65 protein-coding genes (2 of these 65 cut by a window edge) are annotated in these 57,671 nt (G+C 33.2%); 60 read left to right on the forward strand and 5 right to left on the reverse strand.

Annotation, left to right across the window (positions count from 1 at the left end; translation table 11 throughout):
* The 4 genes from OIU83_RS06845 to OIU83_RS06860 form a co-directional block, all read right to left on the reverse strand.
* Positions 1-508: the start of a hypothetical protein gene (locus tag OIU83_RS06845; protein ID WP_264205525.1), read on the reverse strand. Its footprint begins 728 nt before the window's first position; only the first 508 of its 1,236 coding nucleotides appear in the window; its start codon is at positions 506-508; its stop codon lies beyond the left edge, outside the window.
* An 18-nt stretch (positions 509-526) separates the two neighbouring features.
* The gene (locus OIU83_RS06850) at positions 527-1,999 is read right to left on the reverse strand and encodes a SusD/RagB family nutrient-binding outer membrane lipoprotein (protein WP_264205526.1); all 1,473 of its coding nucleotides are present in this window, start codon (positions 1,997-1,999) and stop codon (positions 527-529) included.
* 3 nt (positions 2,000-2,002) lie between these two features.
* On the reverse strand, positions 2,003-5,260 hold the full coding sequence (locus OIU83_RS06855) for a SusC/RagA family TonB-linked outer membrane protein (protein ID WP_264205527.1): 3,258 nt from the start codon (positions 5,258-5,260) through the stop codon (positions 2,003-2,005).
* An 84-nt stretch (positions 5,261-5,344) separates the two neighbouring features.
* Positions 5,345-7,057: a ShlB/FhaC/HecB family hemolysin secretion/activation protein gene (locus OIU83_RS06860; protein WP_264205528.1), complete on the reverse strand. Its 1,713-nt coding sequence runs from the start codon at positions 7,055-7,057 to the stop codon at positions 5,345-5,347.
* A 181-nt stretch (positions 7,058-7,238) separates the two neighbouring features.
* On the opposite strand from OIU83_RS06860, the gene rpsL reads away from it, so the two are divergent.
* The 37 genes from rpsL to ctlX all read left to right on the forward strand — a co-directional run bounded on the left by rpsL (position 7,239) and on the right by ctlX (position 30,462).
* Positions 7,239-7,622 carry a 30S ribosomal protein S12 gene (gene rpsL, locus OIU83_RS06865; RefSeq protein WP_007136570.1) on the forward strand — a complete coding sequence of 128 codons (384 nt, stop codon included), beginning with the start codon at positions 7,239-7,241 and terminating at the stop codon, positions 7,620-7,622.
* A 22-nt stretch (positions 7,623-7,644) separates the two neighbouring features.
* Entirely contained in the window at positions 7,645-8,121 is a 477-nt protein-coding gene (rpsG, locus tag OIU83_RS06870) for a 30S ribosomal protein S7 (RefSeq protein WP_007803600.1), read from the forward strand.
* A 10-nt stretch (positions 8,122-8,131) separates the two neighbouring features.
* Positions 8,132-10,288, forward strand: coding sequence for an elongation factor G (fusA, locus tag OIU83_RS06875; protein ID WP_264205529.1), 2,157 nt, complete (start codon positions 8,132-8,134; stop codon positions 10,286-10,288).
* 11 nt (positions 10,289-10,299) lie between these two features.
* Positions 10,300-10,605 (forward strand): 30S ribosomal protein S10, encoded by a 306-nt coding sequence (rpsJ, locus tag OIU83_RS06880; protein WP_011963470.1) that lies wholly within the window; start codon positions 10,300-10,302, stop codon positions 10,603-10,605.
* A gap of 155 nt (positions 10,606-10,760) precedes the next feature.
* Positions 10,761-11,378, forward strand: coding sequence for a 50S ribosomal protein L3 (rplC, locus tag OIU83_RS06885; protein WP_035619642.1), 618 nt, complete (start codon positions 10,761-10,763; stop codon positions 11,376-11,378).
* The gene (gene rplD, locus OIU83_RS06890; RefSeq protein ID WP_264205530.1) at positions 11,378-12,007 is read left to right on the forward strand and encodes a 50S ribosomal protein L4; all 630 of its coding nucleotides are present in this window, start codon (positions 11,378-11,380) and stop codon (positions 12,005-12,007) included. The genes rplC and rplD overlap by 1 nt, the downstream gene beginning before the upstream one ends.
* 7 nt (positions 12,008-12,014) lie before the next feature.
* Positions 12,015-12,305: a 50S ribosomal protein L23 gene (gene rplW / locus OIU83_RS06895; protein ID WP_264205531.1), complete on the forward strand. Its 291-nt coding sequence runs from the start codon at positions 12,015-12,017 to the stop codon at positions 12,303-12,305.
* Positions 12,306-12,314: 9 nt separating this feature from the next.
* Complete coding sequence (gene rplB, locus OIU83_RS06900; protein WP_059114053.1) at positions 12,315-13,139, forward strand: 50S ribosomal protein L2; 825 nt, start codon at positions 12,315-12,317, stop codon at positions 13,137-13,139.
* A gap of 6 nt (positions 13,140-13,145) precedes the next feature.
* On the forward strand, positions 13,146-13,424 hold the full coding sequence (gene rpsS / locus OIU83_RS06905) for a 30S ribosomal protein S19 (protein WP_007803626.1): 279 nt from the start codon (positions 13,146-13,148) through the stop codon (positions 13,422-13,424).
* Positions 13,425-13,430: 6 nt separating this feature from the next.
* Positions 13,431-13,844, forward strand: a complete 414-nt coding sequence (rplV, locus tag OIU83_RS06910; protein WP_007803631.1) for a 50S ribosomal protein L22 — start codon at positions 13,431-13,433, stop codon at positions 13,842-13,844.
* Between the two features lie 5 nt (positions 13,845-13,849).
* Entirely contained in the window at positions 13,850-14,602 is a 753-nt protein-coding gene (rpsC, locus tag OIU83_RS06915) for a 30S ribosomal protein S3 (protein WP_035619639.1), read from the forward strand.
* Between the two features lie 19 nt (positions 14,603-14,621).
* The gene (gene rplP / locus OIU83_RS06920) at positions 14,622-15,047 is read left to right on the forward strand and encodes a 50S ribosomal protein L16 (protein ID WP_039111738.1); all 426 of its coding nucleotides are present in this window, start codon (positions 14,622-14,624) and stop codon (positions 15,045-15,047) included.
* A 13-nt stretch (positions 15,048-15,060) separates the two neighbouring features.
* The gene (gene rpmC / locus OIU83_RS06925) at positions 15,061-15,252 is read left to right on the forward strand and encodes a 50S ribosomal protein L29 (RefSeq protein WP_007803639.1); all 192 of its coding nucleotides are present in this window, start codon (positions 15,061-15,063) and stop codon (positions 15,250-15,252) included.
* Positions 15,253-15,269: 17 nt separating this feature from the next.
* Positions 15,270-15,530 (forward strand): 30S ribosomal protein S17, encoded by a 261-nt coding sequence (rpsQ, locus tag OIU83_RS06930; RefSeq protein WP_035619637.1) that lies wholly within the window; start codon positions 15,270-15,272, stop codon positions 15,528-15,530.
* Positions 15,531-15,532: 2 nt separating this feature from the next.
* Positions 15,533-15,901, forward strand: coding sequence for a 50S ribosomal protein L14 (gene rplN / locus OIU83_RS06935; RefSeq protein WP_007803649.1), 369 nt, complete (start codon positions 15,533-15,535; stop codon positions 15,899-15,901).
* 11 nt (positions 15,902-15,912) lie between these two features.
* A complete protein-coding gene (gene rplX, locus OIU83_RS06940) occupies positions 15,913-16,227 on the forward strand; it encodes a 50S ribosomal protein L24 (RefSeq protein ID WP_035619636.1) in 315 nt (104 codons plus the stop codon).
* Positions 16,228-16,229: 2 nt separating this feature from the next.
* A complete protein-coding gene (gene rplE / locus OIU83_RS06945) occupies positions 16,230-16,781 on the forward strand; it encodes a 50S ribosomal protein L5 (protein ID WP_083694052.1) in 552 nt (183 codons plus the stop codon).
* Positions 16,782-16,784: 3 nt separating this feature from the next.
* Positions 16,785-17,054 carry a 30S ribosomal protein S14 gene (rpsN, locus tag OIU83_RS06950; RefSeq protein ID WP_007803655.1) on the forward strand — a complete coding sequence of 90 codons (270 nt, stop codon included), beginning with the start codon at positions 16,785-16,787 and terminating at the stop codon, positions 17,052-17,054.
* A 104-nt stretch (positions 17,055-17,158) separates the two neighbouring features.
* Positions 17,159-17,557: a 30S ribosomal protein S8 gene (rpsH, locus tag OIU83_RS06955; RefSeq protein WP_035619634.1), complete on the forward strand. Its 399-nt coding sequence runs from the start codon at positions 17,159-17,161 to the stop codon at positions 17,555-17,557.
* 18 nt (positions 17,558-17,575) lie between these two features.
* Positions 17,576-18,118, forward strand: coding sequence for a 50S ribosomal protein L6 (rplF, locus tag OIU83_RS06960; RefSeq protein ID WP_264205532.1), 543 nt, complete (start codon positions 17,576-17,578; stop codon positions 18,116-18,118).
* A gap of 11 nt (positions 18,119-18,129) precedes the next feature.
* Positions 18,130-18,480 carry a 50S ribosomal protein L18 gene (gene rplR, locus OIU83_RS06965; RefSeq protein WP_264205533.1) on the forward strand — a complete coding sequence of 117 codons (351 nt, stop codon included), beginning with the start codon at positions 18,130-18,132 and terminating at the stop codon, positions 18,478-18,480.
* A gap of 3 nt (positions 18,481-18,483) precedes the next feature.
* Positions 18,484-19,008, forward strand: a complete 525-nt coding sequence (gene rpsE, locus OIU83_RS06970; protein ID WP_085950271.1) for a 30S ribosomal protein S5 — start codon at positions 18,484-18,486, stop codon at positions 19,006-19,008.
* A 12-nt stretch (positions 19,009-19,020) separates the two neighbouring features.
* Complete coding sequence (gene rpmD / locus OIU83_RS06975) at positions 19,021-19,203, forward strand: 50S ribosomal protein L30 (protein ID WP_017495010.1); 183 nt, start codon at positions 19,021-19,023, stop codon at positions 19,201-19,203.
* A gap of 11 nt (positions 19,204-19,214) precedes the next feature.
* The gene (rplO, locus tag OIU83_RS06980; RefSeq protein ID WP_039111735.1) at positions 19,215-19,667 is read left to right on the forward strand and encodes a 50S ribosomal protein L15; all 453 of its coding nucleotides are present in this window, start codon (positions 19,215-19,217) and stop codon (positions 19,665-19,667) included.
* Positions 19,668-19,679: 12 nt separating this feature from the next.
* On the forward strand, positions 19,680-21,026 hold the full coding sequence (gene secY / locus OIU83_RS06985) for a preprotein translocase subunit SecY (protein WP_264205534.1): 1,347 nt from the start codon (positions 19,680-19,682) through the stop codon (positions 21,024-21,026).
* Positions 21,027-21,033: 7 nt separating this feature from the next.
* Complete coding sequence (gene infA, locus OIU83_RS06990) at positions 21,034-21,249, forward strand: translation initiation factor IF-1 (protein ID WP_007136545.1); 216 nt, start codon at positions 21,034-21,036, stop codon at positions 21,247-21,249.
* A 12-nt stretch (positions 21,250-21,261) separates the two neighbouring features.
* Positions 21,262-21,378 carry a type B 50S ribosomal protein L36 gene (gene ykgO / locus OIU83_RS06995; RefSeq protein WP_072945378.1) on the forward strand — a complete coding sequence of 39 codons (117 nt, stop codon included), beginning with the start codon at positions 21,262-21,264 and terminating at the stop codon, positions 21,376-21,378.
* Positions 21,379-21,380: 2 nt separating this feature from the next.
* Positions 21,381-21,755 carry a 30S ribosomal protein S13 gene (gene rpsM / locus OIU83_RS07000; RefSeq protein WP_039111734.1) on the forward strand — a complete coding sequence of 125 codons (375 nt, stop codon included), beginning with the start codon at positions 21,381-21,383 and terminating at the stop codon, positions 21,753-21,755.
* A gap of 8 nt (positions 21,756-21,763) precedes the next feature.
* Complete coding sequence (gene rpsK / locus OIU83_RS07005; RefSeq protein ID WP_007803677.1) at positions 21,764-22,147, forward strand: 30S ribosomal protein S11; 384 nt, start codon at positions 21,764-21,766, stop codon at positions 22,145-22,147.
* A 94-nt stretch (positions 22,148-22,241) separates the two neighbouring features.
* Entirely contained in the window at positions 22,242-22,847 is a 606-nt protein-coding gene (gene rpsD / locus OIU83_RS07010; protein WP_026982953.1) for a 30S ribosomal protein S4, read from the forward strand.
* 21 nt (positions 22,848-22,868) lie between these two features.
* Positions 22,869-23,861 (forward strand): DNA-directed RNA polymerase subunit alpha, encoded by a 993-nt coding sequence (locus tag OIU83_RS07015; protein ID WP_026109818.1) that lies wholly within the window; start codon positions 22,869-22,871, stop codon positions 23,859-23,861.
* Between the two features lie 36 nt (positions 23,862-23,897).
* Positions 23,898-24,386 carry a 50S ribosomal protein L17 gene (gene rplQ, locus OIU83_RS07020; RefSeq protein ID WP_264205535.1) on the forward strand — a complete coding sequence of 163 codons (489 nt, stop codon included), beginning with the start codon at positions 23,898-23,900 and terminating at the stop codon, positions 24,384-24,386.
* Between the two features lie 196 nt (positions 24,387-24,582).
* A complete protein-coding gene (gene carA, locus OIU83_RS07025; protein WP_264205536.1) occupies positions 24,583-25,686 on the forward strand; it encodes a glutamine-hydrolyzing carbamoyl-phosphate synthase small subunit in 1,104 nt (367 codons plus the stop codon).
* A gap of 116 nt (positions 25,687-25,802) precedes the next feature.
* Positions 25,803-27,095 carry a phosphopyruvate hydratase gene (eno, locus tag OIU83_RS07030; protein WP_264205537.1) on the forward strand — a complete coding sequence of 431 codons (1,293 nt, stop codon included), beginning with the start codon at positions 25,803-25,805 and terminating at the stop codon, positions 27,093-27,095.
* Between the two features lie 155 nt (positions 27,096-27,250).
* Positions 27,251-28,528, forward strand: a complete 1,278-nt coding sequence (locus OIU83_RS07035; protein ID WP_264205538.1) for a citrate synthase — start codon at positions 27,251-27,253, stop codon at positions 28,526-28,528.
* 68 nt (positions 28,529-28,596) lie between these two features.
* On the forward strand, positions 28,597-29,511 hold the full coding sequence (locus tag OIU83_RS07040; RefSeq protein WP_264205539.1) for a dimethylarginine dimethylaminohydrolase family protein: 915 nt from the start codon (positions 28,597-28,599) through the stop codon (positions 29,509-29,511).
* 15 nt (positions 29,512-29,526) lie between these two features.
* Positions 29,527-30,462, forward strand: coding sequence for a citrulline utilization hydrolase CtlX (gene ctlX, locus OIU83_RS07045; protein ID WP_264205540.1), 936 nt, complete (start codon positions 29,527-29,529; stop codon positions 30,460-30,462).
* A 75-nt stretch (positions 30,463-30,537) separates the two neighbouring features.
* On the opposite strand, the gene OIU83_RS07050 is transcribed toward ctlX, so the two are convergent.
* A complete protein-coding gene (locus OIU83_RS07050; RefSeq protein WP_264205541.1) occupies positions 30,538-31,167 on the reverse strand; it encodes a MarC family NAAT transporter in 630 nt (209 codons plus the stop codon).
* Positions 31,168-31,321: 154 nt separating this feature from the next.
* Here OIU83_RS07050 and OIU83_RS07055 point away from each other — a divergent pair, with 154 nt between their 5' ends.
* The 23 genes from OIU83_RS07055 to OIU83_RS07165 form a co-directional block, all read left to right on the forward strand.
* Positions 31,322-31,687 carry a CoA-binding protein gene (locus tag OIU83_RS07055; RefSeq protein WP_039111727.1) on the forward strand — a complete coding sequence of 122 codons (366 nt, stop codon included), beginning with the start codon at positions 31,322-31,324 and terminating at the stop codon, positions 31,685-31,687.
* Positions 31,688-31,923: 236 nt separating this feature from the next.
* Positions 31,924-32,544: a recombination mediator RecR gene (gene recR / locus OIU83_RS07060; protein WP_264205542.1), complete on the forward strand. Its 621-nt coding sequence runs from the start codon at positions 31,924-31,926 to the stop codon at positions 32,542-32,544.
* A 73-nt stretch (positions 32,545-32,617) separates the two neighbouring features.
* A complete protein-coding gene (locus OIU83_RS07065; RefSeq protein WP_264205543.1) occupies positions 32,618-33,409 on the forward strand; it encodes a polysaccharide biosynthesis/export family protein in 792 nt (263 codons plus the stop codon).
* A 15-nt stretch (positions 33,410-33,424) separates the two neighbouring features.
* On the forward strand, positions 33,425-35,872 hold the full coding sequence (locus OIU83_RS07070) for a polysaccharide biosynthesis tyrosine autokinase (protein WP_264205544.1): 2,448 nt from the start codon (positions 33,425-33,427) through the stop codon (positions 35,870-35,872).
* A 27-nt stretch (positions 35,873-35,899) separates the two neighbouring features.
* Entirely contained in the window at positions 35,900-36,877 is a 978-nt protein-coding gene (locus OIU83_RS07075; protein WP_264205545.1) for an SDR family oxidoreductase, read from the forward strand.
* 50 nt (positions 36,878-36,927) lie between these two features.
* A complete protein-coding gene (locus OIU83_RS07080; protein ID WP_264205546.1) occupies positions 36,928-38,319 on the forward strand; it encodes a UDP-glucose 6-dehydrogenase in 1,392 nt (463 codons plus the stop codon).
* Between the two features lie 62 nt (positions 38,320-38,381).
* The gene (locus tag OIU83_RS07085) at positions 38,382-38,846 is read left to right on the forward strand and encodes a UpxY family transcription antiterminator (RefSeq protein WP_264205547.1); all 465 of its coding nucleotides are present in this window, start codon (positions 38,382-38,384) and stop codon (positions 38,844-38,846) included.
* Positions 38,847-39,155: 309 nt separating this feature from the next.
* Positions 39,156-40,439, forward strand: coding sequence for a nucleotide sugar dehydrogenase (locus tag OIU83_RS07090; RefSeq protein WP_264205548.1), 1,284 nt, complete (start codon positions 39,156-39,158; stop codon positions 40,437-40,439).
* A 21-nt stretch (positions 40,440-40,460) separates the two neighbouring features.
* Entirely contained in the window at positions 40,461-40,883 is a 423-nt protein-coding gene (locus OIU83_RS07095) for an adenylyltransferase/cytidyltransferase family protein (RefSeq protein ID WP_264205549.1), read from the forward strand.
* 6 nt (positions 40,884-40,889) lie between these two features.
* On the forward strand, positions 40,890-41,885 hold the full coding sequence (locus tag OIU83_RS07100; protein WP_264205550.1) for a mannose-1-phosphate guanylyltransferase: 996 nt from the start codon (positions 40,890-40,892) through the stop codon (positions 41,883-41,885).
* A gap of 9 nt (positions 41,886-41,894) precedes the next feature.
* The gene (gene rfbB / locus OIU83_RS07105) at positions 41,895-42,941 is read left to right on the forward strand and encodes a dTDP-glucose 4,6-dehydratase (RefSeq protein ID WP_264205551.1); all 1,047 of its coding nucleotides are present in this window, start codon (positions 41,895-41,897) and stop codon (positions 42,939-42,941) included.
* Between the two features lie 70 nt (positions 42,942-43,011).
* A complete protein-coding gene (locus OIU83_RS07110) occupies positions 43,012-45,501 on the forward strand; it encodes an SLBB domain-containing protein (protein ID WP_264205552.1) in 2,490 nt (829 codons plus the stop codon).
* 15 nt (positions 45,502-45,516) lie between these two features.
* Positions 45,517-46,590: a Wzz/FepE/Etk N-terminal domain-containing protein gene (locus tag OIU83_RS07115; RefSeq protein WP_264205553.1), complete on the forward strand. Its 1,074-nt coding sequence runs from the start codon at positions 45,517-45,519 to the stop codon at positions 46,588-46,590.
* 33 nt (positions 46,591-46,623) lie between these two features.
* Complete coding sequence (locus OIU83_RS07120) at positions 46,624-47,652, forward strand: ferredoxin--NADP reductase (RefSeq protein WP_264205554.1); 1,029 nt, start codon at positions 46,624-46,626, stop codon at positions 47,650-47,652.
* 22 nt (positions 47,653-47,674) lie between these two features.
* Complete coding sequence (rfbF, locus tag OIU83_RS07125) at positions 47,675-48,451, forward strand: glucose-1-phosphate cytidylyltransferase (protein ID WP_264205555.1); 777 nt, start codon at positions 47,675-47,677, stop codon at positions 48,449-48,451.
* Positions 48,436-49,536, forward strand: coding sequence for a CDP-glucose 4,6-dehydratase (gene rfbG / locus OIU83_RS07130; protein WP_264205556.1), 1,101 nt, complete (start codon positions 48,436-48,438; stop codon positions 49,534-49,536). Before rfbF ends, rfbG begins: the two co-directional genes overlap by 16 nt.
* Positions 49,537-49,547: 11 nt before the next feature.
* Positions 49,548-50,585, forward strand: a complete 1,038-nt coding sequence (locus tag OIU83_RS07135; RefSeq protein WP_264205557.1) for an NAD-dependent epimerase/dehydratase family protein — start codon at positions 49,548-49,550, stop codon at positions 50,583-50,585.
* 11 nt (positions 50,586-50,596) lie between these two features.
* Positions 50,597-52,432, forward strand: a complete 1,836-nt coding sequence (locus OIU83_RS07140; RefSeq protein WP_264205558.1) for a thiamine pyrophosphate-binding protein — start codon at positions 50,597-50,599, stop codon at positions 52,430-52,432.
* A 12-nt stretch (positions 52,433-52,444) separates the two neighbouring features.
* Positions 52,445-53,320 (forward strand): acetaldehyde dehydrogenase (acetylating), encoded by an 876-nt coding sequence (locus tag OIU83_RS07145; RefSeq protein ID WP_264205559.1) that lies wholly within the window; start codon positions 52,445-52,447, stop codon positions 53,318-53,320.
* A gap of 6 nt (positions 53,321-53,326) precedes the next feature.
* On the forward strand, positions 53,327-54,337 hold the full coding sequence (gene dmpG, locus OIU83_RS07150) for a 4-hydroxy-2-oxovalerate aldolase (RefSeq protein ID WP_264205560.1): 1,011 nt from the start codon (positions 53,327-53,329) through the stop codon (positions 54,335-54,337).
* Positions 54,337-55,395: an NAD-dependent epimerase/dehydratase family protein gene (locus OIU83_RS07155; protein ID WP_264205561.1), complete on the forward strand. Its 1,059-nt coding sequence runs from the start codon at positions 54,337-54,339 to the stop codon at positions 55,393-55,395. The genes dmpG and OIU83_RS07155 overlap by 1 nt, the downstream gene beginning before the upstream one ends.
* A gap of 36 nt (positions 55,396-55,431) precedes the next feature.
* Entirely contained in the window at positions 55,432-56,736 is a 1,305-nt protein-coding gene (gene rfbH / locus OIU83_RS07160; protein WP_264205562.1) for a lipopolysaccharide biosynthesis protein RfbH, read from the forward strand.
* A 134-nt stretch (positions 56,737-56,870) separates the two neighbouring features.
* Positions 56,871-57,671, forward strand: the 5' portion of a protein-coding gene (locus OIU83_RS07165) for a polysaccharide biosynthesis protein (protein WP_264205563.1). 435 nt of this gene lie beyond the right edge of the window; only the first 801 of its 1,236 coding nucleotides appear in the window; it begins with the start codon at positions 56,871-56,873; its stop codon lies beyond the right edge, outside the window.

Consider the following 57,671-nt stretch of genomic DNA (forward strand, 5'->3'; position numbering starts at 1 on the left):
CTCCACTTCCTGAAGTTGTCGAAGTACTACCATCTTCATTGTACTGTTTCCAAACAATTCCTTTCGCTACAGTAAGCGTATAAGGTTGTGTGGTAGTTGTACCATCTGAATAAGTAGAAAGAATCAATAATGAAAAACTTCCTGTCTTACCGGTTAAGGTTGATGGAGTAGCTGTAGTTGGGAAGGTGTCAAAACTGCCTAATGTAGATGTGTTAAATGTCACATCACTTCCAGTTATTGTACCGTCAGATACCTTAGCTCCAAGTTTAAAAAGTTCACCAGATCCTGCAGTGTTCAGGTAAATTTCAACTTTGGTAGCGGTTACGCCTTCTTTAGAGTAAACTTTTAACGGTAAATTATAGTTGTTATCTAAACGACTAATACTCGTTGTTTGTGGTGCTACATTACCACCCACTGATGTTACCATCTCTACATCATCGTCTGCAGAACAAGATGCGAAAGCCACAATTAATGCGAGAGTAGCAATTTGTTTTATATATTTTTTCATACTTAATATTATTAATTATTAGAATTTATCCCAGAATACATGAGTAGTTGCTTTGTCATTACCTAGCTTAGCAACTGCAGCTTGGTAATTAGTTCTGTTTAACGTTTGCTCAATTCCTGGATAAGAATAACGTTTTGGAACTTCTGTGATGTCATTAAATGTAAATGAAGGTGCTGCAAGAACAGGGAAATCTAGTCTTCTGTATGAAGTCCAAGCTTCAAATCCTCTATTGTAAAAAGCAATCCAAGATTGTTCTCCAATTTTTTGTTTCCAATTTCCGGTAGCTGTAGCATAAGCAACTTCTGTTTTTGCTAAATAGGCTGCGATAGTAACGTTAGCTACACCCCAGTCTTCCAAAGAAGCAGTAACAGCATTGTTGTAATGTCCTGCGGCAGTACCACCTACAGCAATACCTCTTTCTATAGCTTCAGCCAATAGGAATTCAGTTTCAGAGTAAGTTAATAAAACTCCAGGATATGTAGGCGTTTGGATAGTAGGAGTAATATGTGAAAAATTACCATATACGTTTACTGTTCCATATACACCACCAACATACTGTCCTGATCCTGCTGCTGGATATTCAGTGAAGTATTTAGATCTTCTTGGATCTTGAAGTGCGTTTAATTTATTTACAAAAGTATTTGCAGGTATAAAGTCATTACGTCCACTTGCAACTAAATCAACATATAATGGATTTGCATTTGGTTGTGTAGTAGCATAAGTCATATAAGCACCCTGTGAACTTTGTGTGAAAATTCCATCAGTGATTGCAGCTAAAACTTGTGTGCTTGCGTATCCATGATCTGTATCATCCATGTTGATTGCCATTCTCAAACGAAGTGTATTTGCAAATTTAGCCCATTTTGCAGTGTTTCCACCGTAAATAAGGTCAGCAGCTCCGTAACTTTCTGCGTTTTGATCTAATGATTCAGATGCAGTAGTTAACTTAGCAATAAGATCTCTGTAAATTGTTTGAGCATCATCATACTGAGGTAGTGGATAGTCAATAATGTTCAATGCTTGTGTGTAAGGAATGTCACCAAAAGTATCAACTAGAATACCATAAGAATAAGCAGATGCGATATCAATAATAGCAATTTTATTGTCTAATATTTTTGCTTCTAGTGCAGTTCCTGAAAAACCAGCTTTTTGACCAACTAAAATATCTCTAGCTTCTTTGTAATCTCTTAATACATTACGATAATAAACTAGCCAGTGATTATCAGGAATTTTACGTCCTGTAAGATCATATTGTGATTCTTGTGGATATTGTACTTCAGCCCAGTATTGAGCATATAATCTAAAAACATTAAAATTAACAGATGTACTTGTTACTTGGTCTACCATTGCATGTTCTGCATTAGTGAACAAAAATTCAGCTTCGGTTTTTGTCGGACGTTTAACGTCCGTATTTAATCCTGTAATGTCGTCAGTACATGATGATACGAACAGGGATATGATCGGGATTAATATGAGCAGTCTACTTTTCATAGCTTAAAATTTTAATGTTAGGTTACAACCGATGTTTCTAGTTGATGGTAAAGATCCGATAGATAGTCCCATAGAACCTGCATTAGATCCTAGTCCACTTTCTGGATCAGCATCAGGAAGGTTTTTTTGGATTATCCATAAGTTAGATCCGATAAGAGATACTCTCAAGTCAGTTAATTTCAATCTAGATACTAATGAGCTTGGTAGTGAATAAGTAATGTTTACTTCTCTTAATTTGATGAAACCTGCGTCATAAATAGCTACTTTTCTTGGACCATTAGTATAAGAATTAGTTATAGCTCCTCCAGTTGAATATTCTGTTCTTGTAGTATTCGGAGTTCCGTCCGCATAAACACCAGGAAGAATTATACCTCCTCCGTTTGGAATAGTGTTTCTTAATGGAAGACCCAAGTCGTTATTGCCACCTGTTTCATCTGTTAAACCAGTTCCTACACCATACCATTGGTCAGTAGAGAATACATCACCACCATGTTTTGCATCAATTAAGAAGCTAAAAGATAGGTTTTTGTATGTGAATTTATTACGAATACCACCAATCCAATCTGGATTTACATTACCAATAATGTTGTCTGTAGAAGTGTTAATTACATATCTACCAGTTGTAGGGTTCACAACTCTTTGACCATCTGCAGTATAAGTGTAATCAGTACCTTTTAATACTCCAAAAGGTTGTCCAACTACAGCGTTCAATGTAACTGTACCAGGGAAAGAGCTAATTTGTAAGTTTTCGATACCAGGAGCTAACGCAGTTACCTCATTTTGGTTTTTAGACCAGTTAATCATAACATCCCAAGCAAAATCATTTGTTTTGATAGGTGTTGCGTTAAATTGAACCTCGATACCTTTATTTTGAATATTTGCAGCGTTTATATAACGGCTAGAATATCCTGTAGCAGTAGAGTAAGGAACGTTGATTGCCTCACCGTTATTTACGTTTTTGTATGCACTCACATCAAAACCTAATCTTCTGTTTAAGAATTGCATCTCAAGACCAATTTCTTGAGTTTTAGTTTTGATAGGTTGTAAGTCTGGATTGTTTTTAATACTGTTAACAGAATATTGTTGTTGTCCGTTAAAAGAATCGATTTTAGCATAAGTATCAACTAAAGCTTGTCCTGGAGTTCCAAGTGGGCTTTCAGAATAACCTCCTCTTAATTTACCAAAAGATAACCAACTTGCATCTATATGTTTAGAGAAAACCCAACTTCCTGATACGGAATAACTTTCTAATGCATTATTACCTACTGGTAAGTTAGAGAAAGCATCTCTACGTGCTGTAGCATCTATAAAAAAAGCATCTATATAACCTACTGAACCAGAAATATAATAACTATTTACACCGCTTTTAGCATCTCTTTCATAAGGAAATGGGCTTGTGTCAATAGAGTTTGATAAACTGTAAAGGCCTGGAATGATAAGACCTCCTTGTGTAGAAGCTGTAATTGTATTGAAAACATTCCTTTTTATAGTTCCTCCAGCTACTCCGCTTACACTAAAGTCTTGCCCGAAGTTTTTCTTAAATGTAAGTAAGAAATCGTAATTTTGCTCTGAGAAATTACCATTATAACGTTGGTATCCTGATTTTTCATCTAAAGCATTGATGCCGAAAGTTTTTGCAACTGAACCAACAGCTACTCTTTCTTCACGTATCTCATCATAAGTATCTGTAGATATTTTTGCAGTTGCAGATAACCATTCTGTGATTTTGTATGTGAAATTTGCATATCCTACAAAACGATTTCTAGAGTCATTTTGGTAGTTTTGGTAACGATCAAAATAAGGATTATTCCAATAAGCTGGACTTCCGTCTTCTATTGATTTTCTGTTCCAAGTAATGTTTTGACCTCCAGAGTTGTTGTATGCTTGTTCTAATTCTTTTATATCAACATTTGTTTGCCACCATTGACGGAAACCAGAAATCATGTTATCACTGTATCCAGTCATGTTTCTACCTACTGCAGCTTGATTAGAGAAATTAGCATAAGTACTAAGGGATAATCTATCAGTAAATTGGTGATTCAACTTTAAGCTGAAGTTGTTTTTGTTTATTTCACTATTTGGTAAAATACCAGTTTGTTTAGTGTTAGTGTAATTAAAAACTAAATTAGTTTTGTCATTAGCATCTTCAAAAGAGATACTGTTTACTAAAGAAAGTGAGTTTTTAAAGAAAGAAGTAGGGTCATTTGCTCCAGCTTTCCATGGAGTTGCTTTTCCGTAATTAGCGTTCCCAGGATAGTTTGAGAAAGCATCCCATTGGTATGCAGTAATTGATGGATCAAATCTACTTCCTACAGAAGCATCATCTCCAAAACCTACAACTCTGTCTACGATACCGTCTCCATTAATGTCAGTTGAGTTTGTAAATGAACTCGTACCGTAACCAGCTCCGTAATTTTTTTGGTATTTTGTAAAAGTGCTTTTGTCAATAGTACCAGTTACAACTTCAGATGAAACTGTGATTCCAAGTCCTTTTTTAGTTTTTCCTTTTTTAGTAGTAATCATCAAAACTCCATTTCCAGCTAAGTATCCGTATAACGCAGATGCAGCTGCACCTTTTAATACGTTAATGCTTTCAATGTCTTCTGGATTAATGTCCATACCATTATTACCATAGTCATAACCTTGTCTACCTGTTGTTTGAGATGTTAAACCATCTGTAGCAGTGTTTGAGTTGTTAATTGGCATACCGTCAATTACAATAAGCATTTCGTTAGTTTGACCAAGGGCTTTTACTCCACGAGATATAGCGCTTGTAGAACCTCCAAAGTTGGCGTTTCTTGTAATGTTAACCCCTGCTACTTTACCAGAAAGTTCATTTAAGAAGTTTCCACTTGAAGTACCGTTTCTTAAATCAGCACCTTTAACTTCTTGTGTAGCGTAACCAAGAGATTTTTTCTCTCTTTTGATACCTAAAGCTGTTGTTACTACAACACCTTCAAGTTCTAGTGCGTCTCCAGTTAATTTTACATTAACTACAGATGAGCTAGCTGCTATCTCTTGGGTTTTCATCCCGATGTAGCTAAATACCAAGGTTTGACTTGATGATGCTTTGATAGTGTATTTACCATCAAAATCTGTTTGTGTCCCGCTTTTTGTTCCTTTAACCAATACACTCACGCCTGGTAATGGCATTCCTGTGTTGTCAGAAACAATACCCGAAACAGCTCTTTCTTGCGCAAAAGTTAGTTGCGCCACAAGTACTAGTAGTAGTACTAAGAATCCATTGAACTTTAGTCTCATTTTTAAATATTTTGAATTAGTTCGTCAAAAATCTTAATAATTTGTTAACTTTCCTAATAAATAAAACCTTTTTTTTTGTCTAGATTAAAATTTAACATTATAACAGATGTTTAAGATGCTGTTATAAAAATTTATTTTATCATCTTTTGTGCTTCCGTTTGCAAGGGTTATTTTTAGTAATCCATTTTTAGTAATTACGCCTAAACCGGCTCCGATACCTATTAGGTTATTCAGTTTTTTGTTATTGTCTAAAGATGTTTGATCTTGGTAAATTCCATAGTCTACAATGGTGTGGAGGTATAAATTTTGGGTTGCTTGATAGCGATATTCAGTTATGAGTAAGTTTGCATTATTGCCTTGTAGGCTGTTTTCGGCAAATCCGCGAATTGAGTTTATGCCGCCGAATCTGTACAATTCATTTGTTAGGTAAGTGTTACTCCAGAGGTAGTAATTTTTGCTTCTTATATAAAAACTATTTTTGGTATTTATATAAAAAATGTTAATTAAGTCAATATTGGCATAATGTTGTTTGTCTTCGTTTGAGTCTTCGGTTGTGCTGTTTGTGTTTGTTCTTTTTCCGAGACCTGTTGTTATTAGGATACTTGTTTTGTCTGGGAACATGAAATTCTGAGGGTCAACTTTTTTGTATTCAAAGGTGAGAGTTGTGAATTGATTTTTATAATCTTGTATTGATTGGTTATTGGTGTTTTGGATATCGCTAGATTCTGTGGATTGATATCCTATATATAGGTGTGTATTATATTTTGTATAATAACCTAGTGCTAGGCTGGTTTTTGTGTTTTGGAAAATGCTGTCTTGTTTGAAGATTTCTAAATCTGCTTTTAAACTTAATGGAGTTCTAAATAGGTAGGGTATTTCTATTTTAGTTTTAAAGGTTGTTTGTTTGTTTCCGTCGCTCTTCCAGTATAGTGAGAATTGTTCACCGCTATGTAGTGTGTTTTCGAGATTAATATCTAGATAGCCGTTGAAGATTAATTTTTTGTTGTCGTCGTTAGAGAATCCGATGTAGCCGTCGAATGTGTTGGATTTTCTTTTTTCAAGATAGATGTATATTTTGGTTGAATCATTTGTGAATAAGATTTCGGGGTATTTGCTCTGTTTTATAAATGTGAATTTTTCGAAATCATTGTAAATATCAGCTGAAGTTTCTTGGTTGAAAGTTTGTCCTATGTATTTTTTTTGAATTTGTTTTAGGTGTCCTTTTGGGAAAATGTTTGATTGATTGTTTTGTGTGTAGTTTAGTACAATGGAATTTATTTCTCTTTTCTTTTCGTTTTTAAAGTCTAGGTTTGCGTAAAGTGTGTTTTTCTTTCGTTGAATGTTTGTGAGTTTTAGTTTTGTAAATGCGTATCCTAAATGTTCAAGTTGATTTAGTTTTTGGTTTAAGATTGATTCGATTTCTTCATATGGAATTACTACAGTATCATTTTTTGTGTTTGAAAATAGAGTCTTAAGAATGGGGTCTTTTTTGTTTATATATATATGTATTGAATTTATTTTTTCTTTTAAGCTGAGTTTTATGCTAAATACACTGTCATTTATTTGGTTATTTGTAGTTATTTTGTTTTCAATATATCCCTTTTTTGATAATTTATCAGAGAATAATTGTATTTCGTCGCTGATGGATTTTGTTGTTTTGTGTTTTTTTAAATAGGGTATAGAGTCTATTGTTTTGTTTTCGAAATTGTTTTCTCCAGTTATTTTTAATTCAAAATGCTGTGCGTAACATTGCAAACTTAAAGTGGTTATTAGGAAAAAAGACAGTAGTGTTTTCAATTTTAAAAGTGTTTTATTAAAAGTAATGCAAATATCTAATCTTTGAGATAAAAAACATAAGGTTAAATAATGTTATTGAAAATTAATGCATTAACGTTTGTATAGTGAAAAATATTTTATACATTTGCAACCCCGTAAAAAGCGGGAATTTAATATACATAATAAATTTTTAGTATTAATTATGCCAACAATTCAACAATTAGTAAGAACAGGAAGAACTCAGATAACTAAGAAGAGTAAATCGGTTGCTTTAGATTCTTGTCCTCAAAGAAGAGGGGTTTGTACGCGTGTTTACACTACTACACCAAAAAAACCAAACTCTGCAATGCGTAAAGTAGCGCGTGTACGTTTGACAAATGGTAATGAAGTAAATGCTTACATCCCTGGAGAAGGACACAATTTACAAGAGCACTCGATAGTATTAGTTAGAGGCGGAAGGGTAAAAGATTTACCAGGTGTTAGATATCATATCGTTCGTGGAGCGCTTGACACGTCAGGAGTTGCAGGAAGAACGCAAAGAAGATCTAAGTACGGTGCTAAACGCCCAAAAGAAGCAAAAAAGTAATTTAAACTTTTAAAAAAAAGACATGAGAAAAAGAGCGGCAAAGAAAAGACCACTTTTACCAGATCCGAGGTTTAATGACCAATTGGTAACGCGTTTTGTGAATAACTTAATGTGGGACGGTAAGAAATCTACAGCTTTTAAAGTATTTTATGATGCAATTGACATCATTGAATCTAAAAAGCAAGATTCAGAAAAATCATCATTAGAAATCTGGAAAGATGCTTTAACTAATGTTATGCCTCACGTAGAAGTGCGTAGTCGTAGAGTTGGTGGAGCTACATTCCAAATTCCAATGCAAATTAGACCAGATCGTAAGATTTCTATGGCAATGAAGTGGTTAATACTTTATTCTAGAAGAAGAAACGAGAAATCTATGGCTCAGCGTTTAGCGTCAGAATGTTTAGCTGCGGCTAAAGAAGAAGGTGCTGCTGTTAAGAAAAGAATGGATACTCACAAGATGGCAGAAGCTAATAAAGCTTTCTCTCACTTTAGATTTTAATTCGTAAGAAATGGCTAGAGATTTAAAATATACAAGAAATATTGGGATTGCTGCTCATATTGATGCTGGTAAAACAACAACAACTGAGCGTATTCTTTTTTATACTGGAAAATCGCATAAAATTGGTGAAGTGCACGATGGTGCTGCAACAATGGACTGGATGGCGCAAGAGCAAGAAAGAGGTATTACTATTACTTCTGCTGCTACAACTTGTGAATGGAATTTTCCTACTAAGCAAGGTAAAATTTTGCCTGAATCATTACCATATCATTTTAATATTATTGATACCCCAGGTCACGTTGATTTTACTGTAGAGGTGAATCGTTCTTTGCGTGTACTTGATGGGTTGGTTTTCTTGTTTAGTGCTGTTGATGGTGTTGAGCCACAATCTGAGACTAACTGGAGACTTGCAGATCAGTATAGAGTTCCTCGTATGGGATTTGTTAATAAAATGGATAGACAAGGTTCTAACTTTTTGAATGTATGTCAGCAGGTTAGGGATATGTTGAAATCGAATGCTGTTGCAATCACTTTGCCAATTGGTGAAGAGAATGATTTCAAAGGTGTAGTTGATTTAGTGAAGAATCAGGCTATTATATGGCATGATGAGACTCAAGGTGCTACTTTTGATATTGTGCCTATCCCTGAGGATATGATTGCAGAAGTGAAAGAATACAGATCGATTCTTATTGAGGCAGTTGCTGATTATGATGAGAATTTGTTGGAGAAATTCATGGAAGATGAAGATTCAATTACTGAGGAGGAAATAAACAAGGCTTTAAGAGCGGCTACTATGGATATGGCTATCATTCCTATGATTGCTGGTTCTTCTTTTAAGAATAAAGGAGTTCAGTTCATGTTAGATGCTGTGTGTAAGTACTTGCCGTCTCCAATGGATAAAGAAGGTATTGAGGGTATTCATCCTGATGATGCTGATTTATTGGAAGAGGATCAAACGAAAATATTACGTAAACCAGATGTGAAAGAGCCGTTTGCTGCTTTGGCTTTTAAAATTGCTACTGACCCGTTCGTAGGGCGTTTAGCTTTTTTTCGTGCTTATTCAGGGCGTCTTGATGCTGGATCGTATGTATTGAATACTCGTTCTGGAAACAAGGAAAGAATTTCTCGTATCTATCAAATGCATGCTAATAAACAAAATCCAATCGAATATATCGAAGCTGGGGATATTGGAGCGGCAGTTGGGTTTAAGGATATTAAAACTGGAGATACATTGTGTGATGAAAAGCATCCAATTATTCTTGAGTCAATGAAATTTCCTGCGCCGGTAATTGGTATTGCAATTGAGCCTAAAACTAAGGCTGACGTAGATAAGATGGGTATGGCTTTGGCTAAATTAGCTGAAGAGGATCCAACGTTTACAGTTAGAACGGATGAGGCTTCAGGGCAGACGATTATATCGGGTATGGGTGAGCTTCACTTGGATATCTTGGTGGATCGTATGAGACGTGAATTTAAAGTTGAAGTAAACCAAGGTGAGCCTCAAGTTGAATATAAAGAAGCGTTTACAAGAAGTGCTACACATAGAGAAACTTATAAAAAACAATCAGGAGGTCGTGGTAAATTCGGTGATATCGTATTTACGCTTGAGCCAGCTGACGAAGTTGATGGTAAAGTTCCAGTAGGATTGCAATTTGTTAATGCTGTAAAAGGTGGTAACGTTCCTAAAGAGTATATACCATCTGTTGAGAAAGGTTTCCGTGAGGCTATGAAAACTGGTCCTTTAGCAGGATACCAAGTTGATAGTTTAAAAGTAACTTTAACCGATGGATCTTTCCACCCTGTAGATTCAGATGCGCTTTCTTTTGAGTTAGCTGCTAGAATGGGGTATAGAGAAGTGGCTAAGGCTGCTGGAGCTATCATTCTTGAGCCAATCATGAAAATGGAGGTTATTACACCAGAAGAAAACATGGGAGATATCGTAGGTGATATAAACCGTCGTAGAGGTCAGGTTAATGACATGGGTGATAGAAATGGTGCTAAAACTATCAAGGCTGATGTGCCCTTGTCGGAGATGTTTGGTTATGTAACAACATTAAGAACACTTTCGTCTGGTAGAGCAACATCTACAATGGAATTTTCACACTACGCTGAAACGCCTTCTAATATTTCAGAAGCAGTTATCAAAAAAGCAAAAGGAAACGCTTAATCTTTAAGAAAATGAGTCAAAAAATCAGAATAAAACTAAAATCTTACGATCACATGTTGGTGGATAAATCTGCTGAAAAGATTGTAAAAACAGTTAAGAGTACCGGTGCTGTTGTAACAGGTCCAATTCCGTTGCCAACACATAAAAAACTTTTCACTGTACTACGTTCTCCGCACGTTAACAAAAAAGCGAGAGAGCAATTTGAAGTAATGTCATATAAGAGATTAATTGATATTTATTCATCTTCATCTAAAACTATTGATGCTTTAATGAAACTTGAATTGCCAAGTGGAGTAGAAGTAGAGATCAAAGTTTAAGTAGTTCAAGAGTAAAAAAGGACGCTGCTTTTAGACGAAAAATATTTTTTTTGGTTTGTGTGTAAATAAGTTATACTTTTGCACCTCTTAAAAAATAGGTTTCGGTTTAAAAGCTGCGTTCTATATTTATATTTAATAATTAATAATTAATATTTATGTCTGGGTTAATTGGTAGAAAAATCGGCATGACTAGTATTTTTGATGAAAACGGGAAAAATATTCCTTGTACAGTAATCGAGGCTGGTCCATGTGTTGTTACCCAAGTCAGAACCAAAGGTGTTGACGGGTATGAAGCGTTGCAACTTGGTTTCGATGACAAAAACGAGAAACATTCCACAAAAGCGGCTTTAGGTCACTTTAAGAAAGCGGGAACTGTAGCTAAGAAAAAAGTCGTTGAATTCCAAGATTTCGCAACAGAGCAAAAATTAGGAGATCTTATTGATGTTTCTATTTTTTCTGAAGGAGAATTTGTAGATGTACAAGGTGTGTCTAAGGGTAAGGGTTTTCAAGGGGTTGTAAAACGTCACGGTTTTGGTGGTGTTGGTCAAGCAACTCACGGTCAACACAACCGTTTAAGAGCGCCAGGTTCTGTGGGAGCTTCTTCTTATCCATCTAGAGTATTCAAAGGAATGCGTATGGCTGGAAGAATGGGAGGAGACAATGTAAAAGTTCAAAACCTTAGAGTTTTAAAAGTAGTTGCTGAAAAGAACCTACTAGTTATTAAAGGATGTGTTCCTGGTCATAACAACTCTTATGTAATCATTCAGAAGTAATGGAAGTAAAAGTATTAGATTTCAACGGAAAAGATACTGGAAGAAAAGTTCAGCTTTCTGATTCAGTATTCGCAATTGAACCAAATAATCACGCTGTATATCTTGATGTTAAGCAATATTTAGCAAATCAAAGACAAGGTACTCATAAAGCTAAGGAAAGAGCTGAAGTAACTGGAAGTACGCGTAAGATTAAAAAACAAAAAGGAACAGGTACTGCTCGTGCGGGTAGTATTAAAAACCCTTTGTTTAAAGGTGGTGGAACAGTTTTTGGGCCAAGACCAAGAAGTTATTCATTTAAATTGAATAAAAGCTTGAAGAGATTGGCAAGAAAATCTGCTTTCTCAATTAAAGCAAAAGAAGCAAGTATTGTTGTTTTGGAAGACTTTAATTTTGAAACTCCAAACACTAAAAATTTCATTAATGTTTTGAAAGCTTTAGGGTTAGAAAATAAAAAATCTTTATTTGTGTTGGGAGAGTCGAATAAAAATGTATATTTGTCCTCACGCAATTTAAAGGCTTCTAGTGTTGTAAGTAGTTATGAATTAAGTACTTACGCTATTCTAAACGCTAATAATTTAGTGCTTTTAGAGAGTTCTTTAGAGGTAATTGAAGAAAATTTAAGCAAATAATAGGAATATGAGTATCATAATTAGACCTATAGTAACTGAAAAAGTAACCAAGGAAAGTGAAGTTTTAAATCGCTTCGGTTTTGTTGTTAATAAAAAAGCAAATAAAGTTCAGATTAAGAAAGCTGTTGAAGCTGCTTATGGAGTAACTATTTTGAGTGTTAACACGATGAATGTAAGACCGGATAGAACTACAAAATACACAAAAAGTGGTTTGATCAGTGGAAAGACAAATGCAATCAAAAAAGCAATTGTTCAAGTACAAGAAGGAGAAACAATTGATTTTTACAACAATATCTAAGATAGAAAAATGTCAGTAAGAAAATTAAAACCTATTACCCCAGGTCAGCGATTTAGAGTTGTGAATGGTTATGACGCCATTACAACTGATAAGCCGGAACGCTCTTTGATAGCGCCGATAAAAAACTCTGGAGGTAGAAATAGTCAAGGAAAGATGACCATGCGTTATACGGGTGGTGGTCACAAGCAGAGATATCGTATTATTGATTTCAAACGTACAAAAGAAGGAATTCCAGCTACAGTGAAATCAATCGAATATGATCCAAATCGTACTGCGTTTATCGCTTTGTTAGCTTATGCTGATGGAGAGAAAACATATGTTATTGCTCAAAACGGATTGAAAGTTGGTCAGAAATTAGTTTCTGGACCAGAATCTCAACCTGAAATTGGTAATACATTGCCTTTAAGTAGAATTCCTTTAGGAACTGTTATTTCTTGTATCGAATTGAGACCAGGTCAAGGAGCGGTAATTGCTCGTTCAGCTGGAACATTTGCTCAATTAATGGCAAGAGATGGAAAATATGCTACAATTAAAATGCCATCTGGTGAGACGAGATTAATCTTGTTAACTTGTTCGGCTACAATTGGAGCAGTTTCTAATTCAGACCACCAATTAGTTGTATCTGGTAAAGCAGGTAGAACAAGATGGTTAGGAAGAAGACCTAGAACAAGACCTGTTGCAATGAACCCTGTTGATCACCCAATGGGTGGTGGAGAAGGACGTTCTTCTGGTGGACATCCACGTTCAAGAAATGGAATACCAGCAAAAGGTTATAGAACTCGTTCTAAGAAAAACCCGAGTAACAAGTATATCGTAGAACGTAGAAAGAAATAATAAGATATGGCACGTTCATTAAAAAAAGGACCTTTCGTTCATTATAAGTTAGACAAGAAAGTTCAAGAAAACATTGAAAATGGGAATAAAGGAGTGGTAAAGACTTGGTCTAGAGCTTCTATGATTACTCCAGACTTTGTTGGGCAAACTATCGCAGTTCATAACGGTCGTCAATTTGTACCAGTTTACGTAACAGAAAACATGGTAGGTCACAAATTAGGAGAATTTTCACCAACTAGATCTTTTAGAGGTCATGCTGGAGCAAAAAATAAAGGTAAAAAATAAGAAGCAATGGGAGTTCGTAAAAGAGAAACAGCAGATGCGAGAAAAGAGGCTAATAAGTCTATTGCTTTCGCAAAATTGAATAACTGCCCTACTTCACCTAGAAAAATGCGCTTAGTAGCGGACTTGGTAAGAGGTCAGAAGGTAGAAAGAGCACTTAACATCTTAAGATTTAGTTCTAAAGAAGCTTCAAGAAAATTAGAAAAACTATTATTATCTGCAATCAATAACTGGGAGCAAAAAAATAGCGAAGGTAATTTAGAAGAAGCTGGGTTATTCGTTAAAGAGATCAGAGTAGATGGAGGAATGATGTTGAAAAGACTTCGTCCAGCACCTCAAGGTCGTGCACACAGAATAAGAAAACGTTCTAATCACGTAACAATCGTGCTTGGGGCTATCAATAACACACAAAGCAATTCTTAAACAGCATGGGACAAAAGACAAATCCAATTGGAAATAGACTTGGTATCATCAGAGGGTGGGACTCAAACTGGTATGGTGGAAATGATTACGGTGATAAACTTGCCGAAGATCACAAAATCAGAAAGTATATCCACGCTCGTTTATCAAAAGCTAGTGTATCAAAAGTAATCATCGAGAGAACTTTGAAACTTGTAACCGTTACTATCACTACTGCTAGACCTGGTATTATTATCGGAAAAGGTGGTCAAGAGGTAGACAAGTTAAAAGAAGAACTTAAGAAAATTACAGACAAAGAGGTTCAAATTAACATCTTTGAGATCAAAAGACCTGAATTAGATGCTTATCTTGTGGCGACAAGCATCGCTCGTCAAATAGAAAGTCGTATTTCTTACAGACGTGCAATCAAAATGGCTATTGCTGCTTCTATGCGTATGAACGCGGAAGGTATCAAAGTTTTGATTTCTGGTCGTTTGAATGGAGCTGAAATGGCACGTTCAGAAGGTTTCAAAGAAGGTAGAATTCCTCTATCAACTTTCAGAGCTGATATTGATTATGCACTTGCAGAAGCTCATACTACTTATGGTAGAATGGGAATCAAAGTGTGGATCATGAAAGGTGAAGTTTATGGAAAGAGAGATCTTTCTCCACTTGCTGGAATGGATAAAAAACAAGCTGGTGGTGGTAAAGGTGGAGATGCTCCTCGTGGCAAATCTAACTTTAATAAAGGTTCAAAACCAGACGCTCGTAAAAGAAAGTAAATTTTTAAACTAAAGAAAAATGTTACAGCCTAAAAGAACAAAATACCGTAAGGTACAAAAAGGTAAAATGAAAGGAAATTCTCAAAGAGGATTTGAACTTTCTAATGGAATGTTTGGTATTAAATCTGTACATGAAGATGGAATGTTCTTAACCTCTCGTCAAATCGAAGCTGCACGTATTGCTGCAACTAGATTTATGAAAAGAGAAGGACAATTATGGATCAAAATATTTCCAGACAAACCAATTACTAAGAAACCTCTTGAAGTACGTATGGGTAAAGGTAAAGGTGCAGTAGAATATTGGGCTGCAGTTGTTAAACCCGGAAGAATAATGTTTGAAGTTGGAGGAGTTCCTTTATCAGTTGCAAAAGAGGCGTTACGTCTTGCAGCTCAAAAGCTTCCAGTAAAAACTAAGTTCGTTGTTGCTAGAGATTTCGAAGCATAATTTATAGTATATTATGAAACAATCAGAAATAAAAGATCTTTCTGCAGCGGAGTTGCAAGAAAAACTTAGTCAAACTAAGAAGATATATGCTGACCTAAAAATGGCCCACGCTATTTCTCCAATTGAGAATCCACTTCAAATTAGAAGTGTAAGAAGAACAGTTGCAAGATTGGCTACAGAGCTAACTAAAAGAGAGTTACAATAATTGTATTCTGCTGAAAGATGGAAGAAAAAAGAAATTTAAGAAAAGAAAGAATTGGTGTTGTTACTTCTAACAAAATGGAGAAATCTATCGTTGTTGCTGAAGTAAGAAAAGTAAAACACCCATTATACGGTAAGTTCGTGTTGAAAACAAAGAAATACGTTGCACACGACGAAACAAACGACTGTAACATTGGAGATACTGTAAGAATTAGCGAAACGCGTCCTTTGAGTAAATCAAAATGTTGGAGATTAGTTGAAATCATTGAAAGAGCTAAATAATTATGGTACAACAAGAATCAAGACTAAAAGTAGCAGATAACACAGGAGCTAAAGAAGTTTTAACTATCCGTGTTTTAGGAGGTACCAAAAGAAGGTATGCCTCTGTTGGTGACAAGATTGTAGTTTCTATCAAAGATGCAACTCCAAACGGAAACGTGAAAAAAGGAGCTGTTTCAACTGCAGTTGTTGTACGTACCAAAAAAGAAGTGAGAAGAGCTGATGGTTCTTATATCCGTTTCGATGACAATGCATGTGTTCTTTTGAACGCTGCAGGGGAAATGAGAGGAACTCGTGTTTTTGGTCCGGTAGCAAGAGAACTTCGTGAAAAACAATTCATGAAAATTGTATCATTAGCACCAGAAGTGCTTTAATTCGTTTTAAGATGATAAAGCTAAAAATAAAATCAGGTGACATCGTAAGAGTAATTGCTGGTGACCATAAAGGATCAGAAGGTAAAGTTTTACGTGTATACCGTGAAAAAAATAAAGCGATAGTTGAAGGTGTAAACATGGTTTCAAAACATACAAAACCAAGTGCTAAAAACCCTCAAGGTGGTATCGTTAAGAAAGAAGCTTCTATACAAATATCTAACATTTCTCTTATTGATCCTAAAACTAAGGAAGCAACTAGAGTTGGTATTAGAGTAGAAGGAGATAAGAAAGTAAGATTTTCAAAAAAATCTAATCAAGTACTATAGTAATGGCATATACACCTAGACTAAAAGAAGAATATAAGAGTAGAGTAATCTCTGCTCTTAAAGAAGAATTCGGATATACAAACGTAATGCAAGTTCCTAAACTTGAAAAAATCGTTTTGAGCCGTGGAGTTGGTGCAGCTGTATCTGATAAAAAACTTATTGACTATGCAGTTGATGAGTTAACAAAGATCACTGGACAAAAAGCAGTATCTACAATTTCAAAGAAAGACGTTGCGTCTTTCAAATTGAGAAAAGGGATGCCTATTGGAGCAAAAGTTACTTTACGTGGTGAGAGAATGTATGAGTTTTTAGATAGACTTATTACTTCTGCTTTACCGCGCGTTAGAGATTTTAGTGGTATCAAAGCTACTGGTTTTGACGGAAGAGGTAATTATAATCTTGGAGTTTTAGAGCAAATCATTTTCCCAGAAATTGATATTGACAAAGTAAACAAAATTTCAGGAATGGATATTACTTTTGTTACTACTGCTCAAACAGACAAGGAAGCAAAGTCATTATTGACTGAATTAGGATTACCTTTTAAAAAGAATTAAGACATGGCTAAAGAATCAATGAAAGCCCGTGAGGTGAAAAGAGAGAAAACGGTAGCTAAGTATGCTGAGAAAAGAAAAGCTTTGAAAGAGGCTGGAGATTTTGAAGGTTTACAAAAATTACCTAAAAATGCTTCACCAGTTCGTTTACACAATCGTTGTAAGTTAACAGGTAGACCAAGAGGTTATATTCGTCAATTTGGTATTTCACGTGTAACTTTCCGTGAGATGGCTAATAATGGATTAATTCCTGGAGTTAAAAAGGCGTCTTGGTAATCTCGCAATAAGTTATTACTTTTGCAAACCAAAAAATAATTTTAATTGATTAAAGGTTCGGGAGACAAGTGTCTCCCGAAAACCATAATCGCAATCAAATACATATGTATACAGATCCTATTGCAGATTATTTGACTAGAGTTCGTAACGCTGTGGCTGCAAACCACAAAGTTGTTGAAATTCCAGCATCTAATCTAAAAAAAGAAATAACTAAGATCTTATTCGATCAAGGTTATATCTTAAGTTACAAATTTGAGGACAACGCTGTTCAGGGTTCAATCAAAATCGCTTTGAAGTATGATAAAGATACTAAAGAGTCAGTAATTAAAGATATCCAAAGAATTAGTAAACCAGGTTTGCGTAAATATGCAGGTGCTTCTAATTTACCTAGAATCCTTAACGGATTAGGAATTGCTATTGTTTCTACGTCAAAAGGTTTGATGACTGGAAAACAAGCTAAGCAATTAAATGTAGGTGGTGAAGTAATTTGTTACGTATACTAATTATAAAGACTATAAAAGATGTCAAGAATAGGTAAAAATCCAATTGTAATCCCTGCTGGTGTAACTGTAGAAGTTAAAGACGGTATTATTACAGTAAAAGGAAAAAATGGTCAGCTTACACAGGAGTTTTCGGACGTAACTGTAACAGTTGAAGGCGATCAAGTACAAGTAGACAGATCGTCTGATCACAAAGATCACAGAGCAAAACACGGACTTTACAGATCATTAATCAATAATATGATTCTTGGTGTAACTGAAGGGTTTACTAAATCTTTAGAATTGGTTGGAGTTGGTTATAGAGCTTCAAATCAAGGTCAAAAGTTAGATTTAGCTCTTGGATATTCTCACAATATTGTTTTGGAAGTTGCTCCAGAAGTAGTTTTAGAAACAATATCTGAAAAAGGTAAGAACCCTATCGTAAAATTAACATCAATAGATAAACAACTTTTAGGTCAAGTTGCTGCGAAAATCAGAGGTTTCCGTAAGCCAGAGCCATATAAAGGAAAAGGTGTTAAATTTGTAGGTGAAGTATTAAGAAGAAAAGCAGGTAAATCAGCTTAAAAAATAAGATTATGTCATTAACAAAATCTGATAGAAGACAGAGAATTAAATTCAGAATTAGAAAAACGATTAGTGGTTCTGCTACTAAACCAAGACTATCTGTATTTAGAAGTAACAAAGAAATTTACGCACAACTTATTGATGATGTGAATGGAGTTACTTTATTAGCTGCCTCTTCAAGAGAAAAAGAAATAGGTAAAGGTACGAACGTAGAAATTGCAACTGCAGTTGGAAAACTAGTTGGGGAGAAAGCGTTAAAAGCTGGAATTGATGCAGTAACTTTCGATAGAGGAGGGTACTTATATCATGGTCGTATTAAATCATTAGCAGAAGGCGCAAGAGCGGCTGGACTTAAATTCTAATATATTATGTCTAAATACAAAAATGTAGAATTGGTAAAACCAAGTGGTCTTGAACTTAAAGATCGTCTGGTAAGTGTTAATCGTGTTACTAAAGTTACAAAAGGTGGTAGAGCTTTCGGTTTTTCTGCTATTGTAGTTGTAGGTGATGAAAATGGAGTAGTTGGTCATGGATTAGGGAAATCTAAAGACGTTTCTGAAGCAATTGCGAAAGCAGTAGAAGATGCTAAGAAAAATTTAGTAAAAATTCCTTTGAATGGTCAGTCTGTTCCTCACGAACAAAAAGGTAAATTTGGTGGTGCACGTGTATTCTTAATTCCTGCGTCTCATGGTACAGGAGTTATTGCTGGTGGAGCTGTTCGTTCAGTTCTTGAATCAGTAGGTATTCACGATGTATTATCTAAATCTCAAGGATCATCAAATCCTCATAACGTAGTTAAAGCAACTTTTGATGCTTTATTACAAATGAGAAGCGCTTACACTGTTGCAAAACAAAGAGGTGTTTCTTTAGAAAAAGTTTTTAAAGGTTAATTCAAGGAAATTATGGCTAAATTATTAGTAAAACAAGTAAGAAGCAAAATCAACTGTCCTCTTTCTCAAAAGAGAGGTTTGGAAGCTTTAGGTCTACGTAAAATGGGACAAGTTGTAGAGCATGATTCAAACCCTGCTATCCTTGGGATGATAAACAAAGTTAAACACTTAGTTTCTGTTGAAGAAGCTAAATAACAAATACTGTTATGAATTTAAGTAACTTACAACCAGCTGAAGGGTCAACACACAATCAAAATAAAAGATTAGGTAGAGGAGAAGGTTCTGGAAAAGGTGGTACTTCTGCAAGAGGTCACAAAGGAGCAAAATCTCGTTCTGGTTATTCTAAAAAGATTGGTTTTGAAGGTGGACAAATGCCACTTCAAAGACGTGTACCTAAGTTCGGTTTCACAAACATCAACCGTAAAGAATACGAAGGTGTAAATTTGGATACGCTTCAATTATTAGTAGACAATGGTATTATTACAGATTCTGTTGATATGACAGTTTATGTAGCTAATCGTCTAGCTACCAAAAATGAAATCGTTAAGATTTTAGGTAGAGGAGAATTGAAAGCAAAATTAAAAGTAACTGCTCACAAATTTACTGCTACTGCAAAAGCTGCTATTGAAGCTGCTGGAGGAGAAGCTGTAACAATATAATTTTTCTATTGTATGAAGAAATTTATTGAATCAATAAGTAATGTTTGGAAAATCGAAGAACTAAAAAACAGAATCTTAATTACATTAGGACTTCTTTTAGTATATCGTTTTGGAGCACACGTTACGCTTCCTGGAATTGATGCAACGCAATTGACTGGTTTAGCGGGACAAACAAAAAATGGTTTAGGATCTATTCTAGACATGTTCACCGGAGGTGCATTTTCTAAAGCTTCAGTTTTTGCTTTAGGTATTATGCCTTATATTTCTGCGTCTATTGTTGTACAGTTAATGGGAATTGCGATTCCGTATTTACAAAAACTTCAAAATGATGGAGAAAGTGGTAGAAAAAAAATTAATCAGATAACACGTTGGTTAACTATTGTTATTACACTAGTTCAAGGGCCAACTTACATCTATAATTTATATAGAACATTACCTAGTAGTGCATTTTTACTAGGTTTTAATTCTTTTGAGTTTTTATTTTCTTCTGTGATAATCTTAGTTACAGGTACAATTTTTGCCATGTGGTTAGGAGAGAAAATTACAGATAAAGGTATTGGAAATGGAATTTCATTGTTGATTATGGTTGGTATTTTAGCTCGTTTTCCACAAGCTTTTATACAAGAATTTACAACCAGAGTTACCAATAACAATGGAGGTCCAATGTTATTAGTTATCGAAATTATTGTTTGGTTATTGGTTATTATTTCTTGTGTACTGTTGATTATGGCAGTTCGTAAAATACCCGTTCAATACGCTCGTCGTACAACTTCAGGTGATTATGAGCAAGATTTGATGGGAGGAAATAGACAATGGATTCCACTTAAGCTTAATGCTTCTGGGGTTATGCCGATTATTTTTGCGCAAGCAATTATGTTTATACCTGCAGCTGTAGCTGGATTATCAAAATCAGATACATCACAATCAATTGTTGGTGCTTTTAGTAATATGTTTGGATTTTGGTATAACCTTGTATTTGCAACATTAATTGTTGTATTTACTTTCTTTTATACTGCAATCACAGTTCCTACTAATAAGATGTCTGATGATTTAAAGAGAAGCGGTGGTTTTATCCCAGGTGTTAGACCAGGTGTTGAGACTTCAGATTTTCTTGATAAAGTGATGTCCTTAATAACTTTCCCAGGATCTTTATTCCTTGCTTTGATTGCTGTGTTCCCAGCTATTGTTGTAAGTTTTATGGATGTACAACAATCTTGGGCAATGTTTTTTGGAGGTACCTCGTTAATAATTATGGTTGGTGTTGCGATAGATACTATCCAACAAATCAATTCGTATTTATTAAACAAACATTATGATGGTTTAATGAAGACTGGTAAAAATAGAAAAGCAGTAGCTTAATTTTTATATGGCAAAACAATCAGCAATAGAACAAGACGGATCTATCATCGAAGCATTATCAAATGCGATGTTCCGTGTAGAATTAGAAAATGGACATATTGTAATTGCTCATATTTCTGGTAAGATGCGTATGCATTACATCAAATTATTACCTGGTGATAAAGTGAAACTAGAAATGAGTCCTTACGACTTGTCAAAAGCAAGAATTACTTATAGATATTAAAGGATATTCACTATGAAAGTTAGAGCATCAGTAAAAAAGAGAAGTCCCGAGTGCATCATTGTGCGTAGAAAAGGGAGATTGTACGTAATAAACAAAAAGAATCCTAGATTTAAACAAAGACAAGGATAATTATGGCAAGAATAGCAGGGGTAGATATCCCAAAAAATAAGAGAGGTGTTATAGCACTTACCTATATCTTTGGATTAGGAAGAAGTAGAGCTATTGAGATTTTAGAAAAAGCTCAAGTTAGCCAAGATAAAAAAGTTCAAGATTGGAATGATGATGAGATCGGAGCAATTCGTGAGGCAGTATCGGCTTTCAAAATTGAAGGAGAATTACGTTCTGAGGTTTCTTTGAACATCAAACGTTTAATGGATATTGGTTGTTATAGAGGTATCCGTCATAGAACTGGTCTTCCATTAAGAGGACAAAGAACTAAAAATAACTCTAGAACTAGAAAAGGTAAAAGAAAAACTGTTGCTAACAAGAAAAAAGCAACTAAATAATAAGTAATATGGCTAAAGCAACTGCAAAAAAACGTAAAGTTATCGTTGAATCAACGGGAGAAGCTCATATTTCTGCTACCTTCAATAACATCATCATTTCTTTGACTAACAAAAAAGGTGAAGTTATTTCTTGGTCTTCAGCTGGTAAAATGGGTTTTAGAGGTTCTAAAAAGAATACTCCATACGCAGCCCAAATGGCAGCAGAAGATTGTAGTAAAGTAGCTCTTGAGGCAGGACTTAAAAAAGTAAAAGTTTATGTAAAAGGACCAGGAAACGGACGTGAGTCTGCAATTCGTTCTATACATAACGGTGGAATTGAAGTTACAGAGATTATCGATGTTACTCCAATGCCTCACAATGGATGTCGTCCTCCTAAAAGACGTAGAGTTTAATTTATTTTATTTAATAGTATAACAAGGTAGGATATAGATTATCGGAGGATATGACCTGAATTCATAATCTCTACCTTAAATTTAATTTTTAGAAATGGCAAGATATACTGGTCCAAAAACTAGAATTGCTCGTAAATTTGGCGAAGCAATCTTCGGAGATGATAAATCTTTCGAAAAAAGAAATTACCCACCTGGACAACACGGGATGGCTAAAAAAAGAGGTAAAAAATCTGAGTACGCTGTTCAGTTAATGGAAAAGCAAAAAGCTAAATATTCTTACGGAATTTTAGAAAAACAATTCAGAAATTTATTCAAAAAAGCATCAGCTACTAAAGGTGTTACTGGTGAAGTTCTTTTACAATTATGTGAAGCAAGATTAGATAACGTTGTTTTTAGAATGGGTATTGCTCCTTCTAGAAGAGGTGCTAGACAATTAGTTTCTCACAGACACGTTACTGTAAATGGTGAAGTTGTAAATATTGCTTCTTACCACCTTAAGCCTGGTGATAAAGTTGCTGTTCGTGAAAAATCTAAATCTTTAGAAGCTATCGAACGTTCTTTATCAAATTCAAGTCATGTTTATGAATGGATTACTTGGAACAACGATCTTAAAGAAGGAACTTTTGTTTCTGTACCTGCGAGACTTCAAATTCCAGAAAACATTAAAGAACAATTAATCGTAGAGTTGTACAACAAATAATAATTGACTTAGTCGAAATTTATGGCAATATTTAATTTTCAAAAGCCCGATAAAGTTATCATGATCGATTCAACCGATTTTGAAGGTAAATTCGAATTTAGACCTTTAGAACCTGGTTATGGATTGACTGTTGGTAATGCACTTAGAAGAGTTTTGCTTTCAGCATTAGAAGGTTATGCAATTACATCCGTTCGCATTGAAGGTGTAGATCATGAGTTTTCTACTATCTCAGGTGTTGTTGAAGATGTTACCGAAATTATCCTTAATCTTAAGCAAGTTCGTTTCAAACGTCAAATTGAAGATATCGATAATGAAGCAGTTACTATTTCTGTTTCTGGTAAAGATCAATTAACAGCAGGTGATTTTCAAAAATTTATTTCAGGTTTTCAAGTTCTGAATCCAGACCTAGTTATCTGTAATTTAGATAGTAAAATTAAACTGAATTTCGATTTAACTATCGAAAAAGGTAGAGGATACGTACCTGCTGAGGAGAACAAAAAACAGAATGCTGCAATTGGAACTATTTTTACAGACTCTATTTTTACTCCGGTAAAAAATGTAAAATATGCAATTGAAAACTTCCGTGTTGAGCAAAAGACAGATTACGAAAAATTAGTTTTTGAAATCAAAACTGATGGATCTATTAATCCTAAAGATGCTCTTACTGAGGCTGCTAAAGTTTTAATTCACCACTTCATGTTATTCTCTGACGAAAGAATTACACTCGAGGCTGACGAAATTGCACAAACAGAATCGTATGATGAAGAGTCATTACATATGAGACAATTGCTTAAAACTAAGCTTGTTGATATGGATTTATCTGTGAGAGCATTAAATTGCTTGAAAGCGGCTGAAGTTGATACACTTGGTGATTTAGTATCGTTCAATAAAAATGACCTAATGAAATTCCGTAATTTTGGTAAAAAATCTTTAACTGAACTTGATGAACTTGTTGCAGTTAAGAATTTAACTTTCGGAATGGATTTAGCTAAATACAAACTAGATAAAGAATAATCTAATTCGCCTTGGCGAGTTAAATTTAACATAGCAATGAGACACGGAAAAAAATTCAATCACTTAAGCAGACAGACTGGACATAGAAAAGCTATGTTAGCTAATATGGCTTGTTCTCTTATTGAGCACAAACGTATTAACACTACTGTTGCTAAAGCTAAAGCGCTTAAACAATTCGTTGAGCCTTTAATCACAAAATCAAAAGAAGATACGACTCACAATCGTCGTATTGTTTTTGCATACTTACGTAGCAAATATGCTGTAACTGACTTGTTCAGAGATGTAGCTGCTAAAGTAGGAGACCGTCCAGGTGGATACACTCGTATCATTAAAGTTGGAAATCGTTTGGGAGATAACGCTGATATGGCGATGATCGAACTTGTTGATTTTAATGAACTTTACAACGGAGGTAAAAAAGAAGTTAAAAAAGCTAAAAGCCGTCGTGGTGGAAAAGCAAAGAAAGCTGATGAAGCTTCTGAAGCTCCTGCTGCTGATACAGAAATGACAACTGAAGCTTCTGAATAGTTATGAAAATAATCATTCAATAAGAATTAAGGATAAACTAGTTACTAGTTTATCCTTTTTTTTTGTTTTTTCTAATCTAAAATTACAATAATCTAACACTTTCCCTTCTTTGGGTTTTATTTTTAGAGATGAATTTTTTAAAAAACCTTGCACTCGCTCTTTTAAAAAATTAAATTTGCAAAATATCTAATTACAAATGAAATACACAACACGACAAAGCGCTATTCTTTTACTAAGTGACGGAACAATTTTTCACGGAAAATCAATCGGAATTAGTGGTACTACTTTTGGCGAAGTTTGCTTTAATACTGGAATGACAGGATATCAAGAAATTTTTACGGATCCTTCTTATTTCGGTCAGATTATGGTTGCTACCAATGCACATATCGGGAATTATGGTGTAAATGATTCTGAAGTAGAATCTGAAAGCATTAAAATTTCAGGATTGGTTTGTAAAAACTTTAGTTTTAATTATTCTCGCGAAGATGCTTCTGGGAGTTTAGAGTCTTACTTCATAAAACAAAATCTTATTTGTATCTCGGATGTTGATACAAGGGCATTGGTAAGTTATATAAGAGATAACGGAGCAATGAATGCAGTTATATGTACTGATGAAACATCTATTGAAGATTTGAAAATTGCTCTAGCAAATGTTCCAAATATGGAAGGATTAGAGCTAGCATCAAAAGTTTCAACTACCGTGCCTTATTTTTATGGAGATGAAAACGCTACTTATAAAATATCAGCTTTAGATTTAGGGATTAAAAAAAATATTTTACGTAATCTGGCTAAAAGAGATTGCTATATTAAGGTTTTTCCTTACAACTCAACTTTTAAAGACTTATCAGAATTTAATCCTAATGGGTACTTTTTGTCAAATGGTCCTGGAGATCCAGATCCTTTATTTGGTGCGATTGAAGTTGCTAAAGAGATTTTGGCTAATAACAAACCATTATTTGGTATTTGCTTAGGTCATCAAGTTATTGCTTTGGCAAATGGAGTTTCGACATATAAGATGTTTAATGGACACAGAGGGATAAATCACCCGGTTAAAAATATCATTACAGGAAAAGGAGAAATCACCTCTCAAAATCATGGATTTGCTGTAAATAAAGAACAATTGGATAATCATCCGGATTTAGAGATTACCCACTTACATCTTAATGATAATACTGTAGCGGGTATGCGTATGAAAAATAAAAATTGTTTCTCTGTACAGTACCACCCAGAAGCAAGTCCAGGACCTCATGATTCGTCTTATTTATTCGATCAATTTATTGAGAACATTAAAGGGAATTAAACTAAAACGATTGAGTTAATAAATAAAAGTATTTTATCGCTAAGGAACTTAACTAGTGTCAAATATTTTTATAATTTCGGAAAATATTTATAATTTAATAATAAAAAACAAAAATAATGAGTATTATAATAAAAATTCACGCAAGACAAATTTTTGATTCCAGAGGGAATCCTACTATTGAAGTTGATGTAATTACAGATAACGGAGTTTTAGGAAGAGCTGCGGTTCCATCAGGAGCTTCTACAGGAGAGCATGAAGCGGTTGAGTTACGTGATGGGGGAAAGGCTTTTCTAGGTAAAGGAGTCTTAAATGCAGTGAAAAATGTAAATACTATTATTGCAGAAGAATTAGTTGGTGTTTCTGTTTTTGAACAAAATGTAATCGATCAAACTATGATTGATTTAGATGGAACTCCAAATAAATCTAAATTAGGAGCAAATGCTATTTTAGGTGTTTCTCTTGCTGTTGCAAAAGCTGCAGCTAATGAGTTAGGATTACCTTTATATAGATATGTAGGGGGTGTTTCGGCAAATACATTACCAGTTCCAATGATGAATATCATCAATGGTGGTTCGCATTCTGATGCTCCGATTGCTTTTCAGGAATTTATGATTTTCCCAGTAAAAGCCACTTCTTTCTCTCATTCTATGCAAATGGGAACTGAAATTTTCCATAGCTTGAAAAAAGTATTACATGACAGAGGTTTAAGTACAGCTGTAGGTGATGAAGGAGGTTTTGCTCCAAATTTACCAGGTGGTACTGAAGATGCTTTGGATACTATTAAAAAAGCGGTTGAAAATGCAGGATATACTTTCGGTGACGAAATTATGATTGCTCTTGATTGTGCATCTGCTGAATTTTATGTAAACGGAAAATACGATTACTCTAAATTTGAAGGAGAAACAGGTAAAGTAAGATCTTCTGCAGAACAAGTTGATTATTTAGCTGAATTAGTGGCTAAATACCCAATTATATCTATCGAAGATGGAATGGATGAAAATGACTGGAATGGATGGAAATTACTTACTGAAAAAATTGGACATAAAGTACAATTAGTAGGTGATGATTTGTTTGTGACTAATGTTGAGCGTTTATCTACAGGAATCGAAAAAGGTATTGCAAATTCTATTCTTATTAAAGTAAATCAAATTGGTACTTTAACAGAAACTATTGCTGCCGTAAATATGGCTAAAAATGCTGGTTATACTTCAGTAATGTCTCACCGTTCTGGAGAAACAGAAGATAACACTATTGCAGATTTAGCAGTTGCATTAAATTGTGGTCAAATTAAAACAGGTTCAGCTTCTCGTTCTGATCGTATGGCAAAATACAATCAATTGTTAAGAATTGAAGAAGAATTAGGAAGTACTGCTTACTTTCCTGGATTAAATGCTTTTAAAATCAAATAATTCTTAGAGTTATATATAGATTTAAGCCATTCGTTTTTACGAATGGCTTTTTTTTTGACTTTTAACAAATTCATAGCAAGATTCCTTTTTTAGTTAGTCTTAAATTCCTTAGATTTGATAAATTATTATTTTAAAGATTTATTTCCGATTATATTATGTCAAAAATAGCTACCCTAGAAGTAGATGGTCAGAAAATTGAACTTCCTGTTATAACTGGAAGTGAAAATGAATCTGCTGTCGATATTAACAAATTACGTGATTTAACTGGTTTCATTACACTTGATCCAGGATATAAAAATTCAGGTTCTTGTACAAGTGAAATTACTTTCCTTGATGGAGAATTAGGTATTTTACGTTATAGAGGATACTCAATTGAAGATTTGGCCGAAAAAGCAAGTTTTCCTGAAGTATCTTATCTTTTGATTTTTGGAGAATTACCAACTGCTCAGCAATTAGCTCAATTTGATGCTGATATTAAAAAGCATACTTTGGTAAACGAAGAGATGAAAAACATCATTGACGGTTTCCCAAAAACCGCTCATCCTATGGGTGTTTTGTCTGCTTTGACAAGTGCCTTAACTGCTTTTAATCCAAAAGCAGTAAATGTAGAAAATGAAAAAGAAATGTATGAGGCTATCTGTAAAACTATAGCTAAGTTTCTTGTTATAGCTACTTGGACTTATAGAAAAACAATGGGTTATCCATTAAATTATTATGATAATACAAAAGGGTATGTAGAGAACTTTATGCAATTAATGTTTAGATTGCCTACTGGACCTTATGCTGCAAATCCTATTATTGTTAATGCATTAGATAAATTATTTATTTTACATGGAGATCATGAGCAAAACTGTTCTACATCTACAGTAAGAATGGTTGGTTCTTCACATGCGGGTTTATTTGCTTCAATTTCTGCTGGAGTTTCTGCACTTTGGGGACCACTTCACGGAGGCGCAAATCAAGCGGTTCTTGAGATGCTAGAAGAGATTAATAAAGACGGTGGAGATACAGATAAATTCATGGCGAAAGCCAAGGATAAAAATGATCCATTCCGTTTAATGGGATTTGGACATAGGGTTTATAAGAACTTTGATCCAAGAGCTAGAATCATTAAGAAAGCAGCTGATGAAGTTTTAAATACATTAGGTGTTGATGATCCAATTTTAGCAATTGCTAAAAAACTGGAAGCAGCTGCACTTGTTGATGAATATTTTGTTTCAAGAAAATTGTATCCAAACGTAGATTTCTACTCTGGAATTATTTACAGAGCGTTAGGCATACCTACAGATATGTTTACTGTAATGTTTGCTATTGGAAGATTACCAGGTTGGATTGCGCAATGGAAAGAAATGCGTGAGAATAAAGAGCCAATTGGTAGACCAAGACAAATATATACAGGTCATCCTTTAAGAGAATTCAAATCGAATAAATAAAATTCAATTTAAAGCTTCACTTAACTGTGAAGCTTTTTTTTATCTTTGTCGAAATCAAATAATAGAATATGTTACAATTAAATGTAAAGAACGAAACATCAAGATTACGGGCAGTAGTTTTGGGATCTGCAGTTCATAACGGACCTACGCCAACAATTGAGGAAGCGTATGATCCGAAATCATTGGAGCATATTAAGGCAGGAACTTATCCAGTAGAGTCTGATATGGTTGCCGAAATGGAAGCTTTTAATGCAGTACTTCAAAAATACAATGTGACAGTTTTTCGTCCAGAAATGATTGAAAATTACAACCAGATTTTCGCTAGAGATATTGGTTTTGTAATAGATGATATTTTTGTAAAATCAAATATTTTACCTGATAGAGAACGTGAGTTGGATGCAATCCAATACATAATAGATCAAATGGATCCTAATAAAGTAGTTCGTCCACCCGAAGAAGTGCATATTGAAGGAGGAGATGTTATGCTCTGGAATGATCACATATTTATAGGAACTTATAAAGGAAGTGACTATAAAGATTATATTACGGCAAGAACAAATATGCATGGGGTTGAATTTATTAGAAATTTGTTTCCTAATAAAATCGTTAAAGAGTTTGATTTAGTTAAGTCTAAAATCGAAGCTCGTGATAATGCTTTGCATCTTGATTGTTGTTTTCAGCCGGTAGGAAAAGATAAAGGGATTATTTATAGAAGAGGATTTCGTGAAGAAGCCGATTATAGATATCTAGTTGATCTTTTTGGAGAAGAAAATTTATTTCATATCGAGAGAGAAGAAATGTATTATATGAATTCGAATGTTTTCTCGATAGATACAAATGTTGTCGTATCAGAGAAAAATTTCACTAGATTAAATAATTGGTTAAGAAGTAATGGATTTGTTGTAGAAGAAATTCCATATGCCGAAATAGCCAAACAAGAAGGATTATTAAGATGTTCAACATTGCCTTTAATCCGAGATTAATTTAATATCAAAAAAATGAAACAAACTACAAACGCAATAGTAATGATTCGCCCAGTGGCATTCCGTATGAATGAGCAAACGGCAGTAAATAATTATTATCAAAAAGTGTTAGACGGACTTTTACCAGCTACAGTAAATGCTAAGGCGCAACAAGAGTTTGATACTTTTGTTGAGAAGTTAAGAGCAGTTGGAGTAGATGTAACCGTTGTAGAAGATACTCTAAATCCAGATACGCCAGATAGTATATTTCCAAACAACTGGGTTTCTTTTCATGAAAATGGAGATGTGGCATTGTATCCTATGTTTGCCGAGAATCGTCGTCAGGAACGTCGTGAGGACATCTTAGATACGCTAGAGGAAAAAGGATTCGAGATAAATAATATAGTCGATTATACATCGGCAGAAGAAGATGGATTTTTTCTAGAAGGAACAGGAAGTTTACTTTTGGATAGAGCAAATGGAAAAGCATATTGCGCCTTGTCACCAAGAGCAGATGAAGAACTGTTTATTGAATTCTGCGAAGATTTTGATTATGCACCAGTTATTTTCGAAGCATTTCAAACTGTAAATGGAGAGCGAAAACTAATTTATCATACCAATGTTATGATGTGTGTAGGAGAAACTTTTGCAGTGATTTGTGCAGATTGTATCGATGATAAAAAAGAGCGTAAAATGGTTCTTGAAAATCTAAAGGCCGATAAAAAAGAAGTTATTTTAATTACCGAAGCTCAAGTAAATAATTTCGCAGGAAATATGCTTGAAGTTCGTGGTACAAATGATAAAAAATATATTGTAATGAGTGCTTCAGCGCATCAAAGCCTAACGCCAAAACAAATTTCGCAACTAGAAAATCATGCCGAAATTTTAAGTTCAAGTTTAGATACTATCGAGGCTTGTGGTGGAGGAAGTGCAAGATGTATGATGGCAGAAGTGTTTTTGCCAAGAGCATAAGCTAAAATAGAAAACTAAAAAAAGGGATAAATTTTAATATTTATCCCTTTTTTTAGTTTTCAGTCGAAATCAAAATTACATTAAATTCACTTTAATTATATTGATAATAGCACTTACTATATATTGTATCCCAATAGCAATTACGATAAAACCAACAATTCTAGAAATTGCAACAATACCAGAAGCACCTAGAATTTTGGCAAGATAATGAGCGCTTCTAAGAATAATAAAAATTACAAAAGCAATTGCTAGAATTGCAATAGAGCCTATTATAACTTCGGTGGTTTGGTGGTGTTCTTGGTAAAAGGCAATTAACAAAGATATTGATCCAGGACCGGCAAGCATTGGTATTGCTAATGGTGTAAGAGCGATGTCATTTCTTTGTTGAGCATCCGTTTCTATCTTTTTATTTATACCTCTTTTCTTGTTGAATTTTCCCGAAAGCAGTGAGAACCCTGAGTTTACAATTATAATTCCTCCAGCAATACGAAGGGCATCGATGCTAATTCCGAAGAAAGTCAGCATATATTGGCCTACAAAAAACGAAACAATTAAAATTAGGAAAACATTTATTGCTGTCCATAAAGAAATCCTGGAACGCTCTTTCTTGGAGTCGTGTTGTGTTAATCCGACAAAGATTGGAACGGTTCCTATTGGGTTCAATACCGAGAAAAGAGCGGCAAATAAGTAAATAAATAGATCCATAAAGTCTGGTTTAGTATTGTAAAAATAGTCTTTTTCAAAGATATGATTACAGTTTAATCAGTAGGTTGTCATTTTTGTTGAAAAATAACTAAACTTTTTAAATCATCCAAGAGCTGAACCTTTTTGATTACTTTTGTAGAATACAATAAAGACAATGAAAAATAAAAAAACAGTAGTGCTTGGAGCAACTACAAAACCTGATAGATACGCTTTTTTAGCCATAAATAAATTAGTAGAAAAAGGACATACAGTATTGGCAATTGGTCAAAATACTGGAGAAGTTGCAGGAGTAAAAATATATACAAAAGCGATTCCGCTTAAAAATATCGATACAATAACTTTATATTTAAATCCGGCACGTCAGCGTGATTATTACAATTACATCGTAGAAGCCAAGCCTAAACGAGTAATTTTTAATCCAGGAACCGAAAATCCAGAGTTATATCAATTGTTAGAGCTTAATAATATCAAAGCTGAAGTTGCATGTACATTGGTTTTACTTACTACAAATCAATACTAGTTATATAAAATAATCAATTATTGTTTTAGGAGCTCCCGAAGTCTCTGGGCCAGCTATCCGCTATATCTTTTTCTGGTAGAAAAAACCAGAAAAAGGATGTCGCTTTTATCTGGGTTAGACTCGAAAATAAACAATAGTAATAATTAGTTTCAAAATGTAATAGTTGAAGCATTTTAAACTTCTGATTTTTATAAACAAAAGTCGAGTAAACCCGCAAATTTAGTATTTTTGCCCTCATGGAATTTTCTTCAAAATTAATAGAAAAAGCAGTCAACGAAATGTCGCAATTACCAGGTATAGGTAAGCGCACGGCTTTGCGATTGGTTTTACATTTATTAAAACAACCTAAAGAGCAAACCGGATTTTTAGCCGAAGCACTTACAACAATGCGTGCAGATATTAAATTTTGCGAAAGCTGTCATAATATTTCTGACGTTTCGGTTTGTGAAATTTGTGCCAATATATCTCGAAATCATCAAACTATTTGCGTAGTCGAAGATATTCGTGATGTCATGGCGATAGAAAATACAGGGCAATACAAAGGCATTTACCATGTTTTGGGAGGGAAAATTTCTCCTATTGAAGGGGTTGGGCCAAGTCAGTTAAATATAACAAGTTTAGTCGAAAAGGTAAAACTTGGAGGAGTAAGTGAAATTATATTTGCTTTAAGCTCTACTATGGAAGGAGATACTACCAATTTTTATATCTACAAACAAATAGCTGATGTTGATATTATAATCTCAACAATCGCACGAGGAATTGCAGTGGGAGATGAACTTGAATATGCAGATGAAGTTACTCTTGGGAGAAGTATATTGCAAAGAGTTCCGTTTGAGAAAACTTTCAAAAATAATTAACAGATTCTTTAATCAAAACCGATATTTTCTAAATAGTAAATGAAAAGCTATATTTGCTGTTAAAATTCCACAAATGAATAAAAACTCTTTTTATCTGTTGCTGCTCGTCAGCATATTGTTTACATCTTGTATTCCGCTAAATGATTTGGTTTATTTACAGGATAAAGGAGCAACGGGAACAAAAAGTAATATTGCTGTGGTAGAAGCAAAGCCATATCGATTACAAACAAATGATGTTTTAAGCGTTAATATTAAGGCTATTGATCCAAAATTAGTAGCAATTTTTAATACGACAGATGCTGCCACTGGAACGGGTAAATCTGAATCGGCTTTGTACTTTGATGGTTTTACCGTTGATGACCACGGAAATATAAGAATGCCAGTTTTGGGGGAAATAAATGTTATAGGTTATACCCTTGAAGAAGTACGTATTAAAATTGAAAAGCAATTATTGGAAGAATATTTTAAATCAGGAGCCAATATTTTTGTTACTGTAAAGTTAGCGGGTTTTAGATATACTATTAACGGTGAAGTTGGATCTACTGGTACAAAAACATTGTTTCAACAACAAGTAAATATAATGGAAGCCATCGCAAATTCTGGTGATATTACAATCACAGGAAATAGAAAAGCGGTTACAATTATTCGTCAATCGCCTACAGGAGTTGAGATGCATGATATAGATCTTACCGATGTTAATGTGATAAAGTCACCTTACTATTATTTACAACCAAATGATTATATATATGTAAAGCCTCTTAAACAGAAAACTTGGGGAACAGGTAAAACAGGTATTGAATCTATAGGCACAATCATAACAATACTTTCTTTGGCAACAACTACATACTTACTTTTAAAACTTTAAAAACCTACTCAGAGAATGTTAGACATAAAAGATTTTTCGATTTTTGAGAATCAAGCAAGTTTTGATTTTAAAGGTTTTTTGTTGAAAATTGGAGGATACTGGAAATGGTTTTTAGTAAGCTTAATTATTGCTTTTACAATTGCATACCAAGTAAATATACGTAAAGAGAAAATTTACGGAATGGAAACTTTGATATCCATAAAAGAAGAAAATAATCCATTTTTTACTTCAAATACTAGTTTGGTTTTTAATTGGGGAGGGAGTTCTGATCAAATGAGTAGTACAACTACAGTGTTACAGTCAAGATCTCATAATGAGCTTGTTGTAGATAAGTTGCAATACTATATTGATTATCTTGAGCAAGGAGAATATAATCTGGTAGATGCATATGGAGCAGTTCCTTTTTATGTTAACATTGATAAATCCAAAGGTCAATTAGCAGGTTCATTAATTAGCATACAGTTTCTAAGTGCAAATGAATATGAAATCAGAATTCCTTTTGAGAGTAATTCAGTTTCGCTAATTACTTATACAAACAATTCTTATAGTAACACTGCAGTTGCTTTAGGGGAATTTGTAAAGAAGTATAAAGTTGGAGAGCAAGTCTCTTTGCCTTTTTTAAATTGGAAATTAGAGATAAAAGATAATCCAGGTTTTTATAAAGACAAGGAATATTTTGTACGGTTTAATGATTTTGATGGGACAGTAGCTAGATATAGAGGTGTTAGCGTTCAATCGGATGAGAGAGGGGGGTCTATTTTGACTTTGGGGATGCAAGGAACCAATAAAGCAAGAATGGTTGAATATTTGAATTCGACTGTAAAAATGTTAATGAAGATTCAGCTTGATAGTAAGAATCAATTTGCTACAAATACGATTAATTTTATTGATAGTACACTTGTAGCGATGGAAACGCAACTTAAGGAAACAGGTAATGAATTGAAGACGTTTAGGAAAGATAAGAATATTTATAATATTGAAGAAGGGGCAGGGAAATTTTCGGATAAAATTATGAACTTCGATGTAGAAAGAGATGAAGTTACTCGTAAAATAGCCTATTATAATTCATTAAAGACATATCTGAAAAATAGTGTTGATTATTCTAAATTGCCTGCGCCATCAGTAGCAGGAATTGAAGATCCAAATATTGTTGTAAACGTTTCTAAATTAATATCGCTTTCTACACAAAGATCAGAAATGGCTTATGCTGTAAAAAGTGATAAAATCTTTAAGGATTTTGATAATCAAATGATGGCTATCAAAAATGTTTTGTTAGAAAATATTGCTTCAGCAAAATCTTCTCTTCAGTATGATTTAGCAATGGTTAATAGTAAAATTGGTCAAACCGAAAACACTATAAAGAAGTTACCAGAAGAGCAGCAGGAACTTTTGAAAATTAAAAGAAAATACGACTTAAGTGATAATATTTATAGCACATTTCTTCAAAAAAGAAGTGAGGCCGATATTGTAAAAGCTGCAAATTTATCTGATATTCATTTTGTAGATTCAGCAAAAGATATTGGAGGAGGGTTAATAGGGCCTAAAACATCTGTTAATTACGTTTTAGCATTATTTTTAGGATTGTTAATTCCGTTATTAGTTGTTTTTGTTATTTTCTTTATTAGTGACTCAATTAAAAATATAGAAGATATAAGTAAGCAAACACAAATTCCATTGATTGGAGTGGTTGGCTTAAACAATGAGATTTCAAATTTAGCAGTATTTGATAGACCTAAATCTGCTTTGGCAGAATCATTTAGGGCGATTCGTTCCTCATTGCAGTTTTTATATAAGAAACAACATGTTGATGGCGCAAAAACATTGATGATTACTTCATCTGTTAGTGGCGAGGGAAAGACATTTTGTTCAATTAATATTGCCACAGTTTTTGCCTTGAGCGAAAAAAGAACTGTTATTGTTGGTTTGGATTTACGAAAACCAAGATTAGCAGAAGAGTTTGGTTTGACTAATGAGGTTGGTGTTGTTAATTATTTAATTAAGCAAAAAAGCTTAGCTAAGATTACTAATGCAACTAAAATTCCTTACTTAGATGTTATTCTTTCAGGACCTATCCCTCCAAATCCTTCGGAATTGATTATAGGCGAGACGATGAAAGAATTTATGGATGAATTGAAGGAGAAGTATGATTACATAATTTTGGATACACCTCCAGTTGGACTTGTTTCTGATTCATTAGAATTAGTTCAATATAGTGATGTTACTCTGTATATAGTAAGACAGAATTATACCAAAAAGGATATGATTACGTTGTTAAATACTAGGGTTAAAAGAGGAGAGTTAACCAATGCTAGTATCGTCTTGAATGGATTTGAGAATAAAGCCAAATATGGTGCGACTTACGGTTATGGATACGGATATGGTAGTTATTCTAATGGGTATCATGAAGAATCTGAAAAGCCTGGTTTATTAAAAAATATTTTTAATAAATTGTTTAAAAAATAATATTTAGTATTTAAAAAAGAATAGCTGATGAAAACACACAACACCATACTGATTACTGGAGGAGCTGGATTTATTGGTTCAAATCTTTGTGAATATTTTTTAGGATTAGGTTATAAAGTTGTTTGTTTGGATAATTTTTCAACAGGGCATCACCATAATTTAAAAGATTTCATCGCTGATGATAATTTTAAATTAATTGAAGGAGACATTCGTAACATTGCCGATTGTATTGAAGCTGTTCAAGGAGTTGATTATGTTTTGCATGAAGCAGCTTTAGGTTCTGTCCCAAGATCAATAAATGATCCAATTACTACTAATGATGTCAATGTCTCTGGATTTCTAAATATGCTGGTAGCATCGCGTGATGCCAAGGTAAAGCGATTTGTTTATGCGGCAAGTTCATCTACTTATGGAGATTCAGAAGGATTACCAAAGGTAGAAGATGTAATAGGGAAACCATTGTCTCCTTATGCAATTACAAAGTATGTTAATGAATTATATGCTGATATTTTTAGTAGAACATATGGTTTAGAAACAATAGGGTTGCGTTATTTTAATGTTTTTGGTAGAAAGCAAGATCCAAAAGGGGCTTATGCTGCTGTTATTCCAAAATTTGTCATGCAGTTAATGGCTTTAGAAAGCCCTCTTATTAATGGTGATGGAAATTTTTCCCGTGATTTTACTTATATTGATAATGTAATTCAAATGAATGCTTTGGCAATTGCAACAGAGAATCCGGAAGCAATAAATACAGTTTATAATACAGCGTACGGCGATAGAAATACATTAAATAACTTGGTAGATTATTTAAAAGAATATTTGTCTGAGTATAACGCAGAAATTGCTTCGGTGGAAATAGTATATGGGCCAAACAGAGCGGGAGATATTCCGCATTCTTTGGCTAGTATTGACAAAGCCAAGAAATTACTTGGCTATGATCCTAAATATTCATTGCAGGGAGGGTTAAAAGAAGCTGTAAGTTGGTATTGGAATAATTTGAAATAATAATATTCTTTAAGTAGAATAAAAAATATAACACTAGTAAATTTAATTAGATGAAAATCACAAAGATTTGTTGCATTGGTGCAGGTTATGTGGGAGGGCCAACGATGGCAGTTATAGCGCAAAAATGCCCACATATACAAGTTACGGTAGTTGATTTAAATGAAGAAAGAATCAAAGCTTGGAATGATGAGGATACTAATAATATTCCGATTTATGAGCCAGGTCTTGATAAAATAGTGGCTGAAGCCAGAGGTAGAAATTTATTTTTTTCTACCGAAGTTGAAAAGGCTATAGATGAAGCTCAGGTTATTTTTATATCTGTAAACACGCCTACAAAAACTTATGGAAAAGGAAAAGGTATGGCCGCAGATTTGAAATATATAGAGTTGTGTGCAAGACAAATTGCAAAAATCGCTAAGGACAATAAGATCGTAGTTGAAAAGTCAACTTTGCCAGTACGTACTGCAGAAGCTATTAAAAGTATTTTGGATAATACAGGAAATGGTGTTCAGTTTCAAATCCTTTCCAATCCTGAGTTTTTAGCTGAAGGGACTGCAGTTACTGATTTGTTGAATCCAGATAGGATACTAATTGGAGGCGATTCTACACCAGAAGGTAAAGCGGCTATAGATGCTTTGGTTGAAGTTTATTCAAACTGGGTGGACTCAGATAAAATCCTTACTACAAATGTATGGTCATCGGAGTTGTCAAAATTAACAGCAAATGCTTTTTTGGCTCAAAGAATATCTTCTATTAATGCAATGTCTGAATTATGTGAAAAAACTGGAGCGGATATAAATGAAGTTGCAAAAGCAATCGGGATGGATACTAGAATTGGATCTAAATTCTTGAAGGCTTCAGTCGGGTTTGGAGGGTCTTGTTTTCAAAAAGATATTTTAAATTTAGTTTATATTGCAAAGTCATATGGTTTGCATGAAGTCGCTGATTATTGGGAACAAGTAATAATTATGAATGACCATCAGAAAAGAAGGTTTTCTAATAAAATAGTTCAGACATTATATAATACTGTTGCCGATAAAAAAATAGCGTTTTTAGGTTGGGCTTTTAAAAAAGACACAAATGATACTCGTGAGTCGGCTGCAATTTATGTAGCAGATGATTTAATTAATGAACAAGCGAAAATATCAGTTTATGACCCTAAAGTTTCCAGAGTTAAAATGCTGAATGATTTAAATTATTTAGAAACTAGAAGCTCAGAAGAAAATATAAAAGCTGTTACTACTTTCGGAAATGCTTATGATGCTTGCAATGGAGCTCATGCTGTGGCAGTGCTTACGGAGTGGGATGAATTTGTAACTTATGATTGGCAAAAAATATATGATTCGATGCAAAAACCAGCTTTTATTTTTGATGGGAGAAATGTTTTAAATAGCAAAGAATTAGAAAAAATCGGGTTTGTATATCTTGGAATTGGATCGTAAAGTTGAATTAAAAAATAATTAAAAGCACTTTATCTTAGGTGAATTTATAGCAAATAAAAATAATGAATTGGTACGTAGTTTATACGAAGCCCAAATGGGAGAAAAAAGTAGCGGATCAATTAAGTAAAATTGGAATAACATGTTATTGCCCGTTGATTATTCAAGTTCGGCAGTGGTCAGATAGGAAAAAGAAGGTAGAAGTTCCATTGTTTAATTCTTATGTTTTTGTTCAATTACAAGATTTGGATAGGAATTTGGTTTTTCAGATTTCAGGAGTAATTCGGTATTTATTTTGGTTAGGAAAGCCTGCAATCGTGCGTGACGAGGAAATTAATGTCATAAAAAAAAGTTTAGATTCTCCGGCAATTAGTGAAGTTTTAGTAACTTCTTTCAAAATAGGAGATAAGATAAAGTTGGATTCGGGAGCCTTCAGCAATCAGGATGCAGTAGTTCAGGAAATATCTAATACTCACTATATTTTAGTTTTAGAATCCTTAGGTTGTGTGTTGAAGATAAAATATAAATAAATTAACAAGAGAAATAAGAAGTCTTTGTAGGGATTTATAATAAAAAGGAATCACTAATTTTAGTGATTTTTTTATGCTTAGTATTTTTATTTTATGCACTGTGGGCGTTGATTTGTAGTTAATTGTGTTTTTTTTTGTATTTAATTATCTATTTTTTGAGATTTCAGTAGTTTCTTCTATTGAATTAATAGCCTTATTATGGTATATTTGCCGAAATTGTATGTTCGATTATCTGTGTCAAAAATGTGACTTGGATAAGCGAAGCTGTGGGAATTAATGATTATAATAACTAAAAAACAGTAGGTAATAATGGAAAAAAACATAAAAATAGCAGTTATTGGCTTAGGTTATGTTGGTTTGCCATTGGCTAGATTATTTGCTACAAAATATGCTGTTGTAGGATTTGATATTAATAAGTCTCGAATAGCTTCATTACAATCAGGAATCGATACTACATTGGAAGTAGAGGATGAAATACTCCAAAAAGTTTTACTGGACAAAACAGGTAATTCTATTGGTTTATATTGTACTTCTAATATAGAAGATATAAAAGATTGTAATTATTATATTGTTACAGTTCCTACTCCAGTGGATAAAAATAATAGACCAGATTTAACTCCTTTATATAAATCAAGTGAAACGGTTGGTTCTGTTTTAGAGATAGGGGATATAGTTATTTATGAATCTACAGTTTATCCAGGTGTGACAGAAGAAGAATGTGTGCCAGTTTTGGAAAAAATATCAGGATTAAAATATAATGTTGATTTTTATGCAGGTTACTCGCCCGAGAGAATTAATCCTGGAGATAAAGAACATACTGTAGAAAAAATATTAAAAGTTACATCAGGCTCAACTCCAGAAATTGGTAAGAGAGTTGATGATTTATATAAATCTGTTATTACAGCAGGAACGCATCTCGCACCAACGATAAAAGTTGCTGAAGCGGCTAAAGTTATTGAGAATTCGCAAAGGGATATTAATATCGCTTTTGTAAATGAATTAGCGAAAATATTCAATTTAATGCAAATTGACACCCAAGCAGTTTTGAAAGCAGCAGGGACTAAATGGAATTTTTTGCCATTTAAACCTGGATTAGTGGGAGGTCATTGCATAGGAGTTGATCCTTATTATTTAGCACAAAGAGCTCAGGAATTTGGTTATCATCCGGAAATTATTTTAGCAGGACGGCGTTTGAACGATAGTATGGGAGAATACATTGCTTCACAAGTAGTGAAGTTAATGTTGAAAAAAGGAATTTCTGTAAATGGAGCTAATCTTCTAATGCTTGGAATTACATTTAAAGAAAATTGCCCGGATGTCCGTAATACTAAAATTGTTGATTTAATTCAGGTTTTGAAAGAATACGGTATTACAATTACAATATTTGATCCAATAGCAAGTTTAGAAGAAGTATATAAAGAATATAAATTAGATATAACTAATACAATCCCTAATCAAAAGTTTGATGCTGTTGTTTTAGGTGTAGCACATACAGATTTTTTAAATCTAAATTTTTTAGACTTACAAAAAACAAATAGTTTGTTGTATGATGTTAAAGGTGTGTTGGGAGATATAGCTGATAGTAGACTATAATTTTTAAATTAAAATATAATTATGAAAGTAGGGATAACTTTTAGTGCTTTTGATTTATTACATGCAGGACATATTAAGATGTTAGAGGAAGCAAAAAGGGAATGTGATTATCTAATAGTGGGCTTACAAATAGACCCCACTCTTGATCGTCCTGTAAAAAATAGTCCTTCACAAACAGTAGTGGAAAGGTATATACAATTAAAAGGATGTAAGTTCGTTGACGAAATTGTTCCTTATGCTACGGAACAAGATTTAGAAGATATCTTGCAATCATTTAAAATTGATATACGTGTTATTGGTGATGAATATCGGGATAAAAACTTTACGGGTCGTGATTACTGTGAAGAAAAAGGGATAGAGTTGTATTTTAATGTCAGAGATCATAGGTTTTCAAGTAGTAATCTTAGAAAAGAGGTTACAGAGAAGCAATTAAAAAAAATATAATATAAAATGTCAATAATTCATGTAATTTTAACGGGTGGTGTTGGAAGCAGGTTATGGCCACTTTCTCGTAAAAGTCAGCCTAAACAATATTTAGAAATATTCGAAGAAAAATCATTGTTTGAAATGACAGTGGAGAGGAATTCTGATTTAGCAGATAAAGTAATGGTTGTGGGGAATGTGGATAACTGTCATTTGAGTGAAAAAGTAATGAGAAAGTTAGATAAACCTTACATCAACATTGTTGAGTCAACTCCAAGAAATACAGCTGCGGCTATTGCATTTGCAGCATTTGCTTCAGAATCTGATGATGTTTTGATTGTAACTCCTTCAGATCATATTATTGATGAAATGGAAGAGTATAATAAGGCAATAAAAAAAGCAATAAAAAAAGCAGAAGAAGAATATATAGTAACTTTTGGGATCGTACCAACAAAGCCAGAAACTGGATATGGCTATATCGAATCAAAAGGAGATGATGTAATTTCATTTCGTGAGAAACCTAATAGTGTAACTGCTAAAAGTTTTATTGCACAAGGTAATTTTTTATGGAATAGTGGAATGTTTTGTTTTAAAGCGGGTGTTTTATTAGATGAATTAAAAACATATCAACCTGAAGTATATGAAAAGTCCAAAAAGGCTTGGGAACTTAATAAAAATGGTAATTTAGATTTAGATTTATCGCTAGACATCCCTTCTATTAGTATTGATTATGCTGTTATGGAGCGTAGTAAAAAGATTAAAGTTGTTCCAACAGCCTTTACATGGTCTGATTTAGGTTCTTTTGAATCAGTTTATGATTATTTAATTTCCAAAGGACATTACGTTGACGGGTGTGGAAATATGGTCATTGGTTCAGATAAACACACTACTTTTTTAGGACTAAAAAACACTATTTTTGTATATACTGATACGGCAAATTTAATTTTACATAAGGATAGCTCACAAGATGTGAAAGACCTGTACTGTAAATTAGAAAAACAGAATTCAGATTTGCTGAATTAATAAGATAAAATGAAAAAAATACTTATAACAGGAGGTGCGGGATTCATTGGTTCGCACGTGGTAAGACGGTTTGTGACAAAATATCCAGAATATCATATTTTTAATTTAGATGCATTAACATATGCGGGCAATTTGGAAAACATTAAAGATATTGAAGATAAACCAAATTATACTTTTATTAAAGGAGATATTGTAGATGAATCTTTTATAAATGATCTTTTTTCTGAAAATAATTTTGAAGGAGTATTACATTTAGCGGCAGAATCTCATGTAGATCGTTCAATCGAGGATCCATTGGCATTTGTGAAAACAAATGTAATTGGTACAATGAATTTATTGAATGCAGCTAAGAATCAATGGAAAAATAATTTCGAAGGAAAAAGATTTTATCACATTAGTACTGATGAAGTTTATGGTTCACTCGGAGCGGTGGGATTGTTTACAGAAAAAACTTCTTATGATCCTAATTCACCTTATTCTGCATCAAAAGCAAGTTCTGATCATTTTGTGCGTGCCTATGGAGAAACATATGGTTTGCCTTATGTTCTAACAAATTGTTCTAACAATTATGGCTCTTATCATTTTCCTGAAAAATTAATTCCACTTTTTATCAATAATATCATCAATAATAAACCATTGCCGGTTTATGGAGATGGAAATTATACACGTGATTGGTTATTTGTAGAAGATCATGCTATTGCTATAGATTTGGTTTTCCATGAAGGGAAAAATCATGAAACCTACAATATTGGAGGTTTTAACGAATGGAAAAATATTGATTTGGTAAAATTATTGTGTCAAATCATGGATGAAAAATTAGGAAGAAAGAAAGGGACTTCTGAAGAATTAATCACTTACGTGAAAGATAGACCTGGGCATGATTTGCGTTATGCAATTGATGCTTCCAAAATTAATCAAGAGTTAGGTTGGAAGCCATCAGTGACTTTTGAAGAGGGATTAGAAAGAACTATAAATTGGTACCTGAATAATGAGGAATGGTTGCAAAATGTAACTTCTGGGACTTATAAAGATTATTACAAAAAACAATATTCTTAAACATTGTAGTTTCTAATTCAAGGTATGGAATTAGGAATTATCTAAATGAATTTTATTTTAAAATCAATTTATGAAAAAGATAACCGCAGTATTAGTATTATTATTTACTTTTTTTGTGTCATTAAATATGTCAGCTCAGGATATACTCCAGTCGAAGGATCTAAGTACTGTTAAGGTTGATTATTTATCGGATAGTGATATTAATAAGATTAAGAATCAATTAGATGCCAAAGATCTTACTATAGATGACGCAGAGGAAGCAATTTTATCAAAAGGGATGAGCAAATCTGAGTTTTCGAAATTAAAAGCAAGATTGGAGGAAATCTCCAGAAAAGACCCGAAAAAGAAGAACTCAAAAGATAAAGATTCAAAAGATAAGGATTCAAAAGATAAGGATTCAAATGATAAAGATTCAAAAGATAAGGATAAGAATAAAAAGAGTGAATTTGGAAGAAAGCAACAAGAAATAATTAATAATAAAATAAAAGATTCTTTAAATGCTTTGATTTTTGGTTCTGAATTATTTGATAATCCGACTCTAAATTTTGAACCAGATTTGAAATTAGCAACGCCTATGAATTACGTTCTTGGACCTGGAGATGAATTGCAAATTAGTGTTTACGGAGTTCAGGAATTTGACGATAATATTCCTGTAAGTGTTGAAGGAAAGATTACAATACAATATGTAGGGCAAATTGCTGTTTCCGGAATGACAATTGAAGCAGCAACACAAAAGATAAAGGCAGCAATAGCAAAAGTATATAGTACCGTTCGATCCGGTCAATCACAAGTAAGCGTAAGCTTGGCTCAGATACGTACAATTAAGGTAACAATTGTTGGTGGTAAGCAACCAGGAAATTATTCAATTTCATCTCTTGCGACTGTATATAATGCTTTACATTTAGCAGGTGGGCCAGGTAAGAATGGAAGTTATCGAAACATTGAATTGATTCGTAATAATAAAGTCTATAGAAATGTTGATATATATAAATTTTTAGTAAAAGGTGATCAATCAGATAATGTAAGTTTAAAAGAAAATGATGTAATTCGAATTCCAGCTTATAGTCAGAGGGTTACTGTGGAAGGTGAAGTGAAACGTCCTGGGATTTTTGAAATGAAGAAAGGTGAAACGTTTAGTGATTTATTATCATTTGCTTCAGGATTTAATGAATTTGCATATACAGCATCTGTAAATATATTGCAAAAAACTGGGAAAGAATTTAAGGTTCATGATGTAAATGAAAGTGAATTTAGTAAATATCAACCGCAATCGGGGGATGTAGTTAAAGTTGCTAAAATTTTAAATCGATTTGAAAACCGTATTCAAATTGAAGGCGCTGTTTTTAGGCCAGATTATTATTCTTTTACAGAAGGAATGCGCATATCTGAGTTAATAATAAGAGCAGAAGGATTAAAAGAAGACGCTTATACAAAACGTGCAAGAATTATTCGTTTAAAATCGGATTTAACAACAGAAATTATAAATGTTGATTTAACAAAGGCTTTGGAAGGAGATTTGAATGCAGATGTTCCTTTGAAAAGAGAAGATATTGTAACAGTATATTCCATTTTAGATTTCAGAGAAGAATATAAAATTACTATTGATGGAGAAGTAAAAAATCCTGGTGAATATGAGTATTATGAAAATTTAACTCTGAATGATTTGGTTGTTCAGGTTGGAGGTCTAACAGGTTCGGCATCAAAAAGAGTTGAAGTCGCCAGAATGAAAAAATCGGATGCTATAAATGATAATGATCCGAAACGAGTCGATGTATTCGAACTGGAAATTAATGAAGGTAATAACGAGCAGATAAAAAATTTTGCATTAATGCCTTTTGATGTGATTAATATACGAAGATTAGCAGTTTATGAAAAGCCTGAAATGGTTAAAATAAGTGGTGCAATTTCCTATCCTGGTAAATATGTTTTGGCTAATAAAAAAGAAACAGTATATAATGTTGTAATGCGTGCAGGAGGATTAACATCTATTGCTAATCTTGATGGGATGAAAATAAAAAGGCCTATTAAAGAAGAGCAAATAGAAAAATTGCAAAGTATCGATTTGAATTTAACAAAGGAAGATACTATAAGGGAAAAAAGATTGGCTAAAAAATTAAAAGAAGAATTGAAATATGCAACTATTCCAGTAGATTGGGAAAGAATTGTAAAAGATAAAAATCATTACTCAAATGTTACCCTATTTCCTGGTGACGAAATAGAAGTTGCGACTTATAATGAAGGGGTGAAAGTGACAGGGAATGTACTCTTAACTTCTGAAATTCCGTATAGAAGGGGAAAAAGCTTTAAGTATTATTTAAATGCTGTTGGGGGTGTCGATAATATGGGATGGAAGAAAAAAGCTTACATTATATATCCGAATGGGAAAGCTGCTGTAGCAACTTCTTTTTTGTTTTTTAGATCATATCCTAAAGTAACACCAGACTCTCAGATTGTAGTTCCCGAGAAACCCGTTACTAAAAAGATGACTGCAGGAGAATGGGTAGGAATTGGTAGTGTAGTCTCGAGTTTGGCATTATTGATATTAACCGCTTTTAAATAAAAATAAGTTTTAAGAATGGATAATACATCAATTAAAAACGATGAAATCTCGTTAAAAGAATTAGTAGAAAAAGTAAAAGAGTGGTATAATTATTTGTTGTCAAAATGGAGAATGATTGTACTTGCAGGAATGATTGGAGCTGCTTTAGGTTTAACATATTCTTTTATGAAAAAGCCTGTTTATACTGCGACTTTATCTTTTGCATTAGAAGATGAAAAATCTGGAGGAGGAGGTTTAGGAAGTGCATTAGGTTTGGCAGGTTCGTTTGGTTTAGACCTTGGAGGGGGTGGAGGAAGTATTTTTACAGGTTCTAATTTGACAGAGTTATTTAAATCTCGTAGAATGGTTGAGCAAACTTTATTGACTCCAGTAAATTACAATGGAAAAATAATTTCTTTAGCTGAAATGTATATTGAGATTAACGAACTAAGAAAAAGTTGGAAAGATAAACCTAAATTAGCTAATATCCAGTTTCTAACAAATACAAATCGTAAGTACTTTACAAGGGTTCATGATAGTATTTTAGGTTCAATTTATCAAGGGTTGTCTAAAGGAGGGTTGACTGTCGGTCAGAAAGATAAAAAAGTAGCAATTATTAATATTGATATGTCTTCTACAAATGAATTATTTGCTAAATATTTTTGCGAAGCACTTGCTAAAAATGTATCTGATTTTTATGTGGATACCAAAAGTAAAAAAGCAAGAATGAATATGTTAGTTTTACAAAGACAGACTGATTCTATTAGAGCAGAGCTTAATGGGGCAATTACTGGAGTGGCAGTTGCGAATGACAATACTTTTAATTTAAATCCTGCATTAAATGTACGTCGTGCTCCTTCTGTACGAAGACAGGTAGATGTACAGGCTAATACAGCCATATTAACTGAGCTTGTTAAACAATCTGAGCTTGCTAAAGTTACCCTGCGAAAAGAAACGCCCCTAATTCAGATTATTGATAAACCAATTTTACCTCTTCCTAAAGAGCGTTTTGGTAAAGCAAAAGGTATTTTAATTGGGGGTTTTTTAGCAGGCTTTCTGACAGTATTTATTCTTGTTTTTAAGAGAATGTTAAATCAATTAATGAAATAAATTAGAGGATTTTTTATTTCTCATACAGTCTAAATGAAAAGTTATACTTTAAAGGTTCAGGAAATTAGAAAAGAAACTGATGATACAGTTACTATATGTTTTAAACAACCTGGATTAAAAAAAATAAAATATTTGTCAGGTCAATATCTTACTCTTCAATTTAGAATTAACGGTAGAAGGTATATTAGGCCCTATTCATTCTCGTCGACCCCCTTAATTGATTCTACTCTCGATGTGACCGTAAAAAGAGTACCTGGAGGGATTGTGTCAAATTATATTAATGATACGGTAAAAGTTGATGATGTTATCGAGGTACAAGAGCCATTAGGAGATTTTATTTTTGAATCAGATAATTTAATAAAATCTGTTGTGTTTTGGGGTGTTGGTAGTGGGATTACGCCTTTGTTTTCAATGATTAAAGAGTTATTGACCACTCAGTCGTTAATTAATATTTATTTGGTTTATGGTAATAAATCTAATTCGTCTGTAATCTTTAAAAATCAATTAGAGAAATTAAAAAAAATATATTCTGAACGTTTTAAAATTTACAATTTTTACTCTAAAGAAGAATTTTTTGATGATGATTCACATAATTACCAAGGGAGAATTCATGCTGGTTTTGTTGAAAAATTAATAAATAATATTCAAACCCCTACACAGCATTTTATATGTGGACCTATAGGGCTTAAAAATACAGTTAAAGGAACGTTATTGAATTTGGGATGTGCAGAAGGAGCTATATTCTCTGAGGATTTTGAAATAATTAAAAATCCTGAAGATTTTAAAGATATTAAGGAACAGAATATAATTTTAAATTTTCAAGGTATTGTCAATGAAGTTAAAATTAAAAAAGGGCAAAGTGTTTTAGAAGAAGCTTTAGAATCTGGATTAGAATTACCTTATTCATGTCAAACAGGCAATTGTAGCACTTGTAAAGCAAGACTTAAATCGGGTAAGTTGAAAATGATAGGTTTAAGTAAGCCAAGAAATGATTTAAATGAAAATGAATTTTTGCTTTGTTGTAGTTACCCTTTAACAAACGATGTTTGCATCGAAATTTAACAACCATAAAACGTATAGTATAATGAAAGTAGTAATTTTTGCAGGTGGTTTTGGTACGCGCCTTATGGAAGAAACAGAGGCTAGACCCAAACCAATGGTAGAGATTGGAGGGAAACCTATTCTTTGGCATATTCTTAAAATGTATGAACAACATGGATATAATGAATTTGTAATCTGTTTGGGGTATAAAGCAACTTTTATTAAAGAATACTTTTATAATTATTATTTGCATAATTCCGATGTAACTATCGAATTAGCGAATAACAATATTAATGTTCACTACTCAGAAACAGAATCTTTCAAAGTAACATTAATCGATACGGGATTGAATACGAACACTGCTGGGAGATTAAAGCGCATTCAGAAATATGTTAAAGATGAAACTTTTATGTTGACCTATGGGGATGGAGTTGCAGATGTAGATTTATCAGCATTACTTACTTTTCATAAATCACATGGTAGATTGGCGACTTTAACTAGTGTACAAGTTCCTGGGCGTTTTGGAAATTTAGAAATTAATTCAGAAGGCGAAGTTGATAGTTTTGTAGAGAAGCCTGCTGGTGATGGTATGTGGATAAATGGTGGTTTTTTTGTTTTAGAGCCAGGAATTTTTAAATATCTTGAAGGAGATGTTGATGATATCCAATGGGAGAAAGAGCCTTTAGGTACTGTTGCAAAAGACCAACAATTAGCAGCTTACAGGCATAATGGATTTTGGAAATGTATGGATGCTTTGCGAGATAGAGTTGAATTGGAAGCCATGTGGAATTCAGGAAATGCAAAATGGAAAACATGGTAGATTCATTGTTTCAAAAATTAGAGCAGACTTATAGTGGAAAAAAAGTTTTTTTAACAGGTCATACTGGTTTTAAAGGATCTTGGATGCTAAAAACATTATCTCTCCTAGGAGCAGATATTAAAGGGTATGCATTAGAACCAAACTCAAAAGATGATTTGTTTCATTTAATAAACGGAAACTCGATTTGTGATTCAGTAATAGCTGATTTAAGAGATAAAAAACGTTTAGAGAAAGAAATCCTCGATTTTCAACCTGATTTTGTTTTTCATTTAGCTGCGCAACCATTAGTTCGATTATCATATGACATTCCAGCGGAGACATTTGAAGTAAATGTTATTGGTACTGCAAATGTTCTTGATGGTGTTCGTTTATTAAAAAATAAATGTGACGTAGTTCTTATCACTACAGACAAAGTGTATCATAATAATGAATGGATTTATCCTTATCGAGAAAACGATAGATTAGGTGGTTATGATCCATACAGTGCAAGTAAAGCTTGTGCAGAATTGTTAATAGACTCCTATCGAAATTCTTTTTTTAATATTAAAACCTATAGTACTCATAAAAAAGCAATTGCTGTTGCAAGGGCAGGGAATGTTATTGGTGGAGGAGATTGGTCGAAAGATCGCTTAATTCCTGATATAGCAAAAGCATTTGCAATTGAAAAACCTGTAGTTATACGAAATCCAAATTCAGTAAGACCTTGGCAACATGTTTTAGAACCAGTTGTTGGTTATTTGTTGTTAGGTCTTAATCTTGAAAAGAGTCCATTGCAATTTAACCAAGCCTATAATTTTGGTCCTCATTTATCTGATGCTCTCCCAGTAGAAGATATGATTAAATTAGCTATCGAAAGTTGGGGTATGGGAGAATATAAGGTTGAGAATGATGAAAATCAACCTCATGAAGCTGGACTTTTAAAATTAGATATTAGTAAAGCGAATATGGAGCTAAAATGGCAACCAAAGATGGATGCTGTAAAGGCAGTAAATATGACTATGGATTGGTATAAAACTTTTTTTGATGAATCAGAAATAATTTCAGATTTTACTTCCAGACAAATTGATGAATTTTTCAGACTATAATATATTATTATATGTTAGATTATTTTAATGATGATTTAAATTTAATATTAGAAAACACCAAAGAGGTGTGGAGCGATATTAAAAATAAGACAATATTTCTTACCGGAGGTACTGGTTTTTTTGGGGTATGGCTATTAATGAGTTTTGTATTTGTAAATAGAAAATTAGATTTAAATTCGAACATTATTATTTTAACTCGTAATAAAAATAAATTTCTGAGTAAGCACAAGTGGATATTAGAATATCCTGAAATAAGTTTTTTAGAAGGTGATATTAATGATTTCGAATTTATAGATATAAATGTCGATTATATAATTCATGCAGCAACAGAGGCAAGTGTTAAGTTAAATAGCGAAGAGCCATTAGTAATGTTTGAAACAGTAGTAAATGGAACTAAGAGAGTTTTAGATTTTGCAAAACTTAAAAAAGTTAAATCCTTTTTGTTGACTAGTAGTGGTGCTGTATATGGGAAGCAACCTTCAGAGATTGAAAATATTTCTGAAGATTATTTAGGAGCTCCTATTACTTCAGATCCGGGATCTATGTATGCCGAAGGAAAAAGAATTGCTGAAGTTTTGTGTGCTGCTCATCATAAAATGTATGATTTGCCAGTTAAAATTGCACGATGTTATGCTTTTATGGGGCCTTTTTTAATGTTAGATTCTCATTTTGCTGCGGGTAATTTTATTAGGAACCTATTAAATAACGAGGATATAATAATACAAGGTGATGGTACTCCTTATCGATCATATATGTATTCTGCTGATTTGGCAGTATGGTTATGGACGATATTGTTTAAAGGGCAAAATAATAGTCCATATAATGTTGGTTCAAACCACTCTATTAGTATTGCCCAACTCGCAAATTTAATTTCGAAAGAAAGCGGTAATAAAAAGATAAATGTAATTATTAAGAATCCTTTATCAACTAAACAGTTTTTAAGATATGTGCCAAATGTTGATAAAGCATTTAATGATTTAAATCTAAAAATATACACTGATATAAATACTAGTATAAAAAAAACAATTCATTTTAATAGAATATTTTAAATAAGATAATAATGAATGAAATTATAAAGGTAAGTGATTTAATCGCAGACTTCTTAATAGAGAATGAAATAAAACATGTTTTTGGAATTATCGGAGCAGGAAATGCTCATATTTTTGATTCAATTCAGCAAAAAGGATATACTGAAATAATTTGTGTTCATCATGAGCAAGCAGCATGTATGGCTATGCAAACTTATTATAGGACAAACGGGAAAGTCACGGCAGCAATTCTGACTACAGGTGCTGGGTCTACAAATGGTATAACAGGGGTGGTGAGTGCTTGGGCAGATTCTATACCAGGAATTATAATATCCGGCAATGAGCATTCAAAATTTGTTGAACTGCATAAAGATGTTAGAATGTGGGGTGTACAAGGTTACGATTCTCCTGCAATGGTTGAAAAGGTAACAAAATATGCTGCAAAAGTTTCTGAAGCAAATTTAGTGGTTTATGAGTTAGAGAAGGCATATTCAATTGCAAAGCATGGTCGTCCTGGTCCTTGTTGGATTGATATACCTATGAACTTACAATCGACAAATATTAAAGAGAATGAAATAATTCATTTTCAATTATCTGATCTCCCTCAATTAAATTTAGATGCGGATTTAAATTTGTTAGAGAGTATTGATTTGATTACAGACTCCATAAAAAAATCTAAACGGCCTTTATTTTGGTTTGGTAATGGTATTAGATTGGCAAATGCCGAATCATTATTAGAACCATTGTTAGAAAAATATAATATACCAGCCTTAGTAACTTGGGCGGGTATAGATTCAATAGATTCAAATCATCCATTAGTATATGGAAGAGCTGGTACTTATGGACAAAGAAGTGCCAATTTTATTCTTCAAAATTGTGATTTATTAATTTGTATCGGAACTAGAATGGCAATTTCGCAGATTGGCTACGATATTAATGAGCTAGCAAGAGAAGCAGATATCGCTGTTGTAGATATTGATAAATTTGAATTAGACAAATATAAAGAACGATACAAATATTCTGTAAATGCAGATGCGGGTGTTTTTATTAGTAAATTACTTGAAAAGGAATTAAATCAATCGTTAGATTTTTCAAATTGGATTCAAAGATGTGATAAATATAGAGAAGATTATCCTTGGTTCAATTCAGAAGATCATCCGGATAAAGATGGATTTATTAATTCCTATCAATTTATGGAAAGATTAAATCCTTATCTAAAATGGGATCAGCACATTACAACAGATATGGGTACAGCACTTTTAAGTGGGCATCAAGTACTAAGAATAGGAAAAGATCAAAGATTAATGACTTCGACTGGATTAGGAGAAATGGGTTATGGTTTGCCAGCAGCAATTGGAGCATCGGTTGCTAGAGGAAAAGGGGAGGTTTTGTGTTTAAATTGTGATGGTGGAATGATGATGAATTTGCAGGAATTACAAACTATTGTTCATTATAAATTACCCATAAAACTATTTATTTTTAATAATGATGGTTATTTAATGATAAAACATACACAAAATGCTCTGTTTAATGGAAGAAGAGCTGGAGTAGATAGTAATTCAGGAGTAAGTTGCCCTAACTTTAGTGCACTCGCAACAGCTTTTGGAATACCTTCATTTCAAATTAGAACATGGGAAGATTTTGATGTTATTATTCCTCAAGTACAGGAAGTTTCAGGTCCTGTAATTTGTGAAGTATTTATGCATCCTTATCAATTATTTGTTCCAAAATTAGGTTTAGCCATTCAAAGTGATGGTAGTTTAATATCTCCTCCTTTAGAAGATTTATCTCCATTTATTTCTAGAGAAGAATTGAAAAAAAACATGTTAAATGGTTTGCATCCTAAATCATCTAATATTGAAGTTTAAAAAATAGAAAAAATGAAAAAGTTAAGAGTAGCAATATTAGGGAGTGGAAATATAGGTACTGACTTATTAATAAAAATACAGCGTTCTGAATTTTTAGAGTGTGTTTTATTTATTGGAAGAAATTTGTCATCACCAGGAATGGCGAAGGCTATTGCTATGGGAGTAAAGGTTTCAGATGAAAGTATAAATGCAATAGTAAAAAATTCAGATTTAGTTGATTTAGTTTTCGATGCTACATCAGCAAAAGATGCAAAAAATCATTGGGATATCTTAGATAAATTAGGTAAAATTGTTGTAGATATGACTCCAGCTAAACTGGGAATATTTTGCATTCCGGCTGTAAATTTAGAAGAAGTTATAGAACATAGAAATATAAATATGATTACTTGCGGGGGTCAGGCATCAATTCCTATTGCATATGTAATAGGCAAGACTCAGAAGAATGTAGAATATATTGAAGTAGTTTCTAGTATTGCTTCAAGAAGTGCAGGGCCGGCAACTAGATTAAATTTAGATGAATATGTAGACACTACTGAAAACGGTATAAAACATTTTTCTAATGTTCCAAGAACAAAAGCAATTTTAAATTTAAATCCAGCTGATCCATGTATCGATATGCAAACAACTATATTTGCTCAGGTAGAGAATCCAGATATGGGTTATTTGGAAAAAGAGATTGACATAATGATTAAAAAAATACAGAATTATGTACCTGGATATAGCTTATTAGTTCCTCCCGTTTTTGAAAATGGAAGAATAGTAATTATGGTTAAAGCGCAAGGATTGGGAGATTATTTGCCTAAATATGCGGGTAATTTAGATATTATCAATTGTGCGGCAATTGCCGTTGCTGAACAATATTCTAAAAATTTTAATAATATCAAATAAATTTTCATGATTAAGCAAATATTAATTAGCGATCCTACATTACGAGATGGAAATCATGCTTGCGCACATCAACTTAATGCTGAACAAATTGCAATTTATGCTGAAGCTGCTGATAAGGCTGGAGTTCCTATCGTAGAGGTTGGGCATGGTAATGGACTGGGGGCATCTTCATTGCAAGTAGGGTTGAGTAAAGAAGATGATAAAACTATTTTAGAGACTGCTAGGAAACATCTTAATAAAAGTAAATTAGGAATACATGTTATCCCAGGATTTGCTACCATAAAACGTGATTTGGTTAATGCTATAGATATTGGAGTTGATGTTATTAGGGTAGCCTCTCATTGTACTGAAGCAGATATTACACAACGTCATTTAGGTTATGTAAGAGAAAGAGGTAAGGAAGCATATGGAGTTTTAATGATGAGTCATATGGCTTCAGCTTCTGTTTTGGTTGAAGAAGCTCAGAAAATGGAGTTATACGGAGCAGAGGGAATCATAATTATGGATTCTGCAGGTGCTTATTTACCTTCAGATGTTCAAGAAAAAATTTCAGCTTTAGTTAATGGATTAAAAGTTCCAGTAGGCTTCCATGCTCATAATAATCTTGGAATGGCTATTGCAAATTCTATTATGGCTATTGAATCAGGTGCAAAAATTCTCGATGGAACCGCGAGAGGATTTGGAGCTGGAGCAGGTAATGCTCAATTAGAAGTTTTAGTTGCTGTTTTAGAAAAAATGGGCTATGTAACAGGCATAGATCTCTATAAAATTCTAGACGCCTCTGATATCGCAGAGAAAGAAATCATGAGCATTGTTCCAACTATTAAATCAGATAGCATTGTTAGTGGTTTATCTGGGGTTTTTTCAGGTTTTGCAAAACATGTAACAAGAATTTCAAATGAATATGAAGTAGATCCAAGAGATGTCTATCGTGAGTTAGGTAAAAGGAAAATTGTTGGCGGTCAGGAAGATATGATTATTGAAGTAGTGATGGATTTAATTAGAAATCGAAAATAATGAGTTTAGCTAAAAATAAAATTGTATTTGAGGATTGTAGAGCTTCATGTGTAGAAATTGAAAGTTTTTCAATTTTAGATAATCAATCAATCCTTATAACTGGTGGGACAGGCTTTATTGGTAAATGGCTAGCTGAAATGATATCTTTTATAAATTCTGTTAGCGATGTAAATATTAAATTATATTTGTTAGGTAGAGATATTACCAAATTTAAAGAAGAAGTTCCTCATTTAGCAGAAAAAAACTTTATAAACTTTATAGAGCAAGATATTAGGTATGTACATGATTTACCTAGTGATATAAATTATATTATACATGCAGCAGGTTCTCCAGATAATAGAGAGCATGTTTCTGATCCGTTAAAAACAATTGAAACATTCTATAAAGGAACTCAATCCTTATTAGACGTAGCGTCAAGAATTCAGAATCTAAAAAAAATAATACATTTAAGTTCACACCAAGTTTACGGTAGAAACGAAACTGAGGAACTAATTAGCGAAAATTATTTTGGGTCTTTTGAAGCACTTAATGTTGCTAATTGTTATGCAGAATCCAAGAGAATAGCGGAAACTTTGTGTTCCTATTATAAAAATAATTTAAGATTACCTATAGTCATTTTAAGACCGTTTGCTTTTATAGGACCATATCAAGATATAGAAAAGCCTTGGGCAATTAATAGCTTTATTAGGGATGCAATTTTGGGTGGGCCAATTAGAATTTTAGGTAATGGCTTAACAGAAAGGAGTTATTTATATGCAAGTGATATGGCATATTCTATCTTGAGATCATTAATTGTTGGTAAAGTTGGTGAGATTTATAATTTAGGAAGTAATAAACCAATATCTTTAAATGAATTAGCATTCAAAATACAAGGTCAGTCAACTGTTAAAATGGAAATTTTATCCAAATCCTCAAAAGAGAATTATTTAAGCATTTCTAAACTGGTTCCAGATACTGATAAAATCACTAAAGATTTAAATGTTAGAGAAATATTTACAATTGATGAAGCCATTAATAGAACCATTTTGTGGAATCAATTAAATAAAAAAGTTAAATAATAAAATTAAATAAGTAAGATTTAATCAGTCAGTGATATGTTACAAAATATAAAAGAAGACTCTTTATTAAATAGTTTAAGAGAAATAGCAAAAAAGAAATCTACACAAGTTATTATTGCTGGAGAGAATTACATACCTGTTACAGGAAAGGTGTTGGATGAAGAAGATATTTTAATGGGAGTAGATGCTGCTCTTGATGGCTGGTTAACAGCAGGACGTTTTGCTAATAAATTCGAAGCAGACTTCGCTGCATATTTTGGAGCACATAGATCTCTTTTAGTAAATTCAGGTTCTTCTGCAAATTTGGTTGCATTTTATGCTTTAACATCGCCAAAATTAGGGGCTAGAGCTATAAAACCAGGTGATGAAGTTATTACTGTAGCTGCGGGTTTCCCTACCACAATAAATCCAATTATACAATTTGGTGCGATTCCGGTTTTTATAGATGTTGATGTCGCTACACACAATGTTAAAGCAGATATGATTGAAGCTGCTGTAAGTCCCAAAACAAAAGCAATTATGATTGCTCATTCACTAGGAAATCCTTTTGACTTGGACGAAGTAATGCGTGTAGCTAAAAAATATAATCTATGGGTAGTAGAAGATGATTGCGATTCTTTAGGAGCTACTTACAATGGGAAGAAAACAGGTACTTTTGGGGATATTTCTACTTTCTCATTTTATCCGGCACATCATATTACTATGGGAGAAGGTGGAGCAGTTTTAATAAATAATCCAATTTTATCAAAATTAGCAGAAAGTTTCCGAGATTGGGGACGTGATTGTTATTGTGAACCGGGAAAAGATGATACTTGCGGTTGCCGTTTTGGTCAACAGTTAGGAACATTACCTTATGGGTATGATCATAAATACACTTACTCTCATATTGGTTTTAATTTGAAAGTGACTGACATGCAAGCAGCTTTTGGAGTGTCTCAGATCAAAAAAATTGACCAATTTGTACAACGTCGTAAAGAAAATTATGCTGCATTATATGAGCGTATGAAAGAGTTTGAAGAAGTTTTTATCCTTCCAGAACCTACCCCAAATTCAGAGCCATCTTGGTTTGGTTTTTTATTGACACTTAGAGAAGGAGATGCAAATGACCGTCATATGTTAGTACAACATTTAGAAAAAAATAAAATAGGTACGCGCTTATTATTTGGTGGAAATCTATTGAGACAGCCTGCATATGCTAATATAGAGCATCGAGTTGTTGGAGATTTGAAAAATACGGATACTATAATGAACCAATCTTTTTGGTTAGGTGTTTGGCCAGGATTAAATGAATCTCATTATGATTACATTGCTAAAGTAATCCGTGAATACTTAAATTCATAATGCTTAAATTCATAAAAAAGAGCTCCCACAAAATTGGAATCGATGGAGCAATAGCATACACCGTTTTATCAAGAATTATTCAAGCGGGAGGCGGAGTAATAACACTATTGTTTGTTGCAAAATGTTTATCTAAGGTGGAACAAGGATACTATTATACTTTTGGTAGTATTTTGGCTATACAGATTTTTTTTGAATTAGGGTTGTCAAATATTATTACACAATTTGTTGCACATGAGACAGCGAATCTAACTTGGAATAACAAAGTTAGTTTTTCTGGATCAAAAGAATCAAGTTCAAGATTGTCATCTTTACTAAGATTTACTATACGATGGTTTGGCGTAATTGCTTTTCTATTATTTTTTGGATTGCTAATTGCTGGATACTGTTTTTTTAATAAATATGGTGAAAATGATATTATAGTTGAATGGCAAATTCCTTGGTTGATTCTTTCTATTACAACATCATTGTCTTTAATGCTGTCTCCTATTTTAGCTTTTTTAGAGGGATTAGGAAGAGTTAAAGAAGTGGCTAAAATTAGATTAATTCAACAGATTGTTCAGTTATCATTTGTATTGATTTTCTTTTTACTTGGGTTCAAGTTATTTTCAAGTCCTCTAGCAGCAATATTATCGTTCGGGATTGTGCCTTTATGGATATTGTTAGGAAATAAAAAAAAGCTATTGATTTTTATATGGAATAAAATTGATGTTTATAAAGTAAATTATAAATTAGAAATTTTTCCCTTTCAATGGAAGATAGCTTTAAGTTGGATTAGTGGTTATTTTATTTTTCAACTATTTAATCCCGTTCTTTTTGCAACTGAAGGCCCAATTGTTGCGGGGCAAATGGGTATGACATTAGCTATATTAAATGCTATTCTAATGTTTACATTAAGTTGGGTTACAACAAAAGTTCCTGTTTTTTCAGGGCTAATT

This window comes from Flavobacterium shii (assembly GCF_025847235.1).
Classification (GTDB): Bacteria; Bacteroidota; Bacteroidia; order Flavobacteriales; family Flavobacteriaceae; genus Flavobacterium; species Flavobacterium shii.

Excerpts from the sequence above, each read along its gene's own strand:
- rpsN (WP_007803655.1), top strand. The coding sequence starts at position 16,785 with ATGGCTAAAGAATCAATGAAAGCCCGTGAGGTGAAAAGAGAGAAAACG.
- OIU83_RS07055 (WP_039111727.1), top strand. The coding sequence starts at position 31,322 with ATGAAAAATAAAAAAACAGTAGTGCTTGGAGCAACTACAAAACCTGAT.
- secY (WP_264205534.1), top strand. The coding sequence starts at position 19,680 with ATGAAGAAATTTATTGAATCAATAAGTAATGTTTGGAAAATCGAAGAA.
- rpmD (WP_017495010.1), top strand. The coding sequence starts at position 19,021 with ATGGCTAAATTATTAGTAAAACAAGTAAGAAGCAAAATCAACTGTCCT.
- OIU83_RS06850 (WP_264205526.1), bottom strand. The coding sequence starts at position 1,999 with ATGAAAAGTAGACTGCTCATATTAATCCCGATCATATCCCTGTTCGTA.
- rfbB (WP_264205551.1), top strand. The coding sequence starts at position 41,895 with ATGAAAAAAATACTTATAACAGGAGGTGCGGGATTCATTGGTTCGCAC.
- dmpG (WP_264205560.1), top strand. The coding sequence starts at position 53,327 with ATGATTAAGCAAATATTAATTAGCGATCCTACATTACGAGATGGAAAT.
- OIU83_RS07145 (WP_264205559.1), top strand. The coding sequence starts at position 52,445 with ATGAAAAAGTTAAGAGTAGCAATATTAGGGAGTGGAAATATAGGTACT.
- OIU83_RS07075 (WP_264205545.1), top strand. The coding sequence starts at position 35,900 with ATGAAAACACACAACACCATACTGATTACTGGAGGAGCTGGATTTATT.
- ctlX (WP_264205540.1), top strand. The coding sequence starts at position 29,527 with ATGAAACAAACTACAAACGCAATAGTAATGATTCGCCCAGTGGCATTC.
- rpsJ (WP_011963470.1), top strand. The coding sequence starts at position 10,300 with ATGAGTCAAAAAATCAGAATAAAACTAAAATCTTACGATCACATGTTG.
- fusA (WP_264205529.1), top strand. The coding sequence starts at position 8,132 with ATGGCTAGAGATTTAAAATATACAAGAAATATTGGGATTGCTGCTCAT.
- recR (WP_264205542.1), top strand. The coding sequence starts at position 31,924 with ATGGAATTTTCTTCAAAATTAATAGAAAAAGCAGTCAACGAAATGTCG.
- OIU83_RS07135 (WP_264205557.1), top strand. The coding sequence starts at position 49,548 with ATGTTAGATTATTTTAATGATGATTTAAATTTAATATTAGAAAACACC.
- rfbF (WP_264205555.1), top strand. The coding sequence starts at position 47,675 with ATGAAAGTAGTAATTTTTGCAGGTGGTTTTGGTACGCGCCTTATGGAA.
- rplF (WP_264205532.1), top strand. The coding sequence starts at position 17,576 with ATGTCAAGAATAGGTAAAAATCCAATTGTAATCCCTGCTGGTGTAACT.
- rpsC (WP_035619639.1), top strand. The coding sequence starts at position 13,850 with ATGGGACAAAAGACAAATCCAATTGGAAATAGACTTGGTATCATCAGA.
- rplQ (WP_264205535.1), top strand. The coding sequence starts at position 23,898 with ATGAGACACGGAAAAAAATTCAATCACTTAAGCAGACAGACTGGACAT.
- infA (WP_007136545.1), top strand. The coding sequence starts at position 21,034 with ATGGCAAAACAATCAGCAATAGAACAAGACGGATCTATCATCGAAGCA.
- OIU83_RS07120 (WP_264205554.1), top strand. The coding sequence starts at position 46,624 with ATGAAAAGTTATACTTTAAAGGTTCAGGAAATTAGAAAAGAAACTGAT.
- OIU83_RS07040 (WP_264205539.1), top strand. The coding sequence starts at position 28,597 with ATGTTACAATTAAATGTAAAGAACGAAACATCAAGATTACGGGCAGTA.
- rplW (WP_264205531.1), top strand. The coding sequence starts at position 12,015 with ATGAGTATCATAATTAGACCTATAGTAACTGAAAAAGTAACCAAGGAA.
- rplP (WP_039111738.1), top strand. The coding sequence starts at position 14,622 with ATGTTACAGCCTAAAAGAACAAAATACCGTAAGGTACAAAAAGGTAAA.
- OIU83_RS07080 (WP_264205546.1), top strand. The coding sequence starts at position 36,928 with ATGAAAATCACAAAGATTTGTTGCATTGGTGCAGGTTATGTGGGAGGG.
- OIU83_RS07115 (WP_264205553.1), top strand. The coding sequence starts at position 45,517 with ATGGATAATACATCAATTAAAAACGATGAAATCTCGTTAAAAGAATTA.
- OIU83_RS06855 (WP_264205527.1), bottom strand. The coding sequence starts at position 5,260 with ATGAGACTAAAGTTCAATGGATTCTTAGTACTACTACTAGTACTTGTG.
- OIU83_RS07085 (WP_264205547.1), top strand. The coding sequence starts at position 38,382 with ATGAATTGGTACGTAGTTTATACGAAGCCCAAATGGGAGAAAAAAGTA.
- OIU83_RS07070 (WP_264205544.1), top strand. The coding sequence starts at position 33,425 with ATGTTAGACATAAAAGATTTTTCGATTTTTGAGAATCAAGCAAGTTTT.
- OIU83_RS07015 (WP_026109818.1), top strand. The coding sequence starts at position 22,869 with ATGGCAATATTTAATTTTCAAAAGCCCGATAAAGTTATCATGATCGAT.
- OIU83_RS07065 (WP_264205543.1), top strand. The coding sequence starts at position 32,618 with ATGAATAAAAACTCTTTTTATCTGTTGCTGCTCGTCAGCATATTGTTT.
- rpsD (WP_026982953.1), top strand. The coding sequence starts at position 22,242 with ATGGCAAGATATACTGGTCCAAAAACTAGAATTGCTCGTAAATTTGGC.
- eno (WP_264205537.1), top strand. The coding sequence starts at position 25,803 with ATGAGTATTATAATAAAAATTCACGCAAGACAAATTTTTGATTCCAGA.
- rplC (WP_035619642.1), top strand. The coding sequence starts at position 10,761 with ATGTCTGGGTTAATTGGTAGAAAAATCGGCATGACTAGTATTTTTGAT.
- OIU83_RS07155 (WP_264205561.1), top strand. The coding sequence starts at position 54,337 with ATGAGTTTAGCTAAAAATAAAATTGTATTTGAGGATTGTAGAGCTTCA.
- OIU83_RS07090 (WP_264205548.1), top strand. The coding sequence starts at position 39,156 with ATGGAAAAAAACATAAAAATAGCAGTTATTGGCTTAGGTTATGTTGGT.
- OIU83_RS07050 (WP_264205541.1), bottom strand. The coding sequence starts at position 31,167 with ATGGATCTATTTATTTACTTATTTGCCGCTCTTTTCTCGGTATTGAAC.
- rplR (WP_264205533.1), top strand. The coding sequence starts at position 18,130 with ATGTCATTAACAAAATCTGATAGAAGACAGAGAATTAAATTCAGAATT.
- rpsK (WP_007803677.1), top strand. The coding sequence starts at position 21,764 with ATGGCTAAAGCAACTGCAAAAAAACGTAAAGTTATCGTTGAATCAACG.
- rplO (WP_039111735.1), top strand. The coding sequence starts at position 19,215 with ATGAATTTAAGTAACTTACAACCAGCTGAAGGGTCAACACACAATCAA.
- rfbG (WP_264205556.1), top strand. The coding sequence starts at position 48,436 with ATGGAAAACATGGTAGATTCATTGTTTCAAAAATTAGAGCAGACTTAT.
- rpsM (WP_039111734.1), top strand. The coding sequence starts at position 21,381 with ATGGCAAGAATAGCAGGGGTAGATATCCCAAAAAATAAGAGAGGTGTT.
- OIU83_RS07140 (WP_264205558.1), top strand. The coding sequence starts at position 50,597 with ATGAATGAAATTATAAAGGTAAGTGATTTAATCGCAGACTTCTTAATA.
- rpsQ (WP_035619637.1), top strand. The coding sequence starts at position 15,270 with ATGGAAGAAAAAAGAAATTTAAGAAAAGAAAGAATTGGTGTTGTTACT.
- OIU83_RS07095 (WP_264205549.1), top strand. The coding sequence starts at position 40,461 with ATGAAAGTAGGGATAACTTTTAGTGCTTTTGATTTATTACATGCAGGA.
- rplX (WP_035619636.1), top strand. The coding sequence starts at position 15,913 with ATGATAAAGCTAAAAATAAAATCAGGTGACATCGTAAGAGTAATTGCT.
- rpsH (WP_035619634.1), top strand. The coding sequence starts at position 17,159 with ATGTATACAGATCCTATTGCAGATTATTTGACTAGAGTTCGTAACGCT.
- rplE (WP_083694052.1), top strand. The coding sequence starts at position 16,230 with ATGGCATATACACCTAGACTAAAAGAAGAATATAAGAGTAGAGTAATC.
- rplD (WP_264205530.1), top strand. The coding sequence starts at position 11,378 with ATGGAAGTAAAAGTATTAGATTTCAACGGAAAAGATACTGGAAGAAAA.
- rplV (WP_007803631.1), top strand. The coding sequence starts at position 13,431 with ATGGGAGTTCGTAAAAGAGAAACAGCAGATGCGAGAAAAGAGGCTAAT.
- OIU83_RS07110 (WP_264205552.1), top strand. The coding sequence starts at position 43,012 with ATGAAAAAGATAACCGCAGTATTAGTATTATTATTTACTTTTTTTGTG.
- OIU83_RS07035 (WP_264205538.1), top strand. The coding sequence starts at position 27,251 with ATGTCAAAAATAGCTACCCTAGAAGTAGATGGTCAGAAAATTGAACTT.
- rpsG (WP_007803600.1), top strand. The coding sequence starts at position 7,645 with ATGAGAAAAAGAGCGGCAAAGAAAAGACCACTTTTACCAGATCCGAGG.
- rfbH (WP_264205562.1), top strand. The coding sequence starts at position 55,432 with ATGTTACAAAATATAAAAGAAGACTCTTTATTAAATAGTTTAAGAGAA.
- carA (WP_264205536.1), top strand. The coding sequence starts at position 24,583 with ATGAAATACACAACACGACAAAGCGCTATTCTTTTACTAAGTGACGGA.
- OIU83_RS07100 (WP_264205550.1), top strand. The coding sequence starts at position 40,890 with ATGTCAATAATTCATGTAATTTTAACGGGTGGTGTTGGAAGCAGGTTA.
- rplN (WP_007803649.1), top strand. The coding sequence starts at position 15,533 with ATGGTACAACAAGAATCAAGACTAAAAGTAGCAGATAACACAGGAGCT.
- rpmC (WP_007803639.1), top strand. The coding sequence starts at position 15,061 with ATGAAACAATCAGAAATAAAAGATCTTTCTGCAGCGGAGTTGCAAGAA.
- rpsL (WP_007136570.1), top strand. The coding sequence starts at position 7,239 with ATGCCAACAATTCAACAATTAGTAAGAACAGGAAGAACTCAGATAACT.
- ykgO (WP_072945378.1), top strand. The coding sequence starts at position 21,262 with ATGAAAGTTAGAGCATCAGTAAAAAAGAGAAGTCCCGAGTGCATCATT.
- rplB (WP_059114053.1), top strand. The coding sequence starts at position 12,315 with ATGTCAGTAAGAAAATTAAAACCTATTACCCCAGGTCAGCGATTTAGA.
- rpsS (WP_007803626.1), top strand. The coding sequence starts at position 13,146 with ATGGCACGTTCATTAAAAAAAGGACCTTTCGTTCATTATAAGTTAGAC.